Raw genomic sequence first — 54,287 nt, forward strand, 5'->3', positions numbered from 1 at the left:
CCCAAGGACAAGGAAATGGTCATGCCGGGCGACAACGTGTCGATCACGGTCAAGCTGATCGCCCCGATCGCCATGGAAGAAGGCCTGCGCTTCGCTATCCGCGAAGGCGGCCGTACCGTGGGTTCGGGCGTGGTTGCCAAGATCCTCGAGTAATCGAACGAGAGGAACGAAAGCATCATGGCTACCAAGCAAAAGATCCGCATCCGCCTCAAGGCCTTCGACTACAAGCTGATCGACCAGTCGGCTGCCGAGATCGTGGACACCGCCAAGCGCACCGGCGCCATCGTCAAGGGCCCTGTGCCCCTGCCGACCCGCATGCGTCGTTTCGACATCCTGCGTTCGCCGCACGTCAACAAGTCCAGCCGCGACCAGTTCGAGATCCGCACGCACCAGCGCCTGATGGACATCGTTGATCCCACCGACAAGACCGTGGACGCGCTGATGAAGCTCGACCTGCCGGCCGGCGTCGACGTGGAAATCAAACTTCAGTAAGCACTTTTACTTGTGCTCGCAAAGCCCGGTCGCAGTAATGCGAACGGGCTTTTTCTTTGGCGCTCAAATGTGGCATCCTCAATGGACCTGTCACCGCAAGGTGTTTGAAGCATCGAAGGGAAGTACTACATGAATGTGCGACGCATGGCTCGCCTGTGCGCGCTCGTGGTCGTCGTCGGCCTCGGGGGCTGCGGTGGCGGCGGCGGAGGCGGTTCGCCCGGGCCCGCCGGGTCGGTGAGCGGCACGGTGAGCTACGACGACGTTCCCAATGTAAATGGAGGCTTGGCCTACAACGCCATCGTTTCCAAGCCGGTGCGCGGCGCAGGGGTGGACATTGTCGATGCCTCCAGCGGCGCAGTGCTGGCAAGCACCGAGACCGACGACAACGGCAACTACTCGGTGCAAATGCCCGGCCAGGCGCTGGTCACCGTTCGCGTTCGCGCGCAGTTGGCGCGCAGCGCCGCGAGAGGCGCGAGCTGGGATGTCGCCGTACGCGACAACACGCAGGGCAATGCGCTGTACTCCATGGAGTCACCATCGTTTGCGCCCAGCGGCAACACGACCCGCGACCTGCACGCGCCTTCCGGCTGGGACGGCTCCGGCTACAGCGGTGCGCGCGTGGCCGGGCCCTTCGCCATCCTCGACACCGTCTACACCGCCATGAACAAGGTGCTGTCGGTGGCGCCCTCGACGTCGTTCCCGTCGCTGCGCCTGTACTGGAGCCCTCGAAACGTGCCGGCCCGCGGGCAGGTCTCGCTCGGGCAGATCGGCACCACCTCCTTCGTTGCCAGCACCTCGGGTGCGGTGATCTACGTGCTCGGAGCGGAAGGCGTGGACACCGACGAGTTCGATGCCTCGGTCATTGCCCACGAGTGGGGCCACTACTACCAGAACGCCTTCAGCCGCGACGACTCGCCCGGTGGCTCGCACGACCTGGACGAACTGATCGACCAGCGCCTGGCCTTCTCCGAAGGCTGGGGCAACGCCTGGTCCGGCATCGCGCTGGCCCGGCAGAACTACACCGACTCGCAAGGGCCGGGGCAGGGTGCGGGTGTGAACATGGACCTGGCCGCAACGCCCTCCGGACGAGCCGGCTGGTACCGCGAGGCCTCGGTCCAGTCGATCCTGTGGAACCTCAACAACCGCTTCGGATACGGCGGCATCCATGCGGCGATGACCGGCGGGCTGCGGAGCACACCTGCCCTGACCACGATCCATGCCTTTGCCGCGGCCTACGCGGGCGCACAGCCCCAGCACCAGGGCGACCTGTCGTCGCTGCTCGTCGGTCAGGCGATCAGCGGGGCGTTCGATCCTTGGGGCGCACTGGAGGGCAACAATGGCGCTACCCCGCTCTCCCTGCCCCTCTACCACCTGATGACCGGCCCGTCGGCGACCGTCTGCGTCACCAACCAGAACGACCCTGACGGCGAAGGCAACAAGCTCGGCAGCTTCTCGTTCCTGCGCGTGACCGTTCCCAATGCCGGCAGCCATCAGATCAGCGTGTCGGGGCCTCCTGGCTCCGACCCCGACTTCTATGTGTTCGCCGGGAACCGCCTGGCCGCGAGTGAAGGCGTGGGGACCAGCGAAGTGGCCAGCGTGGGCCTGCCCGCCGGCGAAGTGGTGCTGGCAGTGAACGACGCCAACAACACCTCGTCCAACACCTGTCTCGACGTTTCGATCAATTGAGCCGCTGCCCATGACCTCAAGCCAACGAAGCATCCTGGCCCTCGCCCTGTTGGCGCTGGCTGCGGGCGCACCCCTTGCAGCCAACGCCTCGGGCGGCACGAAGCCCGCGGCCACGGCAGACGACGGCTTTGCCACCGCGGCGCAGAAGCCCAACGGATCGGGCGTGCGCGTCCGCTACAAGGTGCTGGGCACGCCGGCCGTCGGCCAGCCCACCCGCATCGACATCGTCCTCGCCCGCGTACGCGATCCGGCGGGAGCCACCCTCCAGCTGACGGCGGACCCGGGCCTCCAACTGGACGCATCCGGGATCCCCGGCGGCATATCGCCCGGAGAAATCACCAGGATCAGCGTCACGGTGGTGCCGCAGCAGGAGGGCCTGGCCTACCTGAATGTCTTCACCACCCAGCGTGGCGCCACCAGTTCCACCTCCATTCCCATCCAGACCGGCGCGGTCGGCGCCGCGAGCACCAAGGGCTCGGCCGGGAAGCTGAAGGAAGCGCCAGACGGGGACAAGATCCTCTCGATGCCGGTGAAGTAGGGCGCCGGCCATCTTGAGTGCGGTACCCGCACTTGCGGGAAATCCCTTGTCCGGTCTATAATTGCCGGCTCTGCCTTTTTTGCGCCCTGAGTGGGCGTATTGCCGTTTCTTCCTCCTCGTGAGGGAGCGGCCGTAGCAGAGCATTTATCAACCTTCTCTCGCAGTCCCCTGACCCGGGCAAACGCTGTCGCCAATTGAAGTGGCAGCGGTGAGAGTTTTGGAGAAAAAGCAATGAGTCTGAGCAACTCCCTGGGGTTGCTGGGCCGCAAGGTGGGGATGATGCGTCTCTTCACCGATGACGGGGACGCAGTTCCTGTCACGGTGGTGGATGTGTCCAACAACCGCGTGACCCAGATCAAAACCCAAGAGACCGATGGCTACGTCGCCCTGCAAGTGACGTTCGGTTCGCGCAAAGCTTCGCGCGTGACCAAGCCGCAAGCCGGCCACCTCGCCAAGGCGGGTGTGGAAGCCGGTGAAATCGTCCGCGAATTCCGTATCACCGCCGATGCGGCTGCCCAGCACAAGGCTGGCGGCGCCATCGCCGTGAGCAGCGTGTTCGCGGTCGGCCAGAAGGTCGACGTGCAAGGCACCTCGATCGGCAAGGGCTTCGCAGGCACCATCAAGCGTCACAACTTCAAGTCGCAGCGCGCGTCGCACGGTAACAGCCGTTCGCACAACGTGCCGGGCTCGATCTCGATGGCGCAGGATCCGGGCCGCGTGTTCCCGGGCAAGAAGATGACCGGCCACATGGGCGATGAAACCATCACCACCCAGAACCTGGACGTCATCCGGATCGACGAAGCCCGTCAGCTGCTGCTGATCAAGGGTGCGATCCCCGGCGCCAAGGGCGGTTTCGTGACCGTCCGTCCGGCCATCAAGGCCAAGGCGTCCGCAGAAGGAGCGAAGTAATGGAACTCGAACTCCTGAACGAACAAGGTCAGGCCGCGTCCAAATTCGACGCCCCCGAGACCGTTTTCGGTCGTGACTACAACGAAGACCTGGTTCACCAGATCGTCGTCGCCTACCAGGCCAACGCGCGCCAGGGCACCCGTGCCCAGAAGGACCGCGAGCAGGTCAAGCACTCGACCAAGAAGCCTTTCAAGCAAAAGGGAACGGGCCGCGCCCGTGCCGGTATGACTTCCTCGCCGCTGTGGCGCGGGGGCGGTCGCATCTTCCCGAACAGCCCGGAAGAAAACTTCACCCAGAAGATCAACAAGAAGATGTACCGCGCCGGCATGGCGTCCATCTTCTCGCAGCTCGCCCGTGAAGGCCGCCTGGCCGTGGTCGATTCGATCAAGGTCGACTCGCCCAAGACCAAGCCGCTGGCAGCCAAGTTCAAGGCGATGAATCTCGAGTCCGTGCTCGTGATCGCCGAGGAAGTCGACGAGAACCTGTACCTGGCCTCGCGCAACCTCGTGAACGTGCTGGTGGTCGAGCCGCGTTACGCCGACCCCGTGTCGCTGGTGCACTACAAGAAGGTGCTGGTGACCAAGGGTGCGGTCGAAAAGCTCAAGGAGATGTTCGCATGAGCCGCGTGAACCCCACCCCCGCACAACGTACGTTCGACGAAGGCCGCCTGATGCAGGTCCTGGTCGCCCCGATCGTGTCCGAAAAGGCCACGATGGTCGGCGAGAAGTCGAATGCCGTCACTTTCAAGGTGCTGCAGGACGCCACCAAGCCGGAGATCAAGGCCGCTGTTGAACTGATGTTCAAGGTCGAGGTCAAGGGCGTGTCCGTCGCCAACATCAAGGGCAAGACCAAGCGCTTCGGCAAGTCCGTCGGCCGCCGCGACAACGTTCGCAAGGCCTACGTCACGCTCAAGCAGGGTCAGGAGCTCAACCTCGTCGGAGAGGGCGCTTAAATCATGGCCGTCATCAAGATGAAACCCACTTCGCCGGGCCAACGCGGCGCGGTGAAGATCTCGCGCGATCACCTGCACAAGGGTGAAGCGTATGCTCCCCTGCTGGAACCCCAGTTCCAGAAGGCCGGCCGCAACAACAACGGCCACATCACCACCCGTCACAAGGGCGGTGGTCACAAGCACCACTACCGTGTTGTCGACTTCGTGCGCAACAAGGACGGCATCCCGGCCAAGGTCGAACGCATCGAGTACGACCCGAACCGCACGGCGCACATCGCGCTGGTGTGCTACGCCGACGGCGAGCGCCGCTACATCATCGCTCCGCGCGGCCTGGAAGCAGGCGCAACGCTGCTGAGCGGTTCCGAAGCGCCGATCCGCGCCGGCAACACCCTGCCGATCCGCAACATCCCCGTGGGCTCGACCATCCATTGCATCGAGCTGCAGCCCGGCAAGGGCGCGCAGATCGCCCGCTCGGCTGGTACCTCGGCAACCCTGCTGGCACGCGAAGGCGTGTACGCACAGGTTCGCATGCGCTCGGGTGAAGTCCGCAAGATCCACATCGAGTGCCGTGCCACGATCGGTGAAGTCGCCAACGAAGAACACAGCCTGCGCCAGCTCGGCAAGGCCGGTGTGAAGCGCCACATGGGCATTCGCCCGACCGTGCGCGGCGTGGTGATGAACCCGGTTGACCACCCGCACGGTGGTGGTGAAGGCAAGACCGGTGAAGGTCGCCACCCGGTCGACCCGTGGGGCAACCTCACCAAGGGCTACCGCACCCGCAACAACAAGCGCACGCAAGTCTTCATCGTGTCGCGTCGCAAGAAGTAAGGGACACGTTCATGACTCGCTCTCTCAAAAAGGGTCCGTTCGTCGATCACCACCTGTTGGCCAAGGCCGACAAGGCCGTGACCAACAAGGACAAGAAGCCGATCAAGACCTGGTCGCGCCGCTCGATGGTTCTGCCCGAGTTCATCGGCCTGACCATCGCTGTGCACAACGGCAAGCAACACGTGCCCGTGTACATCACCGATCAGATGGTCGGCCACAAGCTCGGCGAATTTGCGCTCACGCGCACGTTCAAGGGGCACCCCGCGGACAAGAAAGTCCAGAAGAAGTAAGGAACGACCATGTCTGAAACACGTGCAGTCCTCCGCGGTGTCCGCCTGTCGGTCGACAAGGGCCGTCTGGTCGCGGACCTGATCCGCGGCAAGAAGGTCGATCAAGCGCTCAACACCCTGCAATTCACGCAGAAGAAGGCCGCTGTGATCATCAAGAAGGTGCTCGAGTCGGCCATCGCCAACGCCGAGCACAACGACGGTGCCGACATCGACGAGCTGAAGGTCAAGACCATCTACGTCGAGCAAGGCGCCACGCTCAAGCGCTTCACCGCGCGCGCCAAGGGTCGCGGCAATCGCATCAGCAAGCCCACGTGCCATGTGTACGTGACGGTTGGCAACTAAGTAGGTCCGGAAGACTATGGGACAAAAAATCCATCCGACCGGCTTCCGCCTTTCGGTGAGCCGCAACTGGTCCAGCCGCTGGTACGCCAACGACCGTGACTTCGCCGGCATGCTGGCTGAAGACATCAAGGTGCGCGAGTACCTGAAGAAGAAGCTCAAGAACGCGTCGGTTTCGCGCGTGCTGATCGAGCGCCCCGCCAAGAACGCCCGCATCACGATCTACTCGGCACGTCCGGGCGTCGTGATCGGCAAGAAGGGCGAGGACATCGAGAACCTCAAGCGCGAACTCGGCAAGCAGCTGGGCGTGCCGGTGGCCGTGAACATCGAAGAAGTGCGCAAGCCCGAAATCGATGCTCAGCTGATCGCCGACTCGATCACGCAGCAGCTCGAGAAGCGCATCATGTTCCGCCGCGCCATGAAGCGCGCCATGCAGAACGCGATGCGCCTGGGCGCCCAGGGCATCAAGATCATGTCCGCCGGCCGCCTGAACGGCATCGAAATCGCACGTACCGAGTGGTACCGCGAAGGCCGCGTGCCGCTTCACACCCTGCGCGCCGACATCGACTACGGCACCTCGGAAGCCAAGACCACCTACGGTGTGATCGGCGTCAAGGTGTGGGTCTACAAGGGCGACACGCTGGGCCGCAACGACCTGCCCGCCGTCGAGACCCCGCGTCCCGAAGAAGAGCGCCGCCCGCGTGGCCCGCGCCGCGATGGCCGTCCTGGTGGCGACCGTCCCGGTTCGGACCGCCGTGGTCCGCGCGCTGGTGCCCGCGGCCCGATCGGTGGCAACACCGCTCCGGCCGATGGCAGCGACAAGCCTGCCGAAGCCACCGGTGCAGACTCGAAACCCGCCGTTAAGCGCGTCCGCAAAGCCGCGCCCGCTGCAGCAGCGGACGGTGCCAAGTCCGAGTAATCGGACTTAGAACTACGGAGTAATCAACATGCTGCAACCTGCACGCAGAAAATACCGTAAGGAACAGAAGGGTCGCAACACCGGCGTGGCAACGCGCGGTAATGCCGTCTCCTTCGGTGACTTCGGCCTGAAGTCCATCGACCGCGGCCGCCTCACGGCGCGCCAGATCGAAGCCGCCCGCCGTGCCATCTCGCGCCACGTCAAGCGCGGTGGCCGCATCTGGATTCGTGTGTTCCCCGACAAGCCGATCTCCACCAAGCCCGCAGAAGTGCGGATGGGTAACGGCAAGGGCAACCCCGAGTACTACGTGGCTGAGATCCAGCCGGGCAAGGTGATCTACGAGATCGTCGGTGTGCCCGAGGAACTCGCACGCGAAGCGTTCCGCCTGGCAGCCGCCAAGCTGCCGCTGCGCACCACCTTCGTTGCACGCCAGCTCGGCGCCTGATTCAGGAGGACACGAACATGGCAACCCGCAAAAAGAAGGCCGCCGCTCCGGCCAAGGTGAGCAAGGCAGCTGCGCTGCGCGACAAGGACGTCGCCGGCCTGCAAACCGAAATCAAGGACCTGCAGAAGGCCCATTTCGGCCTGCGCATGCAGAAGGCCACGCAACAGCTGTCGAACCTTTCGCAGCTGCGCGTGACCCGTCGCGACATCGCTCGCGCCAAGACCATTCTTGCTCAGAAGCAAGAGCAACCCGCCAAGTAAGGAGTGAACATGACGGAAGCTAAAAAATCCCTCAAGCGCACCCTGATCGGCAAGGTCGTCAGCGACAAGCGCGCCAAGACCGTGACCGTGCTGGTCGAGCGTCGTGTGAAGCACGAGCTCTACGGCAAGATCGTGGCCAAGACCAGCAAGTACCACGCCCATGACGAAAAGGGCGAGTACAAGATGGGCGACGTCATCGAGATCACCGAATCGCGTCCGATCTCGAAGACCAAGAACTGGGTGGTCACCCGCCTGGTGGAGAAGGCTGCTGCCATCTAAGGCACAGCAACTCCGGGGCCGTCCGACGGTCCACGCAAAAACGGCCCACAATGTTGGGCCGTTTTTCTTTTTTCTCATCCTGGAGCAACTCAATGATCAAGGTCGGCGACACCATTCCCCACACCACGCTGCAAGAGTATTCGGAAGTCGAGGGCGAAGGCTGCAGCATCGGCCCGAACCCGGTGGACGTCGCCAAGGCCTCGGCCGGCAAGACCATCGCGCTGTTCGCGCTGCCCGGTGCCTTCACGCCCACCTGCTCGGCCAAGCACGTGCCGGGCTATGTGCAGCACTTCGACGACTTCAAGGGTGCCGGCGTGGACGAGATCTGGTGCGTGAGCGTGAACGACGCCTTCGTGATGGGTGCCTGGGCGCGCGAGCAGAAGACCGGCACCAAGGTCCGCATGCTGGCCGACGGCAGCGGCGACTTCGCCAAGGCCACCGGCCTCACGCTGGACCTGAGCTCGCGCGGCATGGGCCTGCGCAGCAACCGCTACTCGATGCTGGTCAAGGACGGCAAGGTGGCTTCGCTGAACGTGGAAGCGCCCGGCAAGTTCGAGGTGAGCGACGCCGACACGCTGCTCAAGCAAGCCAAGGGCTGAAAGGCCACAAGATGAAAGGGCCGCGATCGCGGCCCTTTTTCTTCGCTCTCAGAGCTCGACCTTGAGGTAGTGCGAGCCTGCAATCGGGTTGTGATAGTAAGGAGGCACTTCCTCGAAGCCCAGGTCTTCGTAGAGGGTTCGGGCTGCCTCCATGTCGTCCAGGGTGTCGAGCAGCACGCAAGCGTATCCAGCGCTTCGGGCGGCATCTAGGATGGCCTCGGTCAGTTGCCGGCCCAGCCCCATGCCGCGGAAGGCCGGGCGCACATACAGGCGCTTCATCTCGGCCGCGTTGGGGTAGTCGGCCGCGTCCAGCGGCCGCAGGGCGCAGCAGGCGGCGACGTGGGCGCGCCGGCCGTCGCCACGCTGCACCTGGCCCGCGCCCCCGGGTGCCGTGCCGGGCTCGGCATCGATCAGCGCCAGCAGCAGCGCGCCGCGCGGCTCGGCATAGTCGCCGGGCAGCAAGGCCAGTTCCTCGTCGAAGTTCTGGAAGTCCAGGTCGACGTTCAGCGAATCGGCGTACTCGCGGAAGATCGCGCGCGTGGCGTCGATCTCGTGCGGCTCCAGGGCCGTCACGATCACCACGTCAGGCGTGTTCATCAGGGGCAGAGGTCGGGAAGCGGTGAAGCTCATACGCGCAAGCTCGAGATCCAGTAGGCAAAGGCTGCACAGAGGGCAAAGATGATCAGCGCCAGCAAACGCGCGCCCGCGCCGTCGCGGCTGGGCCGCGCTTCGTGCTCGAGGAACTTGTCGCCCGACACCATGGGCCGGACCAGGTGCTGGCGGCGCACCGCCACGTAGAACACGATGGCCACCACATGCAGCACCACCAGCGCCAGGATGACCCAGGCGCCGATGGCGCCATGCCATTTGCTGGCCAGGCTCACCGTGGCGCTGGAGACGAAGCGGGTGAGGGGGCCGGAAGCGGACACCTCGTCGTCCGACACCAGGCCGGTGGCCACCTGCGCCACCAGGAAGGCCAGCATGGCGAATACCGACAGCGCGCCCAGCGGTGTGTGCCCCACGCGCAGGTCCGGGTGCGCCTCGCCACGCAGGTAGGCCCTGAGCGTGGCAGGCGAATGCAGGAAACTCGCGAATCGCGACCAGTGGCCGCCGACGAATCCCCACAGCAGCCGGAACAGCAGGAGCGAAAGCACCAGGTAGCCGATGCGGAAGTGCCACTCCATGATGCCCAGGAGCCCGGTCGTGATCTGCCCGACGACCGCCAAGGCCAGTGCCCAGTGAAAGACCCGAGTCGGCAGGTCCCAGACGCGCACACGCAAGGCGGCGCCGGCGTCGAGTTCGGCAAAGCCGGTGGACAAGGCGAAAGGCTTGGGCATCAAGCAGGCGGCCGCCGTGCTGGGGCCGCGCGAATGGACGGAGGCACAGATTAGCAAAGCCCGGCCCGACGGCGTCTCGGGATTGTTTCTATGCGCATCGGCGAACCCGCCCCTACACTCGCCCGGCGACCTGCCCCGGGGCCGGGTGCGGCGCCTCACGCCAAGAAGAAGGAATCCCACGATGACCATTCGACTTGCTTCCCTCGTGCTGGCAGCGGCCGGCACCTTCGCCGCGCTGCCGGCAAGCGCCCAGTTCGCCAAGACCGAAGACGCGATCCACTACCGCCAGAGCGCGATGTTCCTGCAAAGCCAGCACTTCGGCCGGATCGCCGCGATGGCCAACGGACGCGTGCCCTTCGACGCTGCAGCCGCACAGGCGAATGCGGACCTGGTGGCCACCATCTCCAAGCTGCCCTGGGCGGGCTTCGCTCCGGGCACCGAGGGCGGCAAGGCCAAGCCCGAGATCTGGAAGGAACAGGCCAAGTTCAAGGAACTGAGCGACAAGCTGCAGGCGGAGACCGAGAAGCTCGCCTCCGCGGCCAAGGGTGGGAACCTGGACGCGATCAAGGCGCAGGTCGCGCAGACGGGCGACACCTGCAAGGCGTGTCACGACACATTCAGAAGCAGATAGGCGCTGGTAAAAGCAAAGGGCGCCCAAAGAGGCGCCCTTTCGATCTGCGGACGAGATTCAGGCCTCGGCCAGCAGCTTCTCGATCAGCTTGTGCAGTTCGGCGAAATCCGGTTCGCCCACGTAGCTCTTGACGATCTCGCCGCGCTTGTTCACCACGTAGGTGGTGGGGGTGAGCTGTACGTCGCCCCAGGCCTTGGCCACGGCGCCGGTGTTGTCGATGGCCACCTTGAAGGGCAGCTTGCGCGTCTCGGCGAAGTTCACCACGTAGGCCGGCGGGTCGTAGCTCATGGCCACAGCCAAGGTGTCGTAGCCCTGCGCCTTGTACTTCTCGTAGGTGGCCATGACCTTGGGCATCTCGGCCACGCAGGTGGTGCAGCTGGTGGCCCAGAAGTTGACCAGGGTCACCTTGCCCTTGAGATCCTCGGTGCTCTTCCTGCTGCCGTCGAGCAGTACGAAGGTGGAGGCTGGCGCGGCTGACACGCCAGTGTTGAAGTACACTCCCACGCCGACGGCCAGGGCGAGCGCAAGGGCAGCGGCGGCGATGACGTTCTTTTTCATGGGCCTGGAATCGATTGGTTGTGCAGGATTTTAGTTCCCGCCGCCCGGTCCTGCTGGCGGCTGAAGCGGCCACCATAATGGCCGACCCATGAGTCCTGCCTCCCTCCGCCGCGCCGCGCTCACCGCGCTTGCCGCCGCCTTCATGCTGGGCGCCTGCAGCCCGGTCTTCAACTGGCGCGAGGTGCCGATCGGCGGCGACGGCGAATTGGTGGCCCTGCTCCCCTGCAAGCCCGATCGAGCCAGCCGCGAGATTCCGCTGGACGGCAAGTCGGTGACGGTGAGCATGATCGGCTGCGAGGCCGGCGGCGCGACTTTCGCCGTGGCTCTGGCCAGCGCCACGGACTCGACCCAGGCCGAGCGCTGGCTGTCGGCCTGGCAGCGCCAGTCCCGCCGCCAATGGGCCGGCGGCAGCATCGAGGAGCACGCCGCCAAAGTGACTCATGCCGCCCCCGCGCCCACCCCCTGGCGTTTCGATGCCAATGGCGTCCAGGCTCAGGAGCCAGTGCGCCAGATGTGGTTTACACACCCGCAACGAAACGGCGCGATTTCGCTGTACCAGGCCACGGTGCTGGGCACGCCGTCGGCGCCGGACGCGGCCCAGACGTTCTTTGAGGGACTGCGCCTTCCTTGACCTTGGGCAGGGTTGCACGCCTGGATTCGACCCGGGTGGGCCCTACCATCGCCTTGGCGGCGCCTCATAATCGCTCAGGCACGGTTCCGCAACGCATGAACAGCATTCTTCTGATCGCCCACGCTCCCCTGGCACACGCGCTGCGCCAGTGCGCGCTGCATGTGTTCCCGGACTGCGAGCAGGACATCGCCGGCATCGACGTGCAGCCCAACGTCTCGCCCGAGGAAACACTGGCCGCGGCGCGCATCCAGCTGGCCCAGCTGCTGGGCCGCTCACCGCGCTCGAAGGTGCTGGTGCTGGCCGACGTGTTCGGCGCCACGCCCTGCAACGTGGCGCAGAAACTGGTCGACGGCACGCATTCGCGGCTGGTGGCCGGCGTCAACCTGCCCATGCTGCTGCGCGCCGTCACCTATCGGCACGAGCCGCTGGACGCGCAGGTGCAGCGCGCCATCGCCGGCGGAACCTCCGGCGTCATGCAGGTGGCCGTGGCCGCACCCCAGAATCAAGCAAGAAGAAAGCACAGTGATCAAGAAATCCGTGACCATCAGCAATAAGCTCGGCCTTCATGCGCGTGCGTCGGCCAAGCTCACCAAGCTGGCCGGCAGCTTTCCCTGCGAGGTGTGGCTCTCGCGCGGCGACCGCCGCGTGAACGCCAAGAGCATCATGGGCGTGATGATGCTGGCCGCGGGCCTGGGCGTGACGATCGAGGTGGAAACCAGCGGCGAGCAGGAGGAGCAGGCCATGGACGCGCTCATCGCGCTCATCAACGACAAGTTCGGCGAAGGCGAGTAATGATGCCCCCAGGCTTTTCACGCCGCTGCGCGTCGTGTAACGCCACCCCCCACGGGGGCTGGCCGCGCTTGGGGCGGCCCGGCGCGTGGCCGGAGCTTCGCTCATGACCCTTTCCATTCACGGCCTCCCCGTCGCCCGCGGCATTGCCATCGGGCGCGCGGTCATGGTGGTGTCCAGCCGCCTGGACGTGGCGCACTACTTCATCAAGCCGGACGAAGTCGAGACCGAGATCGACCGTGTGCGCTTCGCGCGCGACGCCGTCACCGCCGAGCTGCATCGACTGCAGGCCAGCGTCGCGCAGATGGGCCCCAACGACGCGCCGCACGAGCTGGCCGCCTTGCTCGACGTGCACCTGATGCTGCTGCAGGACGATGCCCTTACCGTGGGCGTCAAGCACTGGATCAGCGAGCGCCTCTACAACGCCGAGTGGGCGCTCACCACGCAGCTGGAGATCATCGCCCGCCAGTTCGACGAGATGGAGGACGAGTACCTGCGCGAGCGCAAGGCCGACCTCGAGCAGGTGGTCGAGCGCATGCTGCACCAGATGAAAGGCAGCGCCGCGGTGCTGGCGCCCACGCCGCCGCGGCCCAAGCCCAAGCCGGGCGAGGAGGTCGATCCACTGGCAGCCGATGGCATCGACGCGCCCCTGGTGCTGATCGCGCACGACCTCGCCCCGGCCGACATGCTGCAGTTCAAGAAGAGCGTGTTCGCCGGCTTCGTCACCGACGTGGGCGGGCGCACCTCGCACACCGCCATCGTGGCGCGCAGCATGGACATTCCGGCCGTGGTGGGCGCGCGCACTGCCAGCCAGCTGGTGCGCCAGGACGACTGGGTGATCATCGACGGCGACAGCGGCGTGGTCATCGTCGATCCCTCGCCCATCATCCTGGCCGAGTACGGCTTCAAGCAGCGCCAGGGCGACCTGGAACGTGACCGGCTTTCCCGCCTGCGCCACAAGCCCGCCGTCACGCTGGACGGACAGCGCATCGACCTGCTGGCCAACATCGAGATGCCCGAGGACACCCTGGGTGCGATGAAGGCCGGCGCCGTCGGCGTGGGCCTGTTCCGCAGCGAATTCCTCTTCATGGGCCGCGAGCAGCAGAACCTGACGCGGCTGCCCAACGAGGAAGAGCAGTACCAGGCCTACAAGCGCGCGCTGGAAGGCATGCAGGGCATGCCGGTGACCATCCGCACCATCGACGTGGGCGCGGACAAGCCACTGGACGGCAAGTCGCAGCGCGAGGATTCGCACCTCAATCCCGCCCTGGGCCTGCGCGCCATCCGCTGGAGCCTGGCCGATCCGTCCATGTTCCTCACGCAGCTGCGCGCCATCCTGCGGGCCTCGGTGCATGGCGAGATCCACCTGCTGATCCCCATGCTGGCCCACGCGAGCGAGATCCGCCAGACCCTCTCGCTGCTGGACTTCGCCCGCGCCGAACTGGACAACCGCGGCGCGACCTACGGCGTGATGAAGGTGGGCGCCATGATCGAGATCCCGGCTGCCGCGCTCACGCTGCGCACCTTCCTCAAGCACTTCGATTTCCTCTCGATCGGCACCAACGACCTGATCCAGTACACGCTGGCCATCGACCGCGCCGACGAGTCGGTGGCGCACCTGTATGACCCCTGCCACCCGGCCGTGCTGCGCCTGGTGGCCGACACCATTGCCGAGTGCCGACGCCAGAACAAGGCGGTGAGCGTGTGCGGCGAGATGGCCGGCGACACCAGCTTCACCCGCCTGCTGCTGGGCCTGGGCCTGCGCAGCTTTTCCATGCATCCCTCGCAGATCCTCGCGGTGAAGCAGGAGGTGCTGCGCGCCGACGTCAGCCGTCTCGAGGAGTGGGCGCAGGAAGTCGTCAACTCCGAGGATCCGGCCTCGATGCTCGGCGCCAAGCCCTGACCGCGTCGGCCCCCCGGCCGACATAAAACGAAACACGACGAAACCGCCGCGAAAGGACTTCGCGGGCGCTGCCGCGCAGCATCGGGTCTTCCCATCCCAACCCGTTTCCTGAAGGAAGACTCCCATGCGACCCTGGTTCAAACGTTCTCTTTTCGGTGTGGCTGGCCTGGCCCTGGTGGCCGCCAGCATGGGCGGTTGCGCCCACCAGCGCGACTGGCACGGCGACCCGGCCGAGTTCCGCGCCAAGATGGTCGAGCGCGTGGGCAGCAAGCTCGATCTCGATGCGGCGCAGAAGCAGAAGCTCGGCGTGCTGGCCGAGAAGCTGCAGGCCCAGCGCGAGGCCATGCGCGCCGGCAGCGATCCGCGCGCACAGTTCCGCCAGCTCTTCGCCGGCAACAAGCTCGACCAGGCCGGCGCCCAGCGCCTGGTCGACGAGAAGACCACCGCCGTGAAGAGCGGCAGCCCCGAGGTCATTGCCGCCGCCGCCGATTTCTTCGACAACCTGCGGCCCGACCAGCAGCAGAAGGTGCGCGACTTCATGGACCGCCGTGGCCGCGGCTGGTCGCGCCATGGCTGAGGCCACGGGCTTCGGCGCCGTGGAGCGCGTAGAGGCGACGCCGGTGGTGGCGCCGCGCATCCGTCCGGCGATCCAGCCGGCCGGTGCAGCCGGCGGCGGCGTGCGGCTTCTGCTTCGCCTGGAGGGCGTGGCGCTGCTGCTGATCGCGATGGCCGCCTATGCCCGCTTCGGCGGCGAGTGGAGCTTCTTCGCCTGGACCTTCCTGCTGCCCGACCTGGCGTTGCTCGCCTACTTGGCCGGGCCGCGCACCGGCGCGGCGATCTACAACGCCACGCATTCGCTGGTGGTGCCGGCGGTCCTGCTGGCCGTGGGCCTGGCGGCAGACCTGTCGCCGGCCTTCGACCTCGCGCTGGTCTGGGCGGCGCACATCGGGCTGGACCGGGCCCTGGGCTTCGGCCTGAAGTACGCGCGCGGCTTTGCCCACACGCACCTGGGGCAACTGGGGCCGGTCGATCCGTGGTGAGCCCGTGCGCAAGGGGAATGGCGTGACAGACAATCGCGCCATGCCCCGCATCCTGCTGATCGACGACGACGAGCACCTGGCGGCGCCGCTGGCGAGCTACTTCGCGCGCTTCGACTTCGCGCTGGACAGCGCCTCGCACCCCAGCGAAGGCCTGGCCAAGCTGAGCCAGGGCGGCTACGACGCGGCGATCCTGGACGTGATGCTGCCCGAGATGGACGGCTTCGCCCTGTGCCGCGAGATCCGCAAGACCAGCGACATCCCCATCGTCATGCTCACCGCCCGCGGCGAGGTCATGGACCGCGTGGTGGGCCTGGAACTGGGTGCCGACGACTACCTGCCCAAGCCCTTCGAGCCGCGCGAACTCGTCGCGCGGCTGCAGACCATCCTGCGCCGGCACCGCGTGGCCAGGCCGGCGCCGGCGAGCACGTCGGCCTCTCGCCATGATTTCGAGGACCTGTCCATCGACCTGGACAAGCGCGAGGTGCACCGCCAGGGCGAGCGCGTGGAGCTCACCGGCACCGAGTTCGAGCTGCTGGCCCTGCTGGCCAGCGAGCCGGGCAAGGTGTTCGGCCGCGACGACATCCTCAACCGCCTGCGCGGCCACGAGGCCGAGCTGTACTCGCGCGCGGTGGACATCGTCATCAGCCGCCTGCGCAGGAAGCTGGAGCCTCTGGACTGCATCAAGACCCTGCGCAACGCCGGCTACGCGCTGGCGGTGGGAAAGAGCGGCAACGCGTGAGGAGCCGGTCCGACTCGAGCTGGCGCAGGCGCGGCCGTGCCTGGCAGCAGCGCTGGGATCATTCGCACCGGCGCTGGCGGCATTCGCTACGCCTTCGCCTGGTGACCATGTTCGTGCTGCTGGCGCTGGTGATGACCGCGGTGTTCATGGGCGGCATGCGCAGCATGGTCTCCAGCGGCTGGCGCGACGCCGGCCGGCCGCTCATCGCCGACTACGTGGACCGGCTGGCGGCCGAGATCGGCACGCCGCCCGATCCCAGCCGCGCGCAGGCGCTGACCCAGCGGCTGCCGCTGGCCGTGCGCATCGAGGGCCCGGTGGTCAACTGGGAATCGCATCCTGGCCGCATGGCCGGCCGGGGCTTCGAATCGCGCGCCGGCGACCTGTTCAGCCGCAGCACCACCGACGGGCACAAGATCAGCTTCGGCCTGGGCAGCCTGCCCTGGCAGCGCGGTCCGCAGGGCGTGGTCTGGTTCACGCTGGGCGTGCTGCTGCTTCTGCTGCTGGTGTCCTATGGGGTGGTGCGCCGCCTGCTGCGGCCGCTGGACGACATCGGCGCGGGCGCGCAGCGATTCGGCCGCGGCGACTTCGACCGGCCCATTCCCATTCGCCGCAACGACGAGCTGGGCGACTTGGCACAGCGCATCAACACCATGGCGCGCGATATCCAGGACATGCTGGACGCCAAGCGAGCGCTGCTGCTGGCGCTGAGCCACGAGCTGCGCTCGCCGCTCACGCGTGCGCGCCTCAACGCCGAGTTGCTCCCCGCCACGCCGGAGGGCGAGACCGAGCGCGCGGCCCTGCTGCGCGACCTGGGCGAGATGCGCGACCTCATCAGCGACCTGCTGGAGAGCGAGCGCCTGGCCAGCCCGCATGCGGCACTCTCACGCGAGCACATCGACCTGGCGGTGCTGGTGCACGACGTGGTGGCCGAACTGCCGCAGGAGGACGAGCTGGAGCTGGACCTGGCGCCCGACGTGCCGCTGATGTCGCTGGACCGCACCCGCATCCGCCTGTTGCTGCGCAACCTGCTGGACAACGCGCTGCGCCATGGCGGCAGGGCCGCAGGCGCGCTGCGCCCGCCGCTGCTCTCCCTGCGGCGCGTCGAAGGCGCGGTGGAGATCGAGGTGCGCGACTTCGGCCCCGGCGTGGACGAGGCCCAGCTCGAGCGCCTGGCCGAGCCCTTCTTCCGCACCGACAGCGCCCGCCAGCGCGCCACTGGCGGCGTCGGCCTGGGCATGTACCTGTGCAAGCTGGTGGCGCTGGCGCATGGCGGCAGCTTCGAGCTGCGCAACGCGAAGCCGGGCCTGTCGGTGCGGGTGCGGCTGTCGCTTGCGCTACCGCCGGCTGGCGATGCGCCGGATACCATGCGCGCCCGGGCCTTCCGTCCGCGTGGAGACATCGCATGAGCAGCAGCACCGCCACCCTCACCAATCACCAAGTGCGCCTGGCCAGGCGGCCCGAAGGCAGCCCCAAGCGCGAAGACTGGTCCTTCACCACCGAGCCCGCCGGCGAACCCGCCGAGGGCGGCGTGCTGGTGCAGACCCTCTCGCTCTCGCTCGACCCGGCCATGCGCGGCTGGATGAACGAGGGCAAGAGCTACATACCGCCGGTGGAACTGGGCGCCGTCATGCGCGCCGGCGGCGTCGGCCGCGTGGCCGCTTCGCGCAACCCGGCCTTCGCCGTGGGCGACATCGTTTACGGCACGCTGGGCGTGCAGGAGTACTGCCTGGTCGCGCAGGACGACATCAAGCGCACTGGCCTCGTGAAGATCGACCTGCGCGCCGGCACCATCGGCCAGTGGCTCAACGTGCTGGGCATGCCCGGCATGACCGCCTACTTCGGCCTCATGGACATCGGCCTGCCGAAGGGCGGCGAGACCGTGGTGGTCTCCGGCGCAGCCGGCGCCGTGGGCCAGACGGTGGGCCAGCTGGCCAAGATCAAGGGCTGCCGCGTGGTCGGCATCGCCGGCGGCGCCGCCAAGTGCGACTGGGTGGTCAAGGAGCTGGGCTTCGATGCCTGCATCGACTACAAGGCCGGCCCGGCCGCGGTGCGCGATGGCCTCAAGGCCCATTGCCCCAGGGGCGTGGACATCTACTTCGACAACGTGGGCGGCGAGATCCTCGACGCGGTGCTGGCCAAGCTGGCGCGCGGTGCCCGCATCATCATCTGCGGCGCCATCAGCCAGTACAACAACACCACGCCGGTGCAGGGCCCCAAGAACTACCTGAGCCTGCTGGTCAACCGCGCGCGCATGCAGGGCATGGTGGTCTTCGACTATGCGGACCGCTACCACGTGGCCATCGCAGAGATGGCCGGCTACCTGAAGGAAGGCCGCATGAGCAGCCGCGAGGACGTGGTCGAAGGCGGCGTGGCGGCTTTCCCCGAGGCGCTGCTCAAGCTCTTCACCGGTGAGAACTTCGGCAAGCTGGTGCTGAAGATCGCCGACTGAGCAAGAGGCTTCAGCCGATCGCCTGCTCGCTGCTGTCGAAGTAGCGCAGCGCGTCGGCGGCGATGGCCAGGCGCAGCGTGCCCGACAGGCGCGCCTCGGCGCTGGGCGACAGCACCACCAGCTCGCCCAGCGTGCAGCGCAAATAGCAGAAGGCGCGGTCGCCCAGGTGCTCCACCGCCTGCGTCTCGCAGCCCTGCAACTCCAGCTGCACCTGGCCCGGTCCGGCCTCGCCCAGCCTCGCCTGCTCGGGGCGGAAGCCGACGGTGCGCAGCTCGGCGGGCAGGGTGCGCGGCACGTCCAGGTGCGTGTCCGCGCCCAGCGAAAGGCGCGTGCCGCCGCTACCGCTGGCCTGCATGCCCTGCACCGGGAAGAGGTTGATGCGCGGCGTGCCGATGAAGCCCGCCACGAAGAGGTTGGCCGGCGCGCGGTACAGCTCCAGCGGCGCGCCCACCTGCTCGATGCGGCCCTTGCGCAGGACCACGATCTGGTCGGCCAGGGTCATGGCCTCGGTCTGGTCGTGCGTCACGTACACGGCGGTGGCCTGCAGGGCGCGCTGCATGCGCGCGATCTCCAGGCGCAGCCGAACGCGCAATTCCAGATCCAGGTTGGACAGCGGCTCGTCGTAGAGGAACACGCCGGGCTGGCGGATCATCGCCCGCCCCATGGCCACGCGCTGGCGCTGGCCGCCCGAGAGCTGGCGCGGGTAGCGATCGAGCAGGGCGGTGAGCTCCAGCTTGTGCGCGATCTCCTGCACCGCCTTCTCCTGCTCGGCCTTGCCCACCTTGGCCATGCGCAGCGGAAAGCTCAGGTTGTGGCGCACCGTCTTGTGCGGATACAGCGCGTAGTTCTGGAACACCAGCGCGCAGCCGCGGTCGGCCGGCGGCACCTCGTTCATCAGCTTGCCGTCGATGCGGATCTCGCCGCCGCTGGGCGTCTCCAGCCCCGCGATCATGCGCAGCAGCGTGGACTTGCCGCAGCCCGAGGGGCCCAGCAGCACCGTGACCTTGCCGTCGGGCATGCTCAGGTCGAGGTCGGGGATGACCTCCACGTCGCCGAAACGCTTGCTGATGGAACGGAGCTGGATATCGGCCATGGGGTCGGGAGGTGAGGGTGGGACGGCGCGGCTAGCCGGCGTTGCCGGCGGCCACGCCGCGCTGGATGTTGTTCTCGGTGAGCCCCAGCAGGTTCTCCATCGCCTTTCGGGCGGCGGCCGGCTTGCGGGCCCAGATTTCCTCGAGCACCGCGCGGTGCAGCGGCAAGCTCTTGCGCGGCGCGCCGGGCTGCTTGGTCGACAGCTCGAAGGACATGCGCAGCGCCGCCTCGACGGTGGCGCCGAAGGACATGAGGAAGGGGTTGCCGGTGGCGCTGAGGATGGCGCGGTGGAAGGCCAGGTCCGGCCCCGCATAAGCCACCGGGTCGGTGCCTGCCGCGTCCATGCCGCGGTAGGCGCGCTCGATGGCGGCGATGGCGGCATCGGTGGCCACCGTGGCGGCGATCTCGCAGGCAGCCGGTTCCACGATGCGGCGCAGCTGCATCAGGTGCTGGGCCATTTCCGCGCGGTTGTCGCCGGACCAGGTCCAGCGCAGCACGTCCTCGTCGAGCATGTTCCATTGGCTGCGCGGCAGCACCCGGGTGCCGGCCTTCTGCCGGGCTGCCACCAGGCCCTTGGCCTTGAGCCGCGTCAGTCCCTCGCGCACCGAGGTGCGGGCCACGCCCAGGGCGTCGGCCAGCTCGATCTCGGTGGGCAGGGCGACGCCCTCGGCCCATTCGCCACCCACCACGCGGCGGGCAAGCTCCTCCGTCACATGCAGCGGCCCGCGCCGCACCGCCAGGGCACGGGAAGTAGGTGATTTCTTCTTTTGGTCTGACATATGAATGGATGGACGGCAAGATTAGCGCGCTGAGCTGAAGATGAATTGCGGGTTTATCCGGGGCTCTCGCGATTCTTGTTGTCTGTCATATTCGCCACCGCATCAGCGCCCACGGTCTGTCGTGCGCGGCCCGGCGTTCCTCCAAGACAAACAGGAGACATATCGTGAGCAACGTTTCTTCAATTGGACCCGATCCCACCCGCCGCAGCCTGCTCAAGGCCGCCGCCGGCGTCGCCGCCGTGGGCACGGGCGGCGGCCTGGCCTTTCCGGCCATCGCGCAATCCAAGCCCTTCAACGGCCTGAAGCTGCGCGGCGCGGCCTACCAGCACGGCTTCTTCAACATCCTGAAGAAGTACATCCCCGAGTTCGAGCAGCAGACCGGCATGACGGTGGACCTGCAGCTCTCGGCCTTCCCGGTCTACAACCAGCAGGCCGACCTGGAGCTGTCCTCCGGCGGCAGCGCCTGGGACTTCTGCAACGTCACCTTCATCCTGGCGGCGCGCTGGGTGGCCGCCGGCCTGCTGGCCGACCTGGACGACTTCACGAAGGACAAGAAGCTCACGGCGGCCAACTGGAACCCAGACGACTTCGTGCTGGGCGCTCAGCTGCCCTACCGCGACAAGGCCGGCCACACCTTCGGCTACTCGTGGGAAGGCGGCGCCATGCTGATGGGCGTCGCCCGCCCCGACCTGATGAAGAAGCGCGGCGTGGAGATTCCCACCACCTTCGACGGCCTGATGAAGGCGGCCGAGGCCATGAACGGCCAGGAGGGCATGACCGGCTTCGTCAGCTCGAACCTGCACCACTGGTTCCTGCCACCCTATGTGCAGGGCTTCGGCGGCGACCTGTTCGTCAACCCACCGACCGACATCACGCCCGCGCTGGACAGCGCACCGGCCATCCAGGCCACCGAGTTCTATTCGACGCTGTTGTCCAAGTACAGCCCGCAGGGCGTGCTGGGCTACACCGAGGACCAGGCGCGCGCTGCGCTCATCAGCGGGCGCTCCAACATCTTCATCCACTCCAGCTCGTGGGTGGCGGCCATGCTCACCTCGCCCGACAGCAAGGTGAAGGACACGGCGCGCGTGGTTCGCATGCCTGCCGGACCCAAGGGCGACTTCCCGGCTTCCAACAGCCAGGGCCTGGGCATCCCGAAGAACGCCAAGAACAAGGAGGCCGCCTGGGCCTTCATCCAGTGGGCGCTCAGCCCCGAGCTCACTGCGCGCATCGTCAAGGACACGGGCCATCCGTCGATCTGCCGCCGTTCGATCATCCAGAGCGAGGAATACAAGCGCGTCAACACCATCAACGGCCAGGACCTGGGCAAGCTCTACCTCGAGGTGCTGGAGCAGCCGGGCAAGACGCGCAACTACATGGCCTACCGCACGGTGAAGGAATTCCCGCTGGTCGGCGACGTGGTCAACAAGGCGGTCGAGCGCGTGGTGTCGGGCCAGATGCCAGCTGCTGCCTCGATGAAGATGGCGCAGGAAGCGGCCCTGGGCAGCCTGCGCCGCGCAGGCGCCAAGGTCTGAGGGCAGGCACCGCCGCATGACTGCCGCGCGCGCATCCTACGAAAGGCAGCGACGCCGCTTCGTCTGGGCGGCCATCACGCCCAGCCTGGTCGTGCTGCTGCTCATCGCGGGGCTGCCCACGCTCTTTCTCATCGTCACCAGCCTCACGCCGGCGGCGCTGGTCAACCCGGCCTCGCTGGGCGACTTCAGTGACCCGCTGCGCAACTACAAGCTGCTGGGCGGCGACGAACGCTTCGTCGGCTCGCTGTGGGTGCAGGCGCGGCTGTCGCTCTACACGGTGGTGCTGCAGGTGCTGCTGGGCACGGGCCTGGCGCTGATGGTGAATTCGGCGCAGGGGCGCTGGCAGTCGCTGCGGCATCTGTTCGTCATTCCCATGGTGCTGCCGCCCATCGTGGTGGCGGTGATCTGGAAGCTGATCTACACACCCGACATCAGCCCCATCTACCAGATGGCGCGGGTGCTGGGCGTGACGCTGCCGGCGCTCACCACGCACGTGGACTTCGCGCTCATCGCCATCGTCATCGCCGACACCTGGGAGTGGGCGCCCTTCACCTTCCTCATGGTGCTGGCCTCGCTGCAGACGCTGCCAGCCGAATACGTGGAGGCCGCGCGCATGGACGGCGCCGACGCCTGGCGCGTGTTCGGCCACATCGTGCTGCCCTACATCGCGCCGGTGCTGGTGGTGTGCACGCTCTTCCGGCTCATCGACAGCATCAAGGCCTTCCCGCTGATCTTTTTGCTCACCGGCGGCGGGCCAGGCACGGTGACCGAGGTGACCAACTACTACGCCTACCTGGTGGCCTTCAACTTCGGCGAATTGGGTTATTCGAGCGCGATCACCGTGGTGCTGCTCACCGCGACCGTGGTCATCAGCTGGGCCGCAATGCGCATGAGCCGGCGCACGGAGGGCATGCAATGAGTGTGGGTCGTCGAGTTCGACGCGTGCTGGGGCCGTGGGCGGTGCCGGTGGTGCTGCTCCTGATGCTGTTGCCCTTCCTGTGGCTGCTGCAGATGTCCTTCAAGCCCAAGGACCTGATGCTGGAGTTTCCGCCGCGCATGTTCTTCACGCCCACGCTGGAGCACTACGTGGGGCTGTGGCAGGGCGGCTTTCCGGAGTCCTTCGTCAACAGCCTGGTGACCAGCATCGTGTCCACGGTGTTCGCGCTGGTGCTGGGCGTGCCGGCGGCCTACGCGCTGTCGCGCTGGAGCGGGCGCGGGCGTTTCGGCCTGGGCCTGTCGATCCTGCTCACGCGCATGGCGCCGCCCATCGCCTTCACCATCCCCTTCTTCCTGGCCTTCCGCTGGCTGGGGCTGCTGGACACGCGCACGGGCCTCATCCTGATCTACATGAGCTTCAACCTGCCGCTGGTGATCTGGATGATGCAGCCCTTCTTCGACGCGGTGCCCGCCTCGCTGGAAGAGGCCGCGCTCATGGATGGTGCACCCTGGCACACCGTGTTCCTGGAGATCGTCATGCCCCTGGCCAGCGCCGGCATCGCGGCCACCGCCATCCTGTGCTTCCTGTACGCCTGGAACGACTTCTTCTTCGCCCTCATCCTCACTCGCACCGATGCGCGCACCGCGCCGGTGGCGGTGGTCAACTTCATGAACTACGAAGGCTGGGAGTGGGGCAAGATCGCCGCCGGGGGCTCGCTGGTGATGGCGCCGGTGCTCGTGTTCTCGATGATGGTGCGCCGCTACCTGGTGAGCGGCCTCACCGCCGGCGCCGTGAAAGGCTGAATTCATGGAACTGACCGGCGCCACGCGCCTCGTGTTCATCCTCGCGCATCCCATCGGCCACGTGAAGGCGCCGCGGGTCTACAACCCGGCCTTCGCGGCGGCGGGGCTGGACTGGTTCCAGGTGCCCATGGGCGTCGCGCCCGAGGACCTGGTGGCCGTGCTCGGGCAGCTGGCGCGCGTGACCAATTTGCAGGGCATCAACCTCACGATTCCGCACAAGGCGGCCGGCCATGCGCTGTGCAGTTGGCTCACGCGCGAGGCGCGCGCCACCGGCATGGTCAACACGCTGCGGCTGGAGGCGGACGGCCAGTGGTCCGGCACCAATTCCGATGGCATCGGCTTCGTGGGCGCGGCGCGCGCCAGCGGGCTACTCGACCTGCAGCGGCCGGTGTTCATCGCCGGTGCGGGCGGCGCGGGAACGGCCATCGCCTTCGCACTGGCGCAGGAGGGTGTTCAGGAGATCCATGTGAGCGACACCGACCCGGCGCGCGTCGAAGCACTGCTGGGCGCGCTGCGCGCCGCCCATCCACGCATCACCGCCGGCACCGACCGCGATGCGCTCAGGCGCGCCGGCCTGGCCGTCAACGCCACGCCCATGGGCCTGCATGCGGAAGACCCGCTGCCGCTGGACCCCGCGCTGCTGCCCGGCGACGCGGCCCTCTTCGACATCATCGCCGCGCGCGACACCGAGCTGATGGCCGCCGCGAAGGCACGCGGACTGCGCGTGCTCGGCGGCCGTCCCATGATCGACCACCAGCTCGCGCACCAGATCGCGTTCTGGCGCGGCGATGCCATGCAACTGGAGCCCTCGCCTTGAACACCCCCAAGCGCAAGCACATCTTCCTGGTCATCACCGACCAGCAGCGCTACGACACCATCGCCGCCCACGGCTACCCGTGGATGCACACGCCGAATCTCGACCGGCTGCTGCGCGAAGGCACGCACTTCAGCAACTGCTTCATCACCGCGCCCAGCTGCGTGCCATCGCGCGCCAGCCTGTTCAACGGCTACTACCCGCACGCCACCGGCATCCTGCGCAACGGCCAGGAATGGCAGCGCACCTGGGTCGGCTCGCTGGCGCAGCAGGGCTACCACTGCGTCAACGTCGGCAAGATGCACACCATTCCGTACGACGCCAAGGCGGGCTTCCACGAGCGCTTCGTGTGCGAGAACAAGGATCGCTACTACGAGGGCCGCTGGTACGCCGACGAATGGGACAAGGCGCTGGTGTCGCGCTCGCAGATCAAGCCCTCGCGCGAGCGCTACCGCGAGCTGCCCGACTACAAGGAGCGCCTGGGCGCCTTCGACTGGACGCTGCCGCCCGAGTCGCATGCCGACTTCTTCGTCGGCGGCCTGGCCAACTGGTGGCTGGAGACGCGCCCCAAGCCCGAGCAGCTCTTCATGCAGGTGGGCTTCCTGGGCCCGCACCCGCCCTACGACCCGCTGCCCGAGTACACCCAGCGCTACCTGGACGACCCGCGCGTTCCCTTTGCCGACCCGAACCCGCCCGACCTGGACGACCTGCCCGCCTTCCTCAAGCACAAGCGCGAGCACGACAGCCAGGTGGACCACGACGCGGTGCTGTGGAACATGAAGCCCACGGCAGAGCAGATGCGGCGCCTGCGCGCCCACTACCTGGGCAACGTCACCATGATCGACGAGGCGCTGGGCCGCTTCATCGAGGTGCTGGAGCGCAAGGGCTACCTTCATGACTCGCTCATCATCTTCACCTCCGACCACGGCGACAACCTGGGCGACCACGGCCTGTCGCAGAAATGGTCGATGTACGACACGGTGACACGCGTGCCCGCCATCTTCTGGGCGCCGGGCGAAGTGAAGGCCGGGCAGAAGGTCGACGGGCTGTGCCAGCTCTTCGACATCGGCCCCACGGTGCTCGAATGGGCCGGCGCGCCGCTGCCGCCGGCCTGCCAGGCGCAGAGCCTCATGCCGGCGCTGCGCGGCGAGCCCTGGACGGGCCGCGACGAGGTGTTCGCCGAGCAGGCGGGCGACGTGTCGCTCACCGGCGCGCAGCTGATCACCATGGTGCGCGACAAGCGCTACAAGATCACCCACATCGTGGGCAGCGACGACGGCCAGCTCTTCGACCTGCAGGCCGATCCGCAGGAAGACCACAACCTGTGGAACGACCCCGCGCATGCGGACCAGAAGCAGCGCCTGCTGCATTCGCTGCTGGAGTGGCGCATGCGCAGCTCGGTGCAGACCATGAACATCATGGCCAGCGCCCGCTGAGCGTTACAACCGCAGCAGCAGCGCCGACGCCGCGCACACGATCAGGAAGGGAAAGCTGATCTTGTGGAACTCGCGCAGCCCGTTGGGCAGCTTCGCCAGCCGCAGCGCGATCAGGTTGGCCAGCGAGCCGATCACGAAGCCGAAGCCACCCACGCTCACGCCGGCAGCCAGCGCGGGCAGGTCGTGCACGTAGCGCTCCAGCAGGATGGCGGCAGGAACGTTGCTGATGAACTGCGATGTGACGATGGCCGCCAGGTAGGCGCGCCAGCCTTCGCCGATGGGCATCTGGCTGACCCAGTGGGCCAGCGCCGGCAACGCTGCAAGCTGGCGCAGGTCGATGAACATCAGCGCGATGATGGCCAGCAAGGTCCAGTCGACGGCCAGCAGCAGGCGAGGGCGCCACAGCGCGTAGACGCCCAGCACCAGGGCCAGGCCCCAGGCCAGCCAGCCCTGGTCCAGCGCCACCACGAAGACCAGGAAGAGCGCGGCCGACACATAGAGCAGTCGCGGCTCGCGCGGTGCCTCGTCGGGTGACTCGCGCAGCTCGATCGGCGTGCGCGGCACCAGCAGCCACCAGGCCACCACCAGCCAGCCGAGCATGATGGCCACGGTAGGCGCCATCATCCCCATGAAGCCCACGAAGCTCTGGCCCGAGAGCTGCCACAGGAAGAGATTCTGCGGATTGCCGATGGGCGTGAGTGCCGAGCCCGCGTTCACCGCCAGCGCCAGCAGCACCACCAGCCGCGCCAGCGGCAGGCGCGCCTGCTGCGAAAGCGCTCGGGTAAGGGGCACCAGCAGGAACAAGCTCACGTCGTTGGTGACCAGTGCCGAGAGAAGGGCCGCGCTCGCGGTCAGCACCGCTGCCAGCGTGTGCTCGTGATGCGTGTGCGAAAGCAGCCGGCGCGCCGCGGACTGCAGCATGCCGCTTCGCTCCACGCCCTGCGTGATGGCCAGCAGGCCCGCCAGCGCGCCGATGGTGTGCCAGTCGACCAGCCGCACATAGTCCATGGGCGACTGCGGCTGCACCACGCCGAGCACGACCGCGGCCCCGACCAGGATCCACAGCAGCCAGTTGCCGCCGCCGGCGTCGGCCTGGTGGTCGGAGCTGATCTCGCGGCGCGGCGCCTCGGGCGAAGGCTGGCCCCTCATGCCGGGGCTCACGCCGAACCGGCCTGCGGGTCGAGCGTCGCCAGGCGGTCGCGCAGCTCGCGCTTGAGCACCTTGCCGATGGCGCTGCGCGGCAGTTCGTTCACCCACAGGATGCGCGAGAGCCGCTGCGTCTTGCCCAGCTGCGCATTGGCCCAGGCACGCAGCGCCTCGGCCTCGACGAGCTCGACGCCTTCGCGCGCCACCACGAAGCCCACCGGCGTCTCGCCCCACTCCTGGCTGGGCACGCCCACCACCGACGCTTCCTGCACGGCCGGGTGCTGGCGCAGCACCGCCTCCAGGTCGCTGGGGTAGATGTTGAAGCCGCCGCTGATGATCATGTCCTTGCGCCTGTCGAACAGCGTCAGGAAGCCTTCTGCGTCGAAGCGGCCGATGTCGCCGGTGCGGATGAAGCGCTTGCCGCCGGCGTCGAACCACTCGGCCTCGCGCGTCTTCTCGGGCTGGCCGTGGTAGCCGGTCATCATGCCGGCCGAATGGCCCACCACCTCGCCGGCCTCGCCGGGCGCCACTTCGTTGCCGGCCTCGTCGATCAGGCGGATGTCGCTGCCTTCGGCCGGCCGGCCCACGGTGTGCAGCTTGTCGGGGTGCAGGTGCGCTTCCAGGATGCAGGTGCCGCCGCCCTCGGTCATGCCGTAGAACTCCACCAGGCCGCCGGGCCAGCGCTTGAGCACGTCGGCCTTCAGCGCGGCGTTGAAGGGCGCGCTGGTGCTGAACTTGAAATGGAAGCTCGACAGGTCGTGGCGGTCGAAGTCCGGCCGCGCCATCAGCCGCTGGTACTGCACCGGCACCAGCATGGTATGGCTCACGCGCTGCTGCTGGGCCAGCTGCAGGTAGCGGGCGGCATCGAACTTGGCCATCAGGCTGACGCTGCCGCCATAGGCCAGCGAGGGAAAGAACACCACCAGCGTGGTGTTGGAATACAGCGGCGTCGACAGCAGCGTGACCGACTGCGGCCCGTAGCCGTACGTGACGCCGCGCCGCACATGCGCCCAGCGCATGCCATGCGCCTGCACGATGCCCTTGGGCTCGCCGGTGGTGCCCGAGGAATAGATGATGTTGAAGGGTGTGCCTCGCTCCACCGGCGCCGGCGCAGGGCGTGCGCCGGGCGCGGCGAGCCAGGCGTCGAAGGATTCGCCATGCGCGCTGCCATCGAGGGCGATGCGCCGCACGCCGCCGCTCACCTCGCCCAGCACCTCGACCGTGCCGGCGTCCAGGAAGAGCAGGCGGCCCGTCGCGTCCTGCACCATGCGCGCCAGGCTGGCCGGCGTGGAACTGGGCGCGAGCGGCGCCACCGCGACGCCGGCGCGCAAGGCGCCCAGGAACAGGACGGCGTAGTTCACCGAGGAAGCCGCGCAGACGGCCACCGCGTCGCCGGTCTTCAGTCCGTCGCGCTGCAGCGCCGCGGCCACGCGGTCCATCAGTGCGTCGAGCTGGCCGTAGCTGAGGCTTGCCTCGTCATCGCGAAGGGCGGGGTTGTCGGGGCGTGCCGCTGCATGCAGGCGGATCGCGTCGGCAATGGTGCCGAAATCCTGTTGAACGAATGTGTCGAAGTCGGGCGATTGGGACATAGCCCCCAAGCCTACGACCAACACGGCTCACAAGCCAAGCGCGCCGAGTCCCGGATGTTCGTCCGGACGCCGTCCCTGCGGCCAGTGGTACTTGCGGTCGGCTTCGGCGATCGGCAGGTCGTTGATGCTGGCGAAGCGTCGCGCCATCAGCCCGTGCTCGTCGAACTCCCAGTTCTCGTTGCCGTAGGAGCGGAACCAGTTGCCCGCGTCGTCGCGCCATTCGTAGGCGAAGCGCACCGCGATGCGGTTGCCGTCGTGCGCCCACAGCTCCTTGATGAGGCGGTAGTCCAGCTCGCGCGCCCACTTGCGGGTGAGGAAGGCCTCGATCTGCTCGCGGCCCACCGGAAACTCGGCCCGGTTGCGCCAGGTGCTATCTACCGTGTAGGCCAATGCCACGCGCTTGGGGTCGCGCGAGTTCCAGGCGTCTTCGGCCATCCGCACTTTTTGCTTCGCGGTTTCGAGGGTGAAGGGCGGCAGCGGCGGCCGGGATTCGTTGGATGCGGTGCTCATCGAAGACTCCTGTTGCAAGATGAAAGAAAAGAGCTCAGCCGGCCTCCATAATCGCGCCCGGCCCGCCAACCCACAAGAACGAGAGAAGCGCATGGACCGTCTGCAAGCGATGGCGACCTTTGTCGCGGTGGTCGACGGCGGCAGCTTTGCCAGCGCCGCCCGCAAGCTCGAGCTCTCGCCCCCGGTGGTGACCCGCGCCGTGGCCGAGCTGGAGGAGCGCCTGCAGCTTCGCCTTCTCACGCGCACCACGCGCATGGTGCGCGTGACCGAGGCCGGCGCCCGCTATGCCGAGGACTGCCGCCGCATCCTGGCCGAGGTCGAGGAGGCCGAGTCGGCCGCCACCGGCACCCACGGCGCCCCGCGCGGCACGCTCAGCCTCACGGCGCCGGTGCTCTTCGGCCAGATGTACGTCACCCCCCTGCTGGTGCGCTACCTGAAGCGCTTTCCCGAGGTGGACGCGCAGTGCCTGTTCCTCGATCGCGTGGTGAACCTGATGGAGGAGGGCGTCGACGTGGCCGTGCGCATCGCCGAGCTGCCGGATTCGTCGCTGCAGGCCGTGCGCGTCGGCCGCGTACGCCGTGTGCTGGTGGCCGCACCGGCCTACCTGGAAGCGCATGGCATGCCCAAGCGCCCTGAAGACCTGCCCGACCACGTCACCGTCTCCGCCGCCGGCCTCAGTGCCCAGCCCGAGTGGCGCTTCAGCGTCGACGGCCAGCCGCGGACCCAGCGGGTGGCGCCGCGCCTGCGCACCACCACCAACGACTCGGCCATCTCCGCCACGCTGGCTGGCCTGGGCATCGCGCGGCTGCTCAGCTACCAGGCCGCGCCGCATGTGGCCGCCGGCACGCTGGTGCCGGTGCTGCAGGAATTCGAATCCGCGCCCGTGCCCATCCACGTGGTGCACCAGGAGGGTCGGCGCGCCACGAAGAAGGTGCGCGACTTCATCGACATGGCCGTCGAGTCCTTGCGCGCCGACCCGGCCTTGCGCTGAACTGCGGCTTGCCGGCGTCACGACAGTGGCGGCGAGTGGGGCGACCAATCGCGGAACGCCCAGCGCAACGGCAGGGCATCGCGCAACCGCCATCCGGCCTCGATGCGGAAGCGCCATGCGCGTTCTGCGCCGGGCAGAACCGCCAGTTCCGGCGAGCCGTCCCACACCATCTCGGTGCGTCCAGTGAGCGTCAGCAGGTCGCCACGCTCGAAGTCGATGAAGAGCACCCCGGCGCGCGGATTGAGCTGCAGGTTGCCCAGCGTCATGAAGAACTGGTTGCCGTTGTAGTCTGGCACCAGCAACGTGTGCGCGTCCTCCACCTTCACGAAGCCGGCGCGCCCGCCCCGGTGGGACACATCGGCGCCGCGGTCGCCGTCGCCCTCCTGCGGCGGGGCCGCGGTGGCAACGAAAAGCGTGTCGGCCTGCGTGATGGTTGCGCGCGCTTCGTCATCCAGTGCGTCGAGTGCCTCGATGCCGCGCGGCCGCAGGTCTGCAGCGTCGCGTGCCCAACCGAACTCGCGTCCCACGATGTAGCGCGGGCAGTTGCCCACCGACTGGTCGATGGCCAGGCTGAAGCCATGGTCACCAACGCGCGTCACATGGCCGCTCGCCCGGTTACGCCGCCGCGTGTGCAGCTCGATACCCAGCAGGCCCAAACCTGCGCCCGGGAGAAGCGCTTGCGAGAGCGGATCGCCGTCGACGGGGCGCGTGTCGAACTCCAGCCGGTTCGCATCCGGTGCCTGGATGAATCCCGGCTGCCCCACCAGCACCGAGGCCCAGGGCCGGGCTTGCGCATCGACCGAGCCCACCAGCATGAAAGGCAGATGCTCGAAGAAGCGTTGGTGCTGCTCAGGCATCCAGTGACGCACGACGCGCGGGCCGATCTCCTGCATGCGATCGGCAACGCCGACATGTTCCTGCACCGCGCGTTCGCCTGCATGCCAGGGACCGCTGTTGCGCGATGCATCGAGAGGGGAGTTCCTGTCCATGGCGTTCAGGCCGCGAGGCCGACCGGGGATCGGATGAAAGGCACGAAGCCGGGCAGCGCCTCGATGCGTGCCAGCCAGGCGCGCACCGCCGGGTAGTCGGCCAGGTCCACATTGCCTTCGGGGGCGGCCCAGATGTAGCTATAGCCGGCGATGTCGGCGATGGTGGGCGCGTCGGCTGCCAGGAAGGCCTGCGTGGAAAGGTGCTTGTCCATCACCTTGAGCAGCGCATGCGAGCGCGCGATCAGGCTGTCGGCATCCAGCTTTTGCCCGAACAACGTGACCAGCCGCGCCGACGCGGGGCCGAAGGCGATCTGCCCCGCTGCAACCGACAGCCAGGCTTGCACGCGAGCCTGCGCGAGCGCATCGCGCGGAAGCCAGCAGCGCTCGTCCGCGTCGTAGCGCGTGGCCAGGTAGACCAGGATCGCATTGGAGTCGAACACCGCGTCATCGCCATCCACCAGCACCGGCACCTGGCCGAAGGGATGCATCTTGAGGAACTCGGGCGTCTTGTGTTCGCCCTTGGGCAGGTCCACGTCGATCAGCTCGTAGGGCAGGCCCATCAGGCCCAGCGCGAGGTGCACGCGATGCGCATGGCCCGACAGCGCGAAGCGGTGAAGCTGCAGGGGTGCACGAGGGACGGTGGTCATGTATTTCTCCTTGGTTGAAGACATGACTGTGATGTCGCATCCGTCAAAAGAGAATGCGCGCCGCGCGTAAGTGAGTCTTGCTGAACCGGGAATAAAGGCGCAGCAAATGCAGTGATGAGACCGCTTGCGATGACGCGAGAAACACACAGGGCATCTGTAAGTGTTCGTTAGGCCGCGTGCGTACTTCACACATGCAGGCGTTCAAGTGTCACGCACAGTCAAGCATCCAAAGCTGGGGTTTTGAGCAGACATATCGAACCTAGACTTCGAATCCTGCCTCGCAACAGTGCGGCAGAGTTCTCTTTCAATTACTCAATCAATCAGGGATTCACATGAACAAGAAAGCAGCATTCATCAACTTCGCAGCGCTGACCGTGGCCGGCCTCGTATCGCAAGGCGCCTTCGCCGCCGATGGCCAGATCAACTTCACCGGCCAGATCGTCGACACGCCCTGCTCGATCGCACCCAGCAGCCAGAACCTGACGGTGCCGCTGGGCAACGTTGCGCGCAGCTCGCTGAACGGCACCGTGGGCAAGAAGTCCACGCCCGCCAAGTTCACCATCAACCTGACGGGCTGTGGCGCAACCGCCGTCGGCGCCAAGGTCACCTTCACCGGCACCGCCGACACGAATGACGCCACCGTGCTGAAGCTGGCCAATGCAGGTACGGTTGGCACCACCGCGTCCGCCGCAGGTGTGGCTGTGGAAATCGAAGACTCCACCGGCGCCAAGATCGCGCTGGGCGCCCAGTCGGCCAGCTACGCCCTGGGCGCTGGCGACAACGCGCTGCAGTTCCAGGCCGCCTACGTGGCCACGCAGCCTGCCGTGACCTCGGGCCCAGCCAACGCCACCGCCCAGTTCACGGTCGCCTACAACTAAGCACCGAGCACTGCACACACCGCCGCGCCTTTCTTGGGCGCGGCGGGCGGTGCAGACCTTTCCCCCTTTTGCCTGCCCAGCGCAGCGCTGCATAAGCGCCGTGCTGCCTTGGGCATGCCTTGTCGCGCGCTCGTGCGCTTCGGAAATTCATTCATGTACAGCAAGAACAGCCTGCGCTGGGTTCTCGGCATGCTGCTGATGCTCAGCCTCCAATGGTCCGCCAGCGCCGGCGTGCTGCTCGGCGGAACGCGTGTGATCCTGCACGAGAAAGACCGCGAAGCCTCCATTCCGCTGAAGAACACGGGCACGTCTCCCTACGTCATCCAGGCATGGATCGATGCCGGCGAAGGCAAGAACAAGACGCCCCTGCTGGTGACACCGCCGCTGTCACGCCTGGACCCCGGCATGGAAAACATCCTGCGTATCGTCCGCGTGCAGAGCGGCCTTCCATCCGATCGCGAATCGGTGTTCTGGCTCAACGTCAAGGAAATCCCCGAGAAGCCCAACGAGGACAACGTCCTGCAGATCTCCGTGCGTACGCGCATCAAGCTCTTCTACCGGCCCTCGGGCCTGCAGGGAAAGTCTGGCGAAGCGCACGAGCAGCTGGAGTGGGTCGTCAGCGAAGGCGAGAAGGGGCAGGGTGCCACGCTGCGAATCGGCAACCCCACGCCCTATCACGTGACGCTGTTGGCCATGAAGGTCAACGGAGGTCGGCAGGTGATCGAGCCCAGCATGATCCCGCCCTTCGGCGAATCGAGCTATGCCCTGAGCACGGTGAGTTCGCCCGAACCCATCGACCTCAACTTCACCACGCTCAACGACTACGGCGGCGAGACGCCGGAAGAGAAGGTGAGGGTGCCGGTAGGCAGCAAGCCCGTCGCCGTCAAGGCGGAGTTGGTACCGCCGCCTGCGGACACGGCCAAGCGCTGAGTTCCAGACAAAAAAGAACAAGAGGGAGAAGTCATGCGCATCAGAAGACTACGCGCGCCCAGGCATTCGATGCTTTACCTGTGCCTGCTCGCCGGCTTTGCGTCGGCCCAGGCGCCACAGCTGCCCGGGCAGCAGAAGCCACTGTCGGAGCCGGCCGCGCCGGCCAGCGGATCCAACTTCAACGAAGAGTTCCTGCGAATGGGCGGTGACCAGCCCCACGCCGATCTCTCGCTGTTCGCTTTCGGCAACCAGGTGATGCCAGGCGAGTACGTCGTGGACGTCATGGTCAACCAGAACGCCTTCGGCAAGAGCAGCGTCCGCTTCGACGCGAAAGAGGGAAAGCGCGACGCCGTCCCCTGTCTCACGCGGGAGTTGCTCGATTCCTGGGGCGTCAACGTGCAGGTCTTTCCTGCCATCGTGGGCGCGAGCGCCGACGCGTGCATCGACCTGCCGGCCGTCATTCCGGACGCAGCTGTCAGCTTTGTGGCCGACAAGCAGCGCCTGAACGTGAGCATTCCGCAGGCGGCGTTCCGTCGCTCTGCACGTGGCGCAGTCGACCCCAGCAAGTGGGATCAGGGCATCACCGCCGCCATGCTCGACTACCAGCTCAACTACGCGCGCTACAGCGGCGGCGGCCTGGTCAACCCCTACAGCGCCGCGGCGCAGCAGCAAAGCGCGTTCGACAACCCCGCCTTCGGCGCGCCGCCGAAGGAACTGGATCGCAACACCTTCTACGCCGGCTTCCGGCTGGGCGCCAACCTGGGCGAATGGCGCTTCCGCCAGTTCTCCAACTACAACCAGACCGCGGACGGCAACGGCCGCTGGCAAGCCATCAACACCTACGTGCAGCGCGATGTGCAGTCCATCCGCGGCCAGCTGCTCATCGGCGACGGCACCACGCCGGGCAACTTCTTCGACAGCATGCAGTTCCGCGGTGTGCAGATCTCGTCCGACGACGCAATGCTGCCCGACAGCCAGCAGGGCTACGCGCCCACGATTCGCGGCGTGGCACAGACCAACGCGCGGGTGACTGTTCGGCAGAACGGCTACATCATCTACAGCACCTTCGTCGCGCCCGGCCCCTTCGTCATCGACGACCTGTACCCCACGGCCTCCAGCGGTGACCTCGAGGTGACGATCACCGAGGCCGACGGGCGGCAGACCCGCTACACACAGGCCTTCTCCGCCGTGCCAACCCTGCTGCGCGAAGGCACCTGGCGCTACTCGGCCACCGGCGGCAAGTACCGCAATGGCTACGGCTCCGGCTTCACCTACAGCACGGGCAACGCGAGCTACGGCTATGGGTCCCCCGTCAACCAGCCGTCCGAGCCGGGCTTCGTGCAAGGCACGCTGGCACGCGGCCTGGGCGACGACTACACGCTGTACGGCGGGTTCATGGGCGCCAACATGTACCAGGCCTTGCTGGCCGGCGTGGGCAAGAACCTGAAGGAATTCGGCGCCGTGTCCATCGACCTGTCGGCGGCGCACACCACGGTCGACAGCATCAACCAGAGCTATAACGGACAGTCGCTGCGCTTCCTGTACGCCAAGTCCTTCATCGACCTGGGCACCAGTTTCCGAATGGCGGGCTACCGCTACTCCACCAGCGGCTACCGCACCTTCCCGGAAGCGGTGCAGATGCAGGCGCTGCAGCCAGACAGTCCCTTCAACAGCCGTCGCAGCGAGGTCCGCTTCGATCTGTCGCAGCAACTCTTCGATTGGGGCAGCGTCTTCGCCTCGGCGCGCCAGCAGAGCTACTGGGGCACCGATCGAAACGACCGATTGGTGCAGCTCGGCTACACGGGCAACTACAAGCAGCTGACCTACAGCATCTTCTACAACTACAGCACCAACCTGTACGCGCCCTCCAATCGCCAGATCTCGGTGTCGCTGTCGATCCCGCTGGGCGACACGCGCGCCAACGCGCAGTACTCGGCCACCAGCGGCAGCAATGGCCTGGTCAACCAGCAGGCCAGCGTCTACGGCTCGACCTTCGATGACAGCCGGCTCACCTACAACGTGACGGCCGGCCATTCGAACCAGACCGGAGAAAACGGCAGCGCGAGTGCCAGCTACCTGTCGCAAGTGGGCCGACTCGACGCCGGCTACTCCGGTGGCCGCAACTACGGCCAGACCACGCTGGGGGTGGCAGGCGGCGTGGTGGTGCACGGCGGCGGCGTCACGCTATCGCAGCCCCTGGGCGAGACCATCGCACTGGTCGAGGCGCCCAAGGCCGCAGGCGTGGGCTTCGATTCGCAGCCGGGTGTGGCGACCGACTGGGCTGGCAATGCCGTCATTCCAAACCTGACGCCGTACCGCACCAACCGCCTGGCGATGCGGACGTCAGACTTGGGCGATACGGTGGAAGTGAAGAACGCCGCCACGGAAATGGTGCCCACGCGCGGCGCCGTGGTGTTCGCGAAGTTCGATACCTCGGTTGGCTATCGGTTGATGATGACCCTGACTGGGTTCAAAGGTGAAGTCCTGCCTTTCGGCGCGCGGATCGAAGACGCCTGGGGGCGTGAGATGGGCATCGTCGGACCGGACGGCCAGGCCTTCGTCTCCGGCGCCGAGGCAGCAGCCAGGCTGAATGTCATCTGGGGCCAAGGTCCGGGTGAACGTTGCACCGTTGCCTACAGCCTGCCGGACGTCGACAAGCCGCCGCCCATCCGAGAAGTAAGTGTGCAATGCGTGGCAGATGTCGCCGCGCACCTTCGGCGAACGCCATGAGCCGACAGCACCTATCGCGTTCAAGCGTCTTGGCGCGGAGGCGCTCGACGCGATCCGGCGACATCAACCGATCAATGGCCGAGATGAGGTTGGAGCGGCAACAAGCGCGGGACGCAGAACCAACAAGGGAGAGAGAAAGATGAATGACAAGAACTGTTCAATGAGACCGCGCGGTGCCTGGGCCGTCGGCAAGCGCATCAAGGTGATCGGGGCCTGGGCCGCCGCGATTCTGCTCGCACTCTCTGCCCAGGGCGCGTGGGCCGCCTGCTTCAAATGGCCGACCCGCCAGATTCAGACGGTGACCGTCAATATGGGGACCGTCTGCGTCAAGGAGACAGACGCGGTAGGGGCGACCATTGCCAGCAGCGAAACCATGCTGGTCAACAGCTTGAACTATTCGCAGCCCTGGTTTCAGTGCTATGGAAGCGGACAGATCAACTTTCAGACCCTCCAGGGCAGCTACATCGAGGGGACGAACAACGTCTTCAATAGCAACGTGCGAGGCATCGGCATCCGCCTGTCGTTCATCACGCCGGGGAACTCAACCTATTTTCCGGGATATGCGCCTTACTCCCAGAACACAACGGTGTACTTTCCCACGGGCACGCTCTTCAAGATCGAACTGGTCAAGACCGAGGCCGCTACTGCCAGCGGCGTACTCGCGCAAGGCTTGTATGCGCAAATTGCAGGCGACGGAGATGGCTCTCCTGCTGTGTCCATCTCCGTGCCCGGCAATGGCGTGACCATCGTATCCCCCACCTGTGCCGTCGATGCGGGCTCCAAATCTCTCAACGTTCCCCTGGGGCAGGTCCCACTCAACGCCTTCAACGGAGCCGGGTCGACGGCCGGCGAGCGCGGTTTCAACATCAAGCTCAATTGCGTCGCAGGACTGAACGCGCAAAGCACAGTCCAGATGCAGTTGGATGGGATTCGCAGTGCTTCCAATCAAGCCGGGGTGGTGAACTTGAGCCCCGACGCTGGTGCGGCCACTGGCGTTGGCATCCAATTGCGCGATGCCTCGAACAATGCAGTCCAGTTCGGCGTGCCTGTGGCAGTGGGGCCGGCGGCGGACCTTAGCTACAGCGTGGCCTACACCGCGCGCTACTACCAAACGGGGCCCAGGGTCACGGCCGGCCCGGCGAACGGAACCGCGACCTTCACCCTCAGCTACAAGTAGGCGGAAACGCGAAGGGCCACGCAAACGGTCCCTTCCGTCGCGTGCACCGAAGCGCCCTGTTCAGACCCCAGCCGCGTGCGCCTGCTGGTCCGCGTGGTAGCTCGAGCGCACCATCGCGCCCACGGCGGCGTGGCTGAAGCCCATCTTGTAGGCCTCTTCCTCGAACATCTTGAAGGTGTCGGGGTGCACGTAGCGGCGCACCGGCAGGTGGCTGTTGCTGGGCGACAGGTACTGGCCGATGGTCAGCATGCCGATGTCGTGCTCGCGCATGTCGCGCATCACCTGCAGGATCTCTTCGTCGGTTTCGCCCAGGCCGACCATGATGCCGCTCTTGGTCGGCACCTTCGGGTGCAGCGCCTTGAACTTCTTGAGCAGGTTCAGGCTGAACTGGTAGTCGCTGCCCGGACGCGCTTCCTTGTACAGGCGGGGCGCGGTCTCCAAGTTGTGGTTCATCACGTCCGGTGGCGCGGCCTTGAGGATTTCAAGCGCGCGGTCGTCGCGACCGCGGAAGTCGGGCACCAGGATCTCGATCTGCGTCAGCGGTGACAGTTCGCGGATGTTGCTGATGCAGTCGACGAAATGCTGGCTGCCGCCGTCGCGCAGGTCGTCGCGGTCCACGCTGGTGATCACCACGTACTTGAGCTTTAGCTTGGCAATGGTCTTGGCCAGGTTCAGCGGCTCGTCCTTGTCCAGCGGGTCGGGCCGGCCGTGGCCGACGTCGCAGAAGGGGCAGCGGCGGGTGCACTTGTCACCCATGATCATGAAGGTGGCCGTGCCCTTGCCGAAGCATTCGCCGATGTTGGGGCAAGAGGCCTCTTCGCACACGGTGTGCAGGTTGCTCTCGCGCAGGATCTGCTTGATCTCGTAGAAGCGGGTGCTGGGGCTGCCGGCCTTGACGCGGATCCACTCGGGCTTCTTGAGCACCTCGCCCTGCACCACCTTCACCGGAATGCGCGACAGCTTGGCAGCGGCCTTCTGCTTGGCCAGCGGGTTGTAGGTGTCTTGGCTTTGCGCGTCGCGGACGACTTCGGAGGTGCTCATGGCGGGTTGGGGACGACTAAGGTTGCAGGAATGCGGACAGCTTGCGGCCCAGCACCTGCGCGGCTTCATCCCAGGTGGTCTGGACCCCGATTGTAGAAAGGTCCACCGTTTTCAGCCCGCTGTAGCCGCAAGGGTTGATCCGATCGAAGGGTTCCAGGTCCATGGCCACGTTCAGCGCCACGCCGTGATAGGTGCAGTGCCGGCTCACCTTGATGCCCAGGGCGGCGATCTTGCCGAGCCCCCGGAAGGGATCGGCCGGATGGACGGGGCCGCTCAGTGCAGCATGTGAAAAAGGATCATCCAGCCGCACGTAGATGCCGGGCGCGCCGCCCACGCGATGGCCGGTGACGCCGAAATGCGCCAGCGTGCGTATCACCGATTCCTCGATGCGAAATACGTACTCCTTGACGTAGTAGCCCGCGCGGCGCAGGTCGAGGAGGGGATAGGCCACCACCTGTCCGGGGCCGTGGTAGGTCACCTGGCCGCCGCGGTCGGTCTGCACCACGGGAATGTCGCCGGGCGCCAGCACGTGGTCGGCCTTGCCGGCCAGTCCCTGGGTGTAGACCGGTGCGTGCTCGCACACCCAGAGTTCGTCGGGCGTGCCTTCGCCGCGTGCGAGCGTGAACTCCCGCATGGCGGCGTAGGTGGCCAGGTAGTCGGCGCGGCCCAGCTGCGAAAGGACCGGGGCCGCCGCCTGTGCCGTGGCGGCCTCGTCGCTCAGAGCACCACCTTCACCATGGGGTGGGAAGACAGCGCGCGGTACAGGTCGTCGAGCTGCTCGCGGCTGGTGGCGGTCACGGTGATGGTCACGCCCAGGTAGTTGCCGGCCTTGCTGTCGCGCAACTCGATCGTGGACGCGTCGAAGCCGGGGTCGAACTGCCTGGCCGTGTGCGTCACGGCGGTGACGAAGCCGTCCACGTTGGCGCCCATCACCTTGATGGGAAACTGCGAGGGGTACTCGATCAGCGAGTCCTTGCGCGCGTCGACGGGGGCCGCGGGCGTGTCGGGGGTGTTGGGCGTGTTCATGGACTCGGCTCCTGCGGTGAATTTGTCAATGGTCGCAGATGGGGGCGAAGCCTGCCTTTCCAACCCGCGCCGCGGGGCTTGGTTGGGCGTCATGTGTTTCTACTTATAATCAATGGCTTTGTGAAATTTGCGGGCTTGCGCTCAGGGTGAGTACACCAATGAAGAATATGCCCCCGGCCTTCGACCGCGAGGAAGAAGAGCTCGAAGAGCGAGAACGCAATTTCAGGCCGCTGAGCGCTGTGGAGGCGCAACAGCTGCGCGAGCGCAGTCCCCAGGTCTCCCCGTGGCGGGTGATCGCAGGACAGATCATTGCAGGCATCCTGGTGGCTCTGGCCGCCTGGGGTCTGACGGGGAAACAAAATTTGGGTTGGTCGGCCGGTTACGGCGCGCTGTCGGTGGTGATCCCCGCGGCCGTCTTCGCCCGCGGACTGACGGGGCGCCTGGCGTCCCTGAACATCAGCACCGCGGTGCTGGCGTTCTTTGTGTGGGAATTGGTCAAGATGGCCTTGACGGTGGCGATGCTCTTCGCTGCCCCCAGGCTGATCTCGGATCTGAGCTGGCCAGCGATGCTGGTGGGCTTGGTGGTGGCAATGCAGGCGTACTGGGCGGCGGTGGTGTTCGCTCCCAGGCGTAAATGATTTTTTGAATTAAGAGTAATCAGATGGCCGCTGAAAACGTTGCAGAACAAGGGCAATCCGCTGGTGAATACATCATTCACCACCTGACTCACTTCCAAAGTGGCAAGCCCTCAGGTATTGCCGACTTCTCCGTTTTCAACCTCGACTCCATCTTCTTCTCGGTCGTCCTGGGCGTGCTGGGCTGCTGGCTGCTCTGGCTGGGTGCCCGCAAGGCCACCTCGGGCGTGCCGGGCCGCTTCCAGGCTGCCGTCGAGATTCTGGTGGAAATGGTCGACAACCAGGCCAAGGGCATCGTCCACAACGCCACCAGCCGCAAGTTCGTGGCGCCGCTCGCGCTCACCGTCTTCGTGTGGATCATCATGCTCAACACGATGGACCTGCTGCCGGTGGACCTGCTGCCCACCCTGTGGGCATGGGCGCACGGCGCCGCCGGCGCCGACCCGCACCACGCCTACCTGCGCGTCGTGCCCACGGCCGACCTGGGTGTCACCATGGGCCTGTCGGTGGCCGTGCTGCTGATCTGCCTGTACTACAACGTCAAGATCAAGGGCCTGGGCGGCTGGATCCACGAGCTGTTCACCGCCCCCTTCGGCAACCACTGGGCGCTGTACCCCTTCAACTTCGCCATGCAGATCATCGAGTTCGTCGCCAAGACGGTCTCGCACGGCATGCGACTGTTCGGCAACATGTATGCCGGTGAACTGATCTTCCTGCTGATCGCCCTCATGGGTGGCGCCTGGACGCTGTCCGCCACCGGCATCCTGCTGGCCATCGGCCACATCATTGCCGGCACCGTCTGGTCGATCTTCCACATCCTGATCATCGTGCTGCAGGCATTCGTGTTCATGATGCTGACCCTGGTCTACATCGGCCAGGCGCACGATCACCACTGATCCCCCGTTTTCGTTTCCCGTTTTCTTTTTTTCTCGTCAACCAAAGTCCCTTAGGAGTCATCATGGAAGTTATCAGCTTTGTTGCCCTGGCCGCCGGCCTGATCATCGGTCTCGGCGCATTCGGCGCTTGCGTCGGCATCGGCATCATGGGCAGCAAGTACCTCGAGTCGGCTGCCCGCCAACCCGAACTGATGGGCGAACTGCAAACCAAGATGTTCCTGCTGGTCGGCCTGATCGACGCTTCGTTCATCATCGGTACCGGTGTGGCCCTGTGGTTCGCCACCGCCAACCCCTTCCTGGCGCAGATCGCCACGCTGGCCAAGTAATACCGGCCCGTTTTCGTCTTCGGACCTGAACGTCCATCCTTCGGGAACATCCTCGGATCCCTTCCCAAAGAGAGGAAAGAAAAGTGAGCATTACCGGTACCCTCATCGTCCAGATGATCGTGTTCCTGATCCTGGTCGGGTTCACGATGAAGTTCGTGTGGCCGCCGATCGCGAAGGCGCTGGATGACCGTGCCCAGAAGATCGCCGACGGCCTGGCCGCCGCCGACAAGGCCAAGGCCGAGTTGAGCGCCGCCAACAAGCGCGTGGAAGTCGAGCTGGGCCAGGCCCGCAACGAGTCCGCACAGCGCCTGGCAGACGCCGAGCGCCGCGCACAGGCGATCATCGAAGAAGCCAAGTCGCGCGCCACGGAAGAAGGCAACAAGATCGTTGCCGCTGCCAAGGCAGAAGCCGACCAGCAGGCCGTCAAGGCCCGCGAAGCGCTTCGCGAGCAGGTCGCGGTGCTGGCCGTCAAGGGTGCAGAGCAGATCCTGCGCAAGGAAGTCAACGCCGGCGTCCACGCCGAGTTGCTCTCGCGCCTGCAGACTGAACTGTAAGAAGCCCGAGGCAAGGACCACCATGGCAGAAATCGCCACCATTGCACGCCCTTATGCGGAAGCGCTGTTCAAGGCGTCCTCGGCCGACCTGAGCGGCACCGCCGCCTGGCTCGACCAGGTTGCGGCGATCGCGGCCAATCCGCAGCTCAAGGCTTTCGCCGACAACCCCAAGGCCAGCGTCGAGCAGGTGCTCGGCGTCATCGCCGGCGTCGCCGGTTCGGCCCTGCCCGCCGCCGCGACCAATTTCCTCACCACGGTGCTGGAAAACGGCCGTTTCGCCGCGCTGCCCGAAGTCGCCAAGCAGTTCCGCGTCCTGGCCAACGCCAGGAGCGGTTCCTCCGATGCGGTGGTGCACAGCGCCTTCCCGATCGGTGCCGACGAACTGGCAAAGCTCGGTGCGACGCTGGAAAAGCGTTTCGGCCGCAAGCTGCAGCTGACGGTCCAGCAGGACCCGTCGCTGATCGGCGGCATCCGCGTGGTGGTGGGCGACGAGGTGCTCGACACCTCCGTCAAGGCTCGCCTCGAACAAATGAAAGTTGCGCTGTCGGCCTGATGGCCGCAGCCCACCCTTGAAAGAAAGAAGGAAAGAGTCATGCAACTCAATCCCGCAGAGATTTCCGAGCTGATCAAGAGCCGCATCGAGGGTCTTGGCGTCAGCGCCAACATCCGCAACGAGGGCACCGTGGTCTCGGTGACCGACGGCATCGTGCGCGTGCACGGCCTGTCCGACGCAATGCAGGGCGAAATGCTGGAGTTCCCGGCCACCGCCGACGGCACCCCCACCTTCGGCCTGGCGCTGAACCTCGAGCGCGACTCGGTCGGCGCCGTGATTCTGGGCGAATACGAGCACATCTCCGAAGGCGACACGGTCAAGTGCACCGGCCGCATCCTGGAAGTGCCCGTGGGCCCCGAGCTCATCGGCCGCGTGGTGAACGCCCTGGGCCAGCCCATCGACGGCAAGGGCCCGATCAACGCCAAGATGACGGACGTGATCGAGAAGGTCGCTCCCGGCGTGATCGCCCGCAAGAGCGTGGACCAGCCGATGCAGTCGGGCCTGAAGTCCATCGACTCGATGGTGCCGATCGGCCGTGGCCAGCGCGAGCTGATCATCGGCGACCGCCAGACCGGCAAGACCGCCGTGGCGATCGACGCGATCATCAACCAGAAGGGTCAGAACATGACCTGCGTGTACGTCGCCATCGGCCAGAAGGCGTCGTCCATCAAGAACGTGGTGCGCTCGCTGGAGCAGGCCGGCGCGATGGAATACACCATCGTCGTGGCTGCGTCGGCTTCCGAGTCGGCTGCCATGCAGTACGTGTCGGCCTACTCGGGCTGCACCATGGGCGAGTACTTCCGCGACCGCGGCCAGGACGCCCTGATCGTCTATGACGACCTGTCCAAGCAGGCCGTGGCCTACCGCCAGGTCTCGCTGCTGCTGCGCCGCCCGCCGGGCCGCGAAGCCTACCCCGGCGACGTGTTCTATCTCCACTCGCGTCTGCTCGAGCGCGCAGCCCGCGTGAACGCCGACTACGTCGAAGCCTTCACCAAGGGTGAAGTCAAGGGCAAGACCGGTTCGCTCACCGCGCTCCCGATCATCGAAACGCAGGCCGGCGACGTGTCCGCCTTCGTGCCGACCAACGTGATCTCGATCACCGACGGCCAGATCTTCCTGGAAACGAACCTGTTCAACGCCGGCATCCGCCCCGCCATCAACGCCGGTATCTCGGTGTCGCGCGTGGGTTCGTCGGCGCAGACCAAGGCCATCAAGGGCCTGTCCGGCGGTATCCGTACCGACCTGGCGCAGTACCGTGAACTGGCTGCCTTCGCGCAGTTCGCCTCCGACCTGGACGAAGCCACCCGCAAGCAGCTGGACCGCGGTGCCCGCGTGACCGAACTGCTCAAGCAGCCCCAGTACAGCCCGCTGCCCATCTCGCTGATGTCGGCTTCGCTGTTCGCGGTGAACAAGGGTTTCATGGACGACCTGGACGTCAAGAAGGTTCTGCCCTTCGAGCACGGCCTGCACCAGTTCCTGAAGTCCAGCCATGGCGCCCTGCTCGAGAAGATCGACCAGGCCAAGGCCATCGACAAGGACGCCGAAGCCGCACTGCTGGACGCCATCACGGCGTTCAAGAAGTCCTTCGCTTAAGTCGGCTGCGCGCAAGGAGTCCAAGGATCACATATGGCAGCTGGCAAGGAAATTCGCGGCAAGATCAAATCGGTGGAGAACACCAAGAAGATCACCAAGGCCATGGAGATGGTCTCGGTCTCCAAGATGCGTAAGGCGCAGGACCGCATGCGCTCGGCTCGCCCCTACAGCGAGCGCATCCGCCACATCGCCGCCAACCTGGGCCGTGCGAACCCCGAGTACACGCACGCGTTCATGAAGGTGAACGAGGCCAAGGCCGTGGGCTTCATCGTCGTGACGAGCGACAAGGGCCTGGCCGGTGGCCTGAACACCAACGTGCTGCGCGCCGTGACGACCAAGATGCGCGAGGCCCAGAACGCGGGCCTGGCCATCGAGACCGTCGCCATCGGCAGCAAGGGGCTGGGCTTTCTCAATCGCGTGGGCGCTCGCGTGGTGGCCCATGTCACCCAGCTGGGCGACACGCCGCACCTCGACAAGCTCATCGGGCCGGTCAAGACCTTGCTCGACGCCTATGCCGAAGGCAAGTTGTCTGCAGTGCACGTGTGCTACACCAAGTTCATCAACACCATCAAGCAAGAGCCGGTGGTGGAGCAGCTGCTGCCCCTGGCGGCGGAGTCGCTCCAGGTGGAGAAGGGTCAGCACTCGTGGGACTACATCTACGAGCCCGACGCGCAAAGCGTGATCGACGAGCTGCTGGTTCGCTACGTGGAGTCGCTGGTCTACCAGGCCGTGGCCGAGAACATGGCGTCCGAGCATTCCGCACGCATGGTGGCCATGAAGGCCGCCACCGACAACGCAGGCAACGTGATCAACGAGCTGAAGCTGGTCTACAACAAGACCCGCCAGGCCGGCATCACCAAGGAGCTGTCGGAAATCGTGTCGGGCGCCGCGGCGGCCACCGGGGCATGAGTCCGAGTACTCGCTAGCCCCTCAACAGATTCAAATATTTACCGGAGCAGAAGATGGCTCAAGAAAATGCAGTTCAAGGCAAGATCGTTCAGTGCATCGGCGCTGTGGTCGACGTGGAATTCCCGCGCGATCGCATGCCGAGGGTGTACGACGCCCTGAAGTACGAAGGCGGTGGCCTGACCCTGGAAGTCCAGCAGCAGCTGGGTGACGGCATCGTGCGCACCATTGCGCTCGGTTCCTCCGACGGTCTGCGTCGCGGCCTGGTCGTGACCAACACCGGCGCTCCCATCACCGTGCCCGTGGGCAAGGCCACGCTGGGCCGCATCATGGACGTGCTGGGCAACCCGATCGACGAGCGCGGCCCGGTCAGCCAGGAGCTGACCGCCCCCATCCACGCCAAGGCACCCGCCTACGACGAGCTGTCGCCGTCGCAGGAGCTGCTGGAAACGGGCATCAAGGTGATCGACCTGGTGTGCCCCTTCGCCAAGGGCGGCAAGGTGGGCCTGTTCGGCGGCGCCGGCGTGGGCAAGACCGTGAACATGATGGAACTCATCAACAACATCGCCAAGGCTCACTCGGGTCTGTCGGTGTTTGCTGGTGTGGGCGAGCGTACCCGCGAGGGCAACGACTTCTATCACGAAATGTCCGACTCCAAGGTCGTGGTTCAGGAGAACCTGCCCGAGTCGAAGGTGGCCATGGTCTACGGCCAGATGAACGAGCCCCCGGGCAACCGTCTGCGCGTGGCCCTGACCGGCCTGACCATCGCCGAGTCCTTCCGCGATGAAGGCCGTGACGTGCTGTTCTTCGTGGACAACATCTACCGCTTCACGCTGGCCGGTACCGAAGTGTCGGCACTGCTGGGCCGCATGCCTTCCGCCGTGGGCTACCAGCCGACGCTGGCCGAGGAAATGGGCCGCCTGCAAGAGCGCATCACCTCGACCAAGGTCGGCTCGATCACCTCGATCCAGGCCGTGTACGTGCCTGCCGACGACTTGACCGACCCGTCGCCCGCCACCACCTTCGCCCACCTGGACTCCACCGTGGTGCTGTCGCGTGACATCGCTTCGCTGGGCATCTACCCCGCCGTGGACCCGCTGGACTCGACCTCGCGCCAGCTGGACCCGCTGGTGGTGGGCGAAGACCACTACAACACGGCTCGCGCCGTGCAGGGCACGCTGCAGCGCTACAAGGAACTGCGCGACATCATCGCCATCCTGGGCATGGACGAACTGGCTCCCGACGACAAGCTGGCCGTGGCCCGTGCGCGCAAGATCCAGCGTTTCCTGTCGCAGCCTTTCCACGTGGCCGAAGTGTTCACCGGCTCGCCCGGCAAGTACGTGCCGCTGGCCGAGACCATCCGCGGCTTCAAGATGATCGTCAATGGCGAGTGCGACCACCTGCCGGAACAAGCGTTCTACATGGTCGGCACCATCGACGAGGCATTCGAGAAGGCCAAGAAGGTCGCCTGAGCGGCGCATACGGGCAGCCCGCGTCGTTGCCGTGCTCGCCGTACTTGTGTACGGCTCCGCGCGGCGCCTAGCGGGCCCTCCCGTCTGCTTGCTCATCCGACCTTCTTCAGACGAAAGGAAAGCTCATGGCAAACACCATTCATGTGGACGTGGTCAGCGCGGAGGAGTCCATCTTCTCCGGCGAGGCCAAGTTCGTCGCGCTGCCCGGTGAAGCCGGCGAGCTCGGCATCTATCCCCGCCACACCCCGCTGATCACCCGCATCCGTCCCGGCGCCGTGCGCATCGAGACGGCCGACGGCGGCGAGGAGTTCGTGTTCGTGGCCGGCGGCATCCTCGAGGTGCAGCCCAACACGGTCACCGTGCTGTCCGACACCGCCATCCGCGGCAAGGACCTGGACGAGGAAAAGGCCAGGGGCGCCAAGCAGGCCGCCGAAGAGGCGCTGAAGAACGCCAAGAGCGACATCGACATCGCGATGGCGCAGTCCGAGCTGGCCGTGATGGCCGCCCAGATCGCCGCGCTGCGCAAGTACCGCGACAAGAAGTGAGGCGCTGCCCGGCCTGGCCGGGTTCGTCTCCAAGTAAAAGCCGCCCCATTGGGCGGCTTTTTTCATTTCCTCTTCTGTCGTCACCCGGCAACTTCGGCCTACATTTAACTGAAGTTAAGCCTTGTCTGGCAAAAGACACCCCCCTAGTATTCGCCTTCGCCCGGCACGCCAGAGGCCGGCGAGAGACGGAGACAAAGACTTGGAGCGCTGGAGCGGCCTCACTGCCGACGAGATGCAAGTGCTGGAGACCACCTTCTGGTCGTCCGGCGGCTCCCGCCATGGCCTGGCCGAGGTGCTGGGCTTCTCCAAGAGCAAGGCCAATGCGCTCATCGCCAACCTGGTCGAACAGGGCCTGCTCGCTGAGCACGGCCTGCAGCAATCCTCCGGCGGCCGGCGGGCCGAGAACCTCAAGTTGAACGGCGCCCTGGGCGTGGTGGTGGGTGTGGACATCGGCGCCACCAGCCTGGACGTGGCGGTGTTGCGGCCCGACCTGAGCGTGATGGCGCAGCATGGCGAGCCGGCCGATGTGCGGCAGGGCCCGGGCGTGGTGCTGGCGCGCGTGCTGGTGCTGATGCGCCAACTGCTGGCGCAGTGCCACCTGACATCCAAGGACGTGCTGGGCATCGGCATCGGCGTGCCCGGGCCGGTCAACTTCGCGGCCGGCCAGCTGGTGAACCCGCCGCTCATGCCGGCCTGGGACAGCTTCTCCATCCGCGACTTCCTGCGCGAGGAATACGCCGCGCCGGTGTTCGTCGACAACGACGTGAACCTGATGGCGCTGGGCGAGCTGTGGCGCCTGCAGCGCTCGCTGACCAACTTCCTCGTGATCAAGGTCGGCACCGGCATCGGCTGCGGCATCGTGTGCCATGGCGAGGTCTACCGCGGCGCCGCCGGTTCGGCCGGCGACGTGGGCCACATCTGCGTGGACCAGGAAGGCCCGCGCTGCCATTGCGGCAACCTCGGCTGCGTCGAGGTCATGGCGGCCGGCCCGGCCATCACCCGCATGGCGACCGAGGCCGCCACCAACGGCGAGAGCGAGGCTCTCGCCAAGGTGCTGCGCGAGCAGGGCCACCTGGAGTCGGTGGACGTGGGCGAGGCCAGCCGCGCCGGCGATGCAGCCGCCAACGCCATCGTGCAGCATGCCGGCAAGCTGATCGGGCAGATGCTGGCCTCGGTGGTCAACTTCTTCAATCCCTCGCACATCTTCATCGGCGGGGGCATCACGCGCATCGGGCCGCTGTTCCTGGCGGCCGTGCGGCAGAGCGTCTACCAGCGCTCGCTCGCCCTGTCGACGCGCCACCTGGAGATCCAGTACACGCCGCTCGGTGCGCAGGGCGGCGTGATCGGCGCCGGCGTGCTGGCGATGCAGGAAAGCCTCAAGGCGCGCGGGGTGGCGCCATGAACTCGATGACGACACCTTCGGCCAAGCGCAGCGTGGCCGTCGAGTTCGACGGCATCGTCAAGGCCTTCGGCCCGGTTCAGGTGCTGCATGGCGTGAGCTTCGCGCTGCAGCCCGGCCATGTGTACGGCCTGCTGGGCGAGAATGGCGCGGGCAAGTCCACGCTGATGAAGATCCTCTCGGGCTACGAGCAGCCCACCGCCGGCACGGTGCGCATCAACGGCGAGGCGCAGAGCTTCGCCGACTCGCGCGCTGCCGAGCAACTGGGCATCGTGCTGATCCACCAGGAGTTCAACCTGGCGGAAGACCTGAGCGTGGCGCAGAACATCTTCCTCGGCCACGAGAAGAAGAAGGGCCTGTGGCTGGACGACCGCAGCATGGAGCGCGAAGCCGCCGAGGCGCTGGCCGAGGTGGGCCTGTCCATCGACCCGCGCACCAAGGTGCGCCGCCTCATCGTGGCCGAGAAGCAGCTGGTGGAAATCGCGAAGGCGCTGGCCCGGCACGCGCGCCTGCTCGTCATGGACGAGCCCACCGCCACGCTCACCCCCGGCGAGACGGAGCGGTTGTTCCAGCTCATTGCCCGGCTACGCGCCGACGGCGTGACCATCGTCTACATCTCGCACAAGCTCGACGAGGTGGAGCGCATCACCGACGAAGTGATCGTGATGCGCGACGGCCGCTTCGTCTCCCGCGCGCACACGCGAGAAATCACGCGCCACCAGATGGCCAACCAGATGGTGGGCCGCGAGATCGCCGACCTCTACCCGCCGCGCGACCCGGTGAACACGTCCCCTGCGCCTGCACTGCAGGTGAAAGGATTCGACGTGCCCGGCTGGGCGCACGAAGCGAGCTTCGAGGTCCGTCCCGGCGAGATCCTGGGCTTCGCCGGCCTAGTGGGCGCGGGCCGCACCGAATTGTTCGAAGGCATCATGGGCCTGCGCCCCGGCAGCGGCGAGATCCGCCTGCACGGCGAGCCGGTGCAGATCCGCAACCCGCGCCAGGCCGCCCACCACGGCCTCACCTACCTGAGCGAAGACCGCAAGGGCAAGGGCCTGCACGTGGACTTCGGCCTACGCGAGAACCTCACGCTGATGGCGCTGGAGCGCTATGCCAGCCCCTGGCTCAAGCCCGAAGGCGAGCGCGCCGCGCTGGCCGGCGCGGTGAAGGAGTTCGGCATCCGCACCGGCTCGCTCGACGTCAAGGCCTCGTCGCTCTCCGGCGGCAACCAGCAGAAGCTGGCGCTGGCCAAGGTGCTGCATCCCAGGCCCCGCGTGGTGGTGCTCGACGAACCCACGCGCGGCGTGGACGTGGGCGCCAAGCGCGACATCTATTTCCTGATCCAGCGCATGGCCCGCGAGGGCCTGGCCGTGATCGTCGTCTCGTCCGAGCTGATGGAGCTGATCGGCCTGTGCCACCGCGTCGCGGTGATGCGCGCGGGCCGCATCGTGGGCACGCTCCATGCCGACCAACTCACCGAAGAGGAGCTCATCGCTCATGCCACCGGAACCGCAACCGTCGCCAGCGCCTGAGTCGCGGCAGCGCGACGCCGCCCAGCACGGCTGGGCCGCGCGCGTGCGCGGCCTCGGCCCCGTCATCGGGCTGGTGCTGCTGTGCATCGCCGGCACGCTGCTCAACGGCGACTTCGCCACCGTCGACAACGCGATGAACGTTCTCACCCGCACGGCCTTCATCGGCATCATCGCGGTGGGCATGTGCTTCGTGATCATCTCCGGCGGCATCGACCTGTCGGTGGGCTCGATGGCGGCGCTCATCGCCGGCAGCGTGATCATGTTCATCAACTGGGCCGGGCCGGCCACGGGTTCGCCGCTGGCGGCGGTGGTGCTGGGCGCGGCGCTCGCGGTGGTGCTGGGCGCCGTGTTCGGGCTGGCGCATGGGCTGCTCATCACCAAGGGCCGCATCGAGCCCTTCATCGTGACGCTGGGCACGCTGGGCATCTTCCGCGCCTACCTCACGTATTTCGCCAACGGCGGCGCACTCACGCTGGACAACGAGTTGTCGGACCTCTACGCACCGGTCTACTACGGCAGCCTGCTGGGCGTGCAGATCCCCGTGTGGATCTTCCTGGTGGTGGCGGTGGTGGGCGGGCTCATCCTCAACCGCACGGCCTACGGCCGCTACGTGCAGGCCATCGGCTCCAACGAGCAGGTGGCGCGCTACGCCGCCGTGAACGTGGACCAGGTGAAGATCCTCACCTACGTGCTGCTGGGCGTGTGCGTGGGCATTGCCACCTTGCTCTACGTGCCGCGCCTGGGTTCCGCATCGCCCACCACGGGCCTCTTGTGGGAGCTGGAAGCCATCGCCGCGGTGATCGTGGGCGGTACCGCGCTCAAGGGTGGCGCGGGCAGCATCACCGGCACGGTGGTGGGCGCCATCCTGCTCTCGGTCATCAGCAACATCCTGAACCTCACCAGCATCATCAGCGTCTACCTGAATGCGGCGGTGCAGGGCTTCGTCATCATCATCGTGGCCTTCCTGCAGCGAGGCCGTAGATGAGTCCGCGTTCCCGGTTCCCGTTCGTACCAACCCACCAAGAGGAGACTTCCCGCATGACACGCTTCACCCGCCGCATCGCACTCACGGCCGTCGCGGCCGCCGCTTTCGCCAGCCTGCCCGCGCTGGCCCAGGAAAAGGTCAACCTCGGGGTCTCGATCCCGGCCGCCACCCACAGCTTCATGGGCGGCATCAACTACTGGGCCAACCAGGCCAAGAAGGACCTGGAGAAGCAGCACAAGGACCTGAAGATCACCATCAAGACGGCCGCCAACGCGCCCGAGCAGGCCAACCAGCTGCAGGACCTGTCGACCGTCACAAAGATCAACGCCCTGGTGGTGTTTCCGTTCGAGTCGGCCGCGCTGACCAAGCCGGTGGCCCAGGTGAAGGCCAAGGGCGCCTACGTGACGGTGGTCGACCGCGGCCTGACCGACACCAGCGCGCAGGACGCCTACGTGGCCGGCGACAACACCGCTTTCGGCAAGATCCCGGCCGAGTACATCGCCAAGCAGCTGGGCGGCAAGGGCAACGTCGTGGCGCTGCGCGGCATCGCCACCACGCTGGACAACGAGCGCATGGACGCCTTCAACGCGGTGCTCAAGAACTACCCGGACATCAAGCTGCTGGACGCCAAGTACGCCAACTGGAACCGCGACGATGCCTTCAAGGTCACGCAGGACTACCTGACGCGCTTCAAGAACATCGACGCCATCTGGGCCGCCGACGACGACATGGCCGTGGGCGTGCTCAAGGCCATCGAGCAGGCCAAGCGCGACGACATCAAGATCGTGTTCGGCGGCGCCGGTGCCAAGGACATGGTCAAGACCATCATGGACGGCAAGGACAAGCGCATCACGGCCGACGTGAGCTACTCGCCCAAGTTCATCTACGACGCCATCAAGCTCACCGCCGAGGCGCGACTGAAGGGCCAGAAGCTGCCCGCGACCACGATCATCCCGTCGGTGCTGATCACTAAGGACAACGCGAAGGACTTCTACCACCCCGATTCGCCGTTCTAAAGTTCTCCCCCAGGCTACCCTCGCTGCGCGAGGTCCGCCAACCCCTTCCGGGGGCGCACCCTGCGGCCCGGCAAAGCCGGTTCCGCGGGTGCTCCCGAACAGCCCGCGCTTCGCGGGGCGGGGCTCCCGGGGACATTGGTTTGATGCACATGTCTGAAACTTCTTCGCGCAAACTGCGCTACGCCATGGTCGGGGGCGGCCAGGGCGCCTTCATCGGCGCGGTGCACCGCCATGCCATCGCGCTGGACGGCCAGGCCGTGCTGGTGGCCGGGGCGCTTTCCTCCACGCCGGACAAGGCGCGCGCCTCGGGGCGCGAGCTGCTGCTGGCGGATGCGCGCAACCATGGGGACTGGCAGGCGCTGCTGGTCGACGAAATGAAGCGCCCAGTGGACGAGCGCATCGACTTCGTCTCCATCGTCACGCCCAATCACGTCCACTTCCCGGTGGCGCAGGCCTTCGTGGAGGCGGGGTTCCACGTGGTGTGCGACAAGCCGCTGGTGCACACGCGCGACCAGGCCGATGCGCTGGTGGCTGCGGTGCAGAAGAAGGGCACGGTCTTCGGCGTGACCTACAACTACACCGGCTACCCCATGGTCCGCCAGGCCCGTGCGATGGTGCAGGCCGGCGAGCTGGGCGAACTGCGCAAGGTGGTGGTCGAATACAACCAGGGCTGGCTGTCCTCGCAGCTGGAGACCACCGGCAACAAGCAGGCTGCGTGGCGCACCGACCCTGAAAAGAGCGGCGCGGCGGGCGCCATCGGCGACATCGGCTCGCATGCGGAGAACCTAGTGGCGACCATCACCGGGCTGAAGATCGAGAGCTTGTGCGCAGACCTCGGGCACATGGTTGCGGGCCGCGCGCTGGACGACGACGCCAGCATGCTGCTTCGCTTCGAAGGCGGCGCGCGCGGCGTGCTCGTGGCCTCGCAGATCAACACCGGGCTGGAGAACGACCTGCGCGTCCGCATCTCCGGCACGCTGGGCACGCTGGAATGGCACCAGGAACAGCCCAGCCTGCTCGTGCACTATCCGCACGACGGCCCGCGCCGCACGCTCACCCGCGGTGCGCCCTGGCTGCACCCGGCGGCGCAGCGGGCGAGCCGCATTCCCGCAGGCCATCCCGAGGGCTTCATCGAGGCCTTCGCCAACATCTACGGCGGCGTGATCGAGGACATCCGCGCCCGCGCCGAGAACCGCGCGGCCGATCTGTTGCTGGCCGACTACCCGCACGTGGAAGACGGCGCGCGCGGCGTGCGCTTCATCGAGCGCACCGTGGCCTCCGCCGCTAGCGCGCAGAAGTGGACGCCTTGGTAGGGCGCTGATCGCGGGCGTCGGACCCGGCACTATGGCGATCGTCCTATTCCCCGGCGGCGCGTTGCGCGGTAGAACGGGCGCCTGAGCATCTGCTCGCCGGAGCCCCGATGAACCGAAGCCTCCACGCCATCGCCTCGCTGCTGCTGACAGGCGGCACCTTCAGTGCTGCCAATGCCGCGCCGCCCGACTACCCGCCGCGCAAGCCCGGGCTGTGGGAGATGAAGATGTCGCAGCCCGACGCACCCGAGGGCAAGCCGCACGTGGTGCAGCAGTGCATCGACGCACGCACCGATGCCGCCATGCGCGAGATGGGCGGCGGCGCGAGCCGGCAGGCCTGCTCCAGGCAGGACACGCGCAAGGAGGGCGGCAAGATCGTGGTCGACTCGGTGTGCCAGATGGGCGCCACCACGCTCACCAGCCATTCCGAGGTCAGCGGCGACTTCGGCAGCAGCTACCGGATGGAATCGCACACCACCTACGACCCGCCCATGGCCGGCCGCGCCAAGGGAAGCGCGGTCATGGAGGCGAAATGGCTGGGGCCCTGCAAGGCGGGCCAGAAGCCGGGTGACATGGTCATGCCCGACGGCCGCACCATGAACTTCATGGACATGAAGCCCATCCCGAAGAAGAAGTAGGCCCCGGCCCACAGCGGCTGGCGGCGCATGGCGCCGCGCGCGGCTGCTGCAGCCACTAGCATGGATGCATGGCGGACGGCCACACATCTTCCCAAGTCGGCAGCAGCGCAGTGCCCCGGCCCGGCGACCTGGTGGTCGCGCGGCCCGAGGGCCTCTATTGCCCGCCCGGCGGCTTCCACATCGACGCCTGGCGTCCGGTGGACCGCTGCATCATCACCCACGGCCACTCCGACCACGCCCGCATGGGCCACAACCACTACCTGGCGCACA

Annotated in this window: 63 protein-coding genes and 1 pseudogene (1 of these 64 running past the window's edge); 51 read left to right on the top strand and 13 right to left on the bottom strand. The window is 66.7% G+C overall.

Annotated elements, in window-relative coordinates; genetic code table 11:
* From BM345_RS19170 to BM345_RS19240, 15 genes and pseudogenes are all read left to right on the top strand, one after another.
* Positions 1-153 (top strand): annotated as a pseudogene (locus BM345_RS19170) (elongation factor Tu); the annotation flags it as partial.
* Between the two features lie 24 nt (positions 154-177).
* Positions 178-492: a 30S ribosomal protein S10 gene (rpsJ, locus tag BM345_RS19175; RefSeq protein WP_068640584.1), complete on the top strand. Its 315-nt coding sequence runs from the start codon at positions 178-180 to the stop codon at positions 490-492.
* Between the two features lie 129 nt (positions 493-621).
* Positions 622-2,178: a hypothetical protein gene (locus tag BM345_RS19180; RefSeq protein ID WP_254789817.1), complete on the top strand. Its 1,557-nt coding sequence runs from the start codon at positions 622-624 to the stop codon at positions 2,176-2,178.
* A 10-nt stretch (positions 2,179-2,188) separates the two neighbouring features.
* On the top strand, positions 2,189-2,716 hold the full coding sequence (locus BM345_RS19185; RefSeq protein ID WP_254789818.1) for a hypothetical protein: 528 nt from the start codon (positions 2,189-2,191) through the stop codon (positions 2,714-2,716).
* A 231-nt stretch (positions 2,717-2,947) separates the two neighbouring features.
* Entirely contained in the window at positions 2,948-3,625 is a 678-nt protein-coding gene (gene rplC, locus BM345_RS19190) for a 50S ribosomal protein L3 (protein ID WP_093382178.1), read from the top strand.
* A complete protein-coding gene (gene rplD, locus BM345_RS19195; RefSeq protein WP_093382182.1) occupies positions 3,625-4,245 on the top strand; it encodes a 50S ribosomal protein L4 in 621 nt (206 codons plus the stop codon). The genes rplC and rplD overlap by 1 nt, the downstream gene beginning before the upstream one ends.
* Positions 4,242-4,577, top strand: coding sequence for a 50S ribosomal protein L23 (rplW, locus tag BM345_RS19200; protein ID WP_068640581.1), 336 nt, complete (start codon positions 4,242-4,244; stop codon positions 4,575-4,577). The genes rplD and rplW overlap by 4 nt, the downstream gene beginning before the upstream one ends.
* A gap of 3 nt (positions 4,578-4,580) precedes the next feature.
* Positions 4,581-5,405, top strand: coding sequence for a 50S ribosomal protein L2 (rplB, locus tag BM345_RS19205; protein ID WP_093382185.1), 825 nt, complete (start codon positions 4,581-4,583; stop codon positions 5,403-5,405).
* A gap of 11 nt (positions 5,406-5,416) precedes the next feature.
* On the top strand, positions 5,417-5,695 hold the full coding sequence (gene rpsS, locus BM345_RS19210) for a 30S ribosomal protein S19 (RefSeq protein WP_093382188.1): 279 nt from the start codon (positions 5,417-5,419) through the stop codon (positions 5,693-5,695).
* Between the two features lie 9 nt (positions 5,696-5,704).
* Entirely contained in the window at positions 5,705-6,037 is a 333-nt protein-coding gene (gene rplV / locus BM345_RS19215) for a 50S ribosomal protein L22 (RefSeq protein WP_093382191.1), read from the top strand.
* Between the two features lie 16 nt (positions 6,038-6,053).
* Entirely contained in the window at positions 6,054-6,953 is a 900-nt protein-coding gene (gene rpsC / locus BM345_RS19220; protein ID WP_093382193.1) for a 30S ribosomal protein S3, read from the top strand.
* Positions 6,954-6,981: 28 nt separating this feature from the next.
* Positions 6,982-7,398: a 50S ribosomal protein L16 gene (gene rplP, locus BM345_RS19225; protein WP_093382196.1), complete on the top strand. Its 417-nt coding sequence runs from the start codon at positions 6,982-6,984 to the stop codon at positions 7,396-7,398.
* 56 nt (positions 7,399-7,454) lie between these two features.
* Positions 7,455-7,658, top strand: a complete 204-nt coding sequence (gene rpmC, locus BM345_RS19230) for a 50S ribosomal protein L29 (protein ID WP_175545082.1) — start codon at positions 7,455-7,457, stop codon at positions 7,656-7,658.
* Between the two features lie 9 nt (positions 7,659-7,667).
* A complete protein-coding gene (gene rpsQ / locus BM345_RS19235; RefSeq protein WP_093382202.1) occupies positions 7,668-7,937 on the top strand; it encodes a 30S ribosomal protein S17 in 270 nt (89 codons plus the stop codon).
* Between the two features lie 92 nt (positions 7,938-8,029).
* Entirely contained in the window at positions 8,030-8,536 is a 507-nt protein-coding gene (locus BM345_RS19240; protein WP_093382205.1) for a peroxiredoxin, read from the top strand.
* 48 nt (positions 8,537-8,584) lie between these two features.
* Here the strand turns inward: BM345_RS19240 and BM345_RS19245 are convergent, their stop codons facing one another.
* The gene (locus BM345_RS19245; protein ID WP_175545074.1) at positions 8,585-9,133 is read right to left on the bottom strand and encodes a GNAT family N-acetyltransferase; all 549 of its coding nucleotides are present in this window, start codon (positions 9,131-9,133) and stop codon (positions 8,585-8,587) included.
* Positions 9,134-9,162: 29 nt separating this feature from the next.
* A complete protein-coding gene (locus BM345_RS19250) occupies positions 9,163-9,873 on the bottom strand; it encodes a cytochrome b/b6 domain-containing protein (RefSeq protein ID WP_093382211.1) in 711 nt (236 codons plus the stop codon).
* Between the two features lie 181 nt (positions 9,874-10,054).
* Here BM345_RS19250 and BM345_RS19255 point away from each other — a divergent pair, with 181 nt between their 5' ends.
* Positions 10,055-10,504, top strand: a complete 450-nt coding sequence (locus BM345_RS19255; protein ID WP_093382214.1) for a c-type cytochrome — start codon at positions 10,055-10,057, stop codon at positions 10,502-10,504.
* Between the two features lie 57 nt (positions 10,505-10,561).
* Here the strand turns inward: BM345_RS19255 and BM345_RS19260 are convergent, their stop codons facing one another.
* Positions 10,562-11,062, bottom strand: a complete 501-nt coding sequence (locus BM345_RS19260) for a TlpA disulfide reductase family protein (protein WP_093382216.1) — start codon at positions 11,060-11,062, stop codon at positions 10,562-10,564.
* Between the two features lie 88 nt (positions 11,063-11,150).
* On the opposite strand from BM345_RS19260, the gene BM345_RS19265 reads away from it, so the two are divergent.
* The 9 genes from BM345_RS19265 (at position 11,151) to BM345_RS19305 (ending at position 18,613) form a co-directional block, all read left to right on the top strand.
* On the top strand, positions 11,151-11,693 hold the full coding sequence (locus BM345_RS19265; RefSeq protein WP_093382219.1) for a hypothetical protein: 543 nt from the start codon (positions 11,151-11,153) through the stop codon (positions 11,691-11,693).
* Positions 11,694-11,788: 95 nt separating this feature from the next.
* Positions 11,789-12,247, top strand: a complete 459-nt coding sequence (locus BM345_RS19270; RefSeq protein WP_093382222.1) for a PTS sugar transporter subunit IIA — start codon at positions 11,789-11,791, stop codon at positions 12,245-12,247.
* On the top strand, positions 12,216-12,485 hold the full coding sequence (locus BM345_RS19275) for an HPr family phosphocarrier protein (protein WP_093382225.1): 270 nt from the start codon (positions 12,216-12,218) through the stop codon (positions 12,483-12,485). Before BM345_RS19270 ends, BM345_RS19275 begins: the two co-directional genes overlap by 32 nt.
* Positions 12,486-12,588: 103 nt before the next feature.
* A complete protein-coding gene (gene ptsP / locus BM345_RS19280; RefSeq protein WP_093382227.1) occupies positions 12,589-14,385 on the top strand; it encodes a phosphoenolpyruvate--protein phosphotransferase in 1,797 nt (598 codons plus the stop codon).
* Between the two features lie 124 nt (positions 14,386-14,509).
* Positions 14,510-14,962, top strand: a complete 453-nt coding sequence (locus BM345_RS19285) for a Spy/CpxP family protein refolding chaperone (protein ID WP_093382230.1) — start codon at positions 14,510-14,512, stop codon at positions 14,960-14,962.
* Complete coding sequence (locus BM345_RS19290; RefSeq protein ID WP_093382232.1) at positions 14,955-15,425, top strand: DUF4260 domain-containing protein; 471 nt, start codon at positions 14,955-14,957, stop codon at positions 15,423-15,425. Before BM345_RS19285 ends, BM345_RS19290 begins: the two co-directional genes overlap by 8 nt.
* 40 nt (positions 15,426-15,465) lie before the next feature.
* Positions 15,466-16,164 (top strand): response regulator transcription factor, encoded by a 699-nt coding sequence (locus tag BM345_RS19295; protein WP_093382235.1) that lies wholly within the window; start codon positions 15,466-15,468, stop codon positions 16,162-16,164.
* Positions 16,161-17,570, top strand: a complete 1,410-nt coding sequence (locus BM345_RS19300) for a HAMP domain-containing sensor histidine kinase (protein WP_254789819.1) — start codon at positions 16,161-16,163, stop codon at positions 17,568-17,570. The genes BM345_RS19295 and BM345_RS19300 overlap by 4 nt, the downstream gene beginning before the upstream one ends.
* Complete coding sequence (locus BM345_RS19305) at positions 17,567-18,613, top strand: NADP-dependent oxidoreductase (protein WP_093382237.1); 1,047 nt, start codon at positions 17,567-17,569, stop codon at positions 18,611-18,613. Before BM345_RS19300 ends, BM345_RS19305 begins: the two co-directional genes overlap by 4 nt.
* A gap of 10 nt (positions 18,614-18,623) precedes the next feature.
* On the opposite strand, the gene BM345_RS19310 is transcribed toward BM345_RS19305, so the two are convergent.
* Positions 18,624-19,706, bottom strand: coding sequence for an ABC transporter ATP-binding protein (locus BM345_RS19310; RefSeq protein ID WP_093382240.1), 1,083 nt, complete (start codon positions 19,704-19,706; stop codon positions 18,624-18,626).
* Positions 19,707-19,737: 31 nt separating this feature from the next.
* The gene (locus BM345_RS19315; RefSeq protein ID WP_093382242.1) at positions 19,738-20,484 is read right to left on the bottom strand and encodes a FadR/GntR family transcriptional regulator; all 747 of its coding nucleotides are present in this window, start codon (positions 20,482-20,484) and stop codon (positions 19,738-19,740) included.
* 164 nt (positions 20,485-20,648) lie between these two features.
* Here BM345_RS19315 and BM345_RS19320 point away from each other — a divergent pair, with 164 nt between their 5' ends.
* From BM345_RS19320 to BM345_RS19340, 5 genes are read left to right on the top strand one after another with little or no spacing between them, the layout of a single operon-like run.
* Entirely contained in the window at positions 20,649-22,016 is a 1,368-nt protein-coding gene (locus tag BM345_RS19320; protein ID WP_093382245.1) for an ABC transporter substrate-binding protein, read from the top strand.
* Between the two features lie 16 nt (positions 22,017-22,032).
* Positions 22,033-22,935, top strand: a complete 903-nt coding sequence (locus BM345_RS19325) for a carbohydrate ABC transporter permease (RefSeq protein ID WP_093382248.1) — start codon at positions 22,033-22,035, stop codon at positions 22,933-22,935.
* Positions 22,932-23,756: a carbohydrate ABC transporter permease gene (locus tag BM345_RS19330; protein ID WP_093382251.1), complete on the top strand. Its 825-nt coding sequence runs from the start codon at positions 22,932-22,934 to the stop codon at positions 23,754-23,756. Before BM345_RS19325 ends, BM345_RS19330 begins: the two co-directional genes overlap by 4 nt.
* A 4-nt stretch (positions 23,757-23,760) precedes the next feature.
* Positions 23,761-24,573, top strand: coding sequence for a shikimate dehydrogenase family protein (locus tag BM345_RS19335; RefSeq protein ID WP_093382254.1), 813 nt, complete (start codon positions 23,761-23,763; stop codon positions 24,571-24,573).
* Positions 24,570-26,006 (top strand): sulfatase family protein, encoded by a 1,437-nt coding sequence (locus tag BM345_RS19340; protein ID WP_093382257.1) that lies wholly within the window; start codon positions 24,570-24,572, stop codon positions 26,004-26,006. The genes BM345_RS19335 and BM345_RS19340 overlap by 4 nt, the downstream gene beginning before the upstream one ends.
* Positions 26,007-26,009: 3 nt before the next feature.
* Here BM345_RS19340 and BM345_RS19345 read toward each other — a convergent pair whose 3' ends face one another.
* From BM345_RS19345 to BM345_RS19355, 3 genes are read right to left on the bottom strand one after another with little or no spacing between them, the layout of a single operon-like run.
* Positions 26,010-27,155 (bottom strand): SLC13 family permease, encoded by a 1,146-nt coding sequence (locus BM345_RS19345; protein WP_093382260.1) that lies wholly within the window; start codon positions 27,153-27,155, stop codon positions 26,010-26,012.
* Positions 27,156-27,163: 8 nt separating this feature from the next.
* Positions 27,164-28,741, bottom strand: coding sequence for a class I adenylate-forming enzyme family protein (locus tag BM345_RS19350; protein ID WP_093382263.1), 1,578 nt, complete (start codon positions 28,739-28,741; stop codon positions 27,164-27,166).
* 27 nt (positions 28,742-28,768) lie between these two features.
* Complete coding sequence (locus BM345_RS19355) at positions 28,769-29,251, bottom strand: nuclear transport factor 2 family protein (protein WP_093382266.1); 483 nt, start codon at positions 29,249-29,251, stop codon at positions 28,769-28,771.
* Between the two features lie 91 nt (positions 29,252-29,342).
* Between BM345_RS19355 and BM345_RS19360 the strand changes: the two genes are divergently transcribed.
* The gene (locus tag BM345_RS19360; RefSeq protein ID WP_093382269.1) at positions 29,343-30,242 is read left to right on the top strand and encodes a LysR family transcriptional regulator; all 900 of its coding nucleotides are present in this window, start codon (positions 29,343-29,345) and stop codon (positions 30,240-30,242) included.
* A 17-nt stretch (positions 30,243-30,259) separates the two neighbouring features.
* Here the strand turns inward: BM345_RS19360 and BM345_RS19365 are convergent, their stop codons facing one another.
* Positions 30,260-31,231 carry a pyridoxamine 5'-phosphate oxidase family protein gene (locus tag BM345_RS19365; protein WP_093382272.1) on the bottom strand — a complete coding sequence of 324 codons (972 nt, stop codon included), beginning with the start codon at positions 31,229-31,231 and terminating at the stop codon, positions 30,260-30,262.
* A gap of 5 nt (positions 31,232-31,236) precedes the next feature.
* Entirely contained in the window at positions 31,237-31,878 is a 642-nt protein-coding gene (locus BM345_RS19370) for a glutathione S-transferase family protein (RefSeq protein ID WP_093382275.1), read from the bottom strand.
* Positions 31,879-32,210: 332 nt separating this feature from the next.
* Here BM345_RS19370 and BM345_RS19375 point away from each other — a divergent pair, with 332 nt between their 5' ends.
* The 4 genes from BM345_RS19375 (at position 32,211) to BM345_RS19390 (ending at position 37,593) form a co-directional block, all read left to right on the top strand.
* Positions 32,211-32,756, top strand: coding sequence for a fimbrial protein (locus tag BM345_RS19375; protein ID WP_093382278.1), 546 nt, complete (start codon positions 32,211-32,213; stop codon positions 32,754-32,756).
* Between the two features lie 153 nt (positions 32,757-32,909).
* Entirely contained in the window at positions 32,910-33,686 is a 777-nt protein-coding gene (locus BM345_RS19380) for a fimbrial biogenesis chaperone (RefSeq protein WP_093382281.1), read from the top strand.
* A 33-nt stretch (positions 33,687-33,719) separates the two neighbouring features.
* On the top strand, positions 33,720-36,416 hold the full coding sequence (locus BM345_RS19385) for a fimbria/pilus outer membrane usher protein (RefSeq protein WP_254789820.1): 2,697 nt from the start codon (positions 33,720-33,722) through the stop codon (positions 36,414-36,416).
* A gap of 139 nt (positions 36,417-36,555) precedes the next feature.
* Complete coding sequence (locus BM345_RS19390; RefSeq protein WP_175545075.1) at positions 36,556-37,593, top strand: fimbrial protein; 1,038 nt, start codon at positions 36,556-36,558, stop codon at positions 37,591-37,593.
* 60 nt (positions 37,594-37,653) lie between these two features.
* Here BM345_RS19390 and lipA read toward each other — a convergent pair whose 3' ends face one another.
* Genes lipA through BM345_RS19405 form a run of 3 tightly spaced genes read right to left on the bottom strand, consistent with a single transcriptional unit; the run spans position 37,654 to position 39,660 of the window.
* Entirely contained in the window at positions 37,654-38,634 is a 981-nt protein-coding gene (gene lipA, locus BM345_RS19395; RefSeq protein WP_093382289.1) for a lipoyl synthase, read from the bottom strand.
* A gap of 16 nt (positions 38,635-38,650) precedes the next feature.
* Positions 38,651-39,304 (bottom strand): lipoyl(octanoyl) transferase LipB, encoded by a 654-nt coding sequence (lipB, locus tag BM345_RS19400; protein ID WP_302847585.1) that lies wholly within the window; start codon positions 39,302-39,304, stop codon positions 38,651-38,653.
* Positions 39,305-39,351: 47 nt separating this feature from the next.
* On the bottom strand, positions 39,352-39,660 hold the full coding sequence (locus BM345_RS19405) for a YbeD family protein (RefSeq protein WP_093382294.1): 309 nt from the start codon (positions 39,658-39,660) through the stop codon (positions 39,352-39,354).
* A gap of 167 nt (positions 39,661-39,827) precedes the next feature.
* Between BM345_RS19405 and BM345_RS19410 the strand changes: the two genes are divergently transcribed.
* From BM345_RS19410 to BM345_RS19485, 16 genes are all read left to right on the top strand, one after another.
* Positions 39,828-40,298, top strand: a complete 471-nt coding sequence (locus BM345_RS19410; protein WP_254789836.1) for an ATP synthase subunit I — start codon at positions 39,828-39,830, stop codon at positions 40,296-40,298.
* Positions 40,299-40,321: 23 nt separating this feature from the next.
* Entirely contained in the window at positions 40,322-41,191 is an 870-nt protein-coding gene (atpB, locus tag BM345_RS19415) for a F0F1 ATP synthase subunit A (RefSeq protein WP_093382300.1), read from the top strand.
* A gap of 59 nt (positions 41,192-41,250) precedes the next feature.
* Positions 41,251-41,517 carry a F0F1 ATP synthase subunit C gene (gene atpE, locus BM345_RS19420; protein ID WP_093382302.1) on the top strand — a complete coding sequence of 89 codons (267 nt, stop codon included), beginning with the start codon at positions 41,251-41,253 and terminating at the stop codon, positions 41,515-41,517.
* 83 nt (positions 41,518-41,600) lie between these two features.
* Positions 41,601-42,071: a F0F1 ATP synthase subunit B gene (locus BM345_RS19425; RefSeq protein ID WP_093382305.1), complete on the top strand. Its 471-nt coding sequence runs from the start codon at positions 41,601-41,603 to the stop codon at positions 42,069-42,071.
* Positions 42,072-42,093: 22 nt separating this feature from the next.
* Positions 42,094-42,624: a F0F1 ATP synthase subunit delta gene (locus tag BM345_RS19430; protein ID WP_093382307.1), complete on the top strand. Its 531-nt coding sequence runs from the start codon at positions 42,094-42,096 to the stop codon at positions 42,622-42,624.
* 39 nt (positions 42,625-42,663) lie between these two features.
* On the top strand, positions 42,664-44,217 hold the full coding sequence (atpA, locus tag BM345_RS19435) for a F0F1 ATP synthase subunit alpha (RefSeq protein ID WP_093382310.1): 1,554 nt from the start codon (positions 42,664-42,666) through the stop codon (positions 44,215-44,217).
* 33 nt (positions 44,218-44,250) lie between these two features.
* Positions 44,251-45,126 (top strand): F0F1 ATP synthase subunit gamma, encoded by an 876-nt coding sequence (gene atpG, locus BM345_RS19440; RefSeq protein WP_093382313.1) that lies wholly within the window; start codon positions 44,251-44,253, stop codon positions 45,124-45,126.
* Positions 45,127-45,179: 53 nt separating this feature from the next.
* Positions 45,180-46,595, top strand: coding sequence for a F0F1 ATP synthase subunit beta (gene atpD, locus BM345_RS19445; RefSeq protein WP_093382315.1), 1,416 nt, complete (start codon positions 45,180-45,182; stop codon positions 46,593-46,595).
* Positions 46,596-46,720: 125 nt separating this feature from the next.
* Positions 46,721-47,140 carry a F0F1 ATP synthase subunit epsilon gene (locus BM345_RS19450; protein WP_093382318.1) on the top strand — a complete coding sequence of 140 codons (420 nt, stop codon included), beginning with the start codon at positions 46,721-46,723 and terminating at the stop codon, positions 47,138-47,140.
* A 232-nt stretch (positions 47,141-47,372) separates the two neighbouring features.
* Positions 47,373-48,542: an ROK family protein gene (locus BM345_RS19455; protein ID WP_093382654.1), complete on the top strand. Its 1,170-nt coding sequence runs from the start codon at positions 47,373-47,375 to the stop codon at positions 48,540-48,542.
* Positions 48,539-50,068 (top strand): sugar ABC transporter ATP-binding protein, encoded by a 1,530-nt coding sequence (locus BM345_RS19460; RefSeq protein WP_175545076.1) that lies wholly within the window; start codon positions 48,539-48,541, stop codon positions 50,066-50,068. The genes BM345_RS19455 and BM345_RS19460 overlap by 4 nt, the downstream gene beginning before the upstream one ends.
* Positions 50,034-51,053, top strand: a complete 1,020-nt coding sequence (locus BM345_RS19465; protein WP_093382320.1) for an ABC transporter permease — start codon at positions 50,034-50,036, stop codon at positions 51,051-51,053. The genes BM345_RS19460 and BM345_RS19465 overlap by 35 nt, the downstream gene beginning before the upstream one ends.
* A 53-nt stretch (positions 51,054-51,106) precedes the next feature.
* Positions 51,107-52,069 (top strand): substrate-binding domain-containing protein, encoded by a 963-nt coding sequence (locus tag BM345_RS19470; protein ID WP_093382323.1) that lies wholly within the window; start codon positions 51,107-51,109, stop codon positions 52,067-52,069.
* 149 nt (positions 52,070-52,218) lie between these two features.
* The gene (locus BM345_RS19475) at positions 52,219-53,382 is read left to right on the top strand and encodes a Gfo/Idh/MocA family protein (protein ID WP_093382325.1); all 1,164 of its coding nucleotides are present in this window, start codon (positions 52,219-52,221) and stop codon (positions 53,380-53,382) included.
* A gap of 107 nt (positions 53,383-53,489) precedes the next feature.
* Positions 53,490-54,017: a DUF3617 domain-containing protein gene (locus BM345_RS19480; RefSeq protein WP_093382328.1), complete on the top strand. Its 528-nt coding sequence runs from the start codon at positions 53,490-53,492 to the stop codon at positions 54,015-54,017.
* A gap of 68 nt (positions 54,018-54,085) precedes the next feature.
* Positions 54,086-54,287 carry the 5' portion of a ligase-associated DNA damage response exonuclease gene (locus BM345_RS19485; protein ID WP_093382331.1) on the top strand. The gene runs 890 nt beyond the window's last position, so the window shows 202 of its 1,092 coding nt (coding positions 1-202); its start codon is at positions 54,086-54,088; its stop codon lies off the right edge, out of view.

Source organism: Variovorax sp. OV329, from assembly GCF_900114785.1.
Lineage (GTDB): Bacteria > Pseudomonadota > Gammaproteobacteria > Burkholderiales > Burkholderiaceae_C > Variovorax.

What these genes read in the sequence shown, in the direction of transcription:
- rpsJ (WP_068640584.1), top strand. Translation starts at nt 178, where the DNA reads ATGGCTACCAAGCAAAAGATCCGCATCCGCCTCAAGGCCTTCGACTAC.
- BM345_RS19180 (WP_254789817.1), top strand. Translation starts at nt 622, where the DNA reads ATGAATGTGCGACGCATGGCTCGCCTGTGCGCGCTCGTGGTCGTCGTC.
- BM345_RS19185 (WP_254789818.1), top strand. Translation starts at nt 2,189, where the DNA reads ATGACCTCAAGCCAACGAAGCATCCTGGCCCTCGCCCTGTTGGCGCTG.
- rplC (WP_093382178.1), top strand. Translation starts at nt 2,948, where the DNA reads ATGAGTCTGAGCAACTCCCTGGGGTTGCTGGGCCGCAAGGTGGGGATG.
- rplD (WP_093382182.1), top strand. Translation starts at nt 3,625, where the DNA reads ATGGAACTCGAACTCCTGAACGAACAAGGTCAGGCCGCGTCCAAATTC.
- rplW (WP_068640581.1), top strand. Translation starts at nt 4,242, where the DNA reads ATGAGCCGCGTGAACCCCACCCCCGCACAACGTACGTTCGACGAAGGC.
- rplB (WP_093382185.1), top strand. Translation starts at nt 4,581, where the DNA reads ATGGCCGTCATCAAGATGAAACCCACTTCGCCGGGCCAACGCGGCGCG.
- rpsS (WP_093382188.1), top strand. Translation starts at nt 5,417, where the DNA reads ATGACTCGCTCTCTCAAAAAGGGTCCGTTCGTCGATCACCACCTGTTG.
- rplV (WP_093382191.1), top strand. Translation starts at nt 5,705, where the DNA reads ATGTCTGAAACACGTGCAGTCCTCCGCGGTGTCCGCCTGTCGGTCGAC.
- rpsC (WP_093382193.1), top strand. Translation starts at nt 6,054, where the DNA reads ATGGGACAAAAAATCCATCCGACCGGCTTCCGCCTTTCGGTGAGCCGC.
- rplP (WP_093382196.1), top strand. Translation starts at nt 6,982, where the DNA reads ATGCTGCAACCTGCACGCAGAAAATACCGTAAGGAACAGAAGGGTCGC.
- rpsQ (WP_093382202.1), top strand. Translation starts at nt 7,668, where the DNA reads ATGACGGAAGCTAAAAAATCCCTCAAGCGCACCCTGATCGGCAAGGTC.
- BM345_RS19240 (WP_093382205.1), top strand. Translation starts at nt 8,030, where the DNA reads ATGATCAAGGTCGGCGACACCATTCCCCACACCACGCTGCAAGAGTAT.
- BM345_RS19245 (WP_175545074.1), bottom strand. Translation starts at nt 9,133, where the DNA reads ATGAACACGCCTGACGTGGTGATCGTGACGGCCCTGGAGCCGCACGAG.
- BM345_RS19250 (WP_093382211.1), bottom strand. Translation starts at nt 9,873, where the DNA reads ATGCCCAAGCCTTTCGCCTTGTCCACCGGCTTTGCCGAACTCGACGCC.
- BM345_RS19255 (WP_093382214.1), top strand. Translation starts at nt 10,055, where the DNA reads ATGACCATTCGACTTGCTTCCCTCGTGCTGGCAGCGGCCGGCACCTTC.
- BM345_RS19260 (WP_093382216.1), bottom strand. Translation starts at nt 11,062, where the DNA reads ATGAAAAAGAACGTCATCGCCGCCGCTGCCCTTGCGCTCGCCCTGGCC.
- BM345_RS19265 (WP_093382219.1), top strand. Translation starts at nt 11,151, where the DNA reads ATGAGTCCTGCCTCCCTCCGCCGCGCCGCGCTCACCGCGCTTGCCGCC.
- BM345_RS19270 (WP_093382222.1), top strand. Translation starts at nt 11,789, where the DNA reads ATGAACAGCATTCTTCTGATCGCCCACGCTCCCCTGGCACACGCGCTG.
- ptsP (WP_093382227.1), top strand. Translation starts at nt 12,589, where the DNA reads ATGACCCTTTCCATTCACGGCCTCCCCGTCGCCCGCGGCATTGCCATC.
- BM345_RS19285 (WP_093382230.1), top strand. Translation starts at nt 14,510, where the DNA reads ATGCGACCCTGGTTCAAACGTTCTCTTTTCGGTGTGGCTGGCCTGGCC.
- BM345_RS19290 (WP_093382232.1), top strand. Translation starts at nt 14,955, where the DNA reads ATGGCTGAGGCCACGGGCTTCGGCGCCGTGGAGCGCGTAGAGGCGACG.
- BM345_RS19295 (WP_093382235.1), top strand. Translation starts at nt 15,466, where the DNA reads ATGCCCCGCATCCTGCTGATCGACGACGACGAGCACCTGGCGGCGCCG.
- BM345_RS19305 (WP_093382237.1), top strand. Translation starts at nt 17,567, where the DNA reads ATGAGCAGCAGCACCGCCACCCTCACCAATCACCAAGTGCGCCTGGCC.
- BM345_RS19310 (WP_093382240.1), bottom strand. Translation starts at nt 19,706, where the DNA reads ATGGCCGATATCCAGCTCCGTTCCATCAGCAAGCGTTTCGGCGACGTG.
- BM345_RS19315 (WP_093382242.1), bottom strand. Translation starts at nt 20,484, where the DNA reads ATGTCAGACCAAAAGAAGAAATCACCTACTTCCCGTGCCCTGGCGGTG.
- BM345_RS19325 (WP_093382248.1), top strand. Translation starts at nt 22,033, where the DNA reads ATGACTGCCGCGCGCGCATCCTACGAAAGGCAGCGACGCCGCTTCGTC.
- BM345_RS19330 (WP_093382251.1), top strand. Translation starts at nt 22,932, where the DNA reads ATGAGTGTGGGTCGTCGAGTTCGACGCGTGCTGGGGCCGTGGGCGGTG.
- BM345_RS19335 (WP_093382254.1), top strand. Translation starts at nt 23,761, where the DNA reads ATGGAACTGACCGGCGCCACGCGCCTCGTGTTCATCCTCGCGCATCCC.
- BM345_RS19345 (WP_093382260.1), bottom strand. Translation starts at nt 27,155, where the DNA reads ATGAGGGGCCAGCCTTCGCCCGAGGCGCCGCGCCGCGAGATCAGCTCC.
- BM345_RS19350 (WP_093382263.1), bottom strand. Translation starts at nt 28,741, where the DNA reads ATGTCCCAATCGCCCGACTTCGACACATTCGTTCAACAGGATTTCGGC.
- BM345_RS19355 (WP_093382266.1), bottom strand. Translation starts at nt 29,251, where the DNA reads ATGAGCACCGCATCCAACGAATCCCGGCCGCCGCTGCCGCCCTTCACC.
- BM345_RS19360 (WP_093382269.1), top strand. Translation starts at nt 29,343, where the DNA reads ATGGACCGTCTGCAAGCGATGGCGACCTTTGTCGCGGTGGTCGACGGC.
- BM345_RS19365 (WP_093382272.1), bottom strand. Translation starts at nt 31,231, where the DNA reads ATGGACAGGAACTCCCCTCTCGATGCATCGCGCAACAGCGGTCCCTGG.
- BM345_RS19370 (WP_093382275.1), bottom strand. Translation starts at nt 31,878, where the DNA reads ATGACCACCGTCCCTCGTGCACCCCTGCAGCTTCACCGCTTCGCGCTG.
- BM345_RS19375 (WP_093382278.1), top strand. Translation starts at nt 32,211, where the DNA reads ATGAACAAGAAAGCAGCATTCATCAACTTCGCAGCGCTGACCGTGGCC.
- BM345_RS19380 (WP_093382281.1), top strand. Translation starts at nt 32,910, where the DNA reads ATGTACAGCAAGAACAGCCTGCGCTGGGTTCTCGGCATGCTGCTGATG.
- BM345_RS19385 (WP_254789820.1), top strand. Translation starts at nt 33,720, where the DNA reads ATGCGCATCAGAAGACTACGCGCGCCCAGGCATTCGATGCTTTACCTG.
- BM345_RS19390 (WP_175545075.1), top strand. Translation starts at nt 36,556, where the DNA reads ATGAATGACAAGAACTGTTCAATGAGACCGCGCGGTGCCTGGGCCGTC.
- lipA (WP_093382289.1), bottom strand. Translation starts at nt 38,634, where the DNA reads ATGAGCACCTCCGAAGTCGTCCGCGACGCGCAAAGCCAAGACACCTAC.
- BM345_RS19405 (WP_093382294.1), bottom strand. Translation starts at nt 39,660, where the DNA reads ATGAACACGCCCAACACCCCCGACACGCCCGCGGCCCCCGTCGACGCG.
- BM345_RS19410 (WP_254789836.1), top strand. Translation starts at nt 39,828, where the DNA reads ATGCCCCCGGCCTTCGACCGCGAGGAAGAAGAGCTCGAAGAGCGAGAA.
- atpB (WP_093382300.1), top strand. Translation starts at nt 40,322, where the DNA reads ATGGCCGCTGAAAACGTTGCAGAACAAGGGCAATCCGCTGGTGAATAC.
- BM345_RS19430 (WP_093382307.1), top strand. Translation starts at nt 42,094, where the DNA reads ATGGCAGAAATCGCCACCATTGCACGCCCTTATGCGGAAGCGCTGTTC.
- atpA (WP_093382310.1), top strand. Translation starts at nt 42,664, where the DNA reads ATGCAACTCAATCCCGCAGAGATTTCCGAGCTGATCAAGAGCCGCATC.
- atpG (WP_093382313.1), top strand. Translation starts at nt 44,251, where the DNA reads ATGGCAGCTGGCAAGGAAATTCGCGGCAAGATCAAATCGGTGGAGAAC.
- atpD (WP_093382315.1), top strand. Translation starts at nt 45,180, where the DNA reads ATGGCTCAAGAAAATGCAGTTCAAGGCAAGATCGTTCAGTGCATCGGC.
- BM345_RS19450 (WP_093382318.1), top strand. Translation starts at nt 46,721, where the DNA reads ATGGCAAACACCATTCATGTGGACGTGGTCAGCGCGGAGGAGTCCATC.
- BM345_RS19455 (WP_093382654.1), top strand. Translation starts at nt 47,373, where the DNA reads ATGCAAGTGCTGGAGACCACCTTCTGGTCGTCCGGCGGCTCCCGCCAT.
- BM345_RS19460 (WP_175545076.1), top strand. Translation starts at nt 48,539, where the DNA reads ATGAACTCGATGACGACACCTTCGGCCAAGCGCAGCGTGGCCGTCGAG.
- BM345_RS19465 (WP_093382320.1), top strand. Translation starts at nt 50,034, where the DNA reads ATGCCACCGGAACCGCAACCGTCGCCAGCGCCTGAGTCGCGGCAGCGC.
- BM345_RS19470 (WP_093382323.1), top strand. Translation starts at nt 51,107, where the DNA reads ATGACACGCTTCACCCGCCGCATCGCACTCACGGCCGTCGCGGCCGCC.
- BM345_RS19475 (WP_093382325.1), top strand. Translation starts at nt 52,219, where the DNA reads ATGTCTGAAACTTCTTCGCGCAAACTGCGCTACGCCATGGTCGGGGGC.
- BM345_RS19480 (WP_093382328.1), top strand. Translation starts at nt 53,490, where the DNA reads ATGAACCGAAGCCTCCACGCCATCGCCTCGCTGCTGCTGACAGGCGGC.